This is a genomic window from Streptomyces sp. CNB091 (assembly GCF_000377965.1).
The window spans coordinates 57,142-114,812 of the sequence record NZ_KB899010.1 but is presented as its reverse complement, the minus strand read 5'-3'; the positions used below and the strand labels follow the sequence as shown (position 1 = coordinate 114,812).

Annotated in this window: 44 protein-coding genes (2 of these 44 only partly in view); 20 read left to right on the top strand and 24 right to left on the bottom strand. The window is 72.2% G+C overall.

Annotated elements, in window-relative coordinates:
* On the bottom strand, window positions 1-244 hold the 5' end (the start) of the coding sequence (locus D581_RS0130990; protein WP_018961006.1) for a polysaccharide lyase 8 family protein. 2,183 nt of this gene lie to the left of the window's left edge; the window shows 244 of its 2,427 coding nt (coding positions 1-244); its start codon is at window positions 242-244; its stop codon lies beyond the left edge, outside the window.
* A gap of 399 nt (window positions 245-643) precedes the next feature.
* Here D581_RS0130990 and D581_RS0130985 point away from each other — a divergent pair, with 399 nt between their 5' ends.
* From D581_RS0130985 to D581_RS0130965, 5 genes are all read left to right on the top strand, one after another.
* Window positions 644-1,780 carry a substrate-binding domain-containing protein gene (locus D581_RS0130985; RefSeq protein ID WP_018961005.1) on the top strand — a complete coding sequence of 379 codons (1,137 nt, stop codon included), beginning with the start codon at window positions 644-646 and terminating at the stop codon, window positions 1,778-1,780.
* Between the two features lie 221 nt (window positions 1,781-2,001).
* Window positions 2,002-3,309: an ABC transporter substrate-binding protein gene (locus tag D581_RS0130980; protein WP_018961004.1), complete on the top strand. Its 1,308-nt coding sequence runs from the start codon at window positions 2,002-2,004 to the stop codon at window positions 3,307-3,309.
* A gap of 81 nt (window positions 3,310-3,390) precedes the next feature.
* On the top strand, window positions 3,391-4,419 hold the full coding sequence (locus D581_RS0130975) for a carbohydrate ABC transporter permease (RefSeq protein ID WP_018961003.1): 1,029 nt from the start codon (window positions 3,391-3,393) through the stop codon (window positions 4,417-4,419).
* The gene (locus D581_RS0130970) at window positions 4,416-5,345 is read left to right on the top strand and encodes a carbohydrate ABC transporter permease (protein WP_018961002.1); all 930 of its coding nucleotides are present in this window, start codon (window positions 4,416-4,418) and stop codon (window positions 5,343-5,345) included. Before D581_RS0130975 ends, D581_RS0130970 begins: the two co-directional genes overlap by 4 nt.
* Window positions 5,342-6,379, top strand: coding sequence for a hydroxyacid dehydrogenase (locus tag D581_RS0130965; protein WP_018961001.1), 1,038 nt, complete (start codon window positions 5,342-5,344; stop codon window positions 6,377-6,379). Before D581_RS0130970 ends, D581_RS0130965 begins: the two co-directional genes overlap by 4 nt.
* Window positions 6,380-6,492: 113 nt before the next feature.
* Here the strand turns inward: D581_RS0130965 and D581_RS0130960 are convergent, their stop codons facing one another.
* The 8 genes from D581_RS0130960 to D581_RS0130925 form a co-directional block, all read right to left on the bottom strand.
* A complete protein-coding gene (locus D581_RS0130960; protein WP_018961000.1) occupies window positions 6,493-7,362 on the bottom strand; it encodes a class II fructose-bisphosphate aldolase in 870 nt (289 codons plus the stop codon).
* Window positions 7,363-7,413: 51 nt separating this feature from the next.
* Window positions 7,414-8,301 (bottom strand): SIS domain-containing protein, encoded by an 888-nt coding sequence (locus tag D581_RS0130955; protein ID WP_018960999.1) that lies wholly within the window; start codon window positions 8,299-8,301, stop codon window positions 7,414-7,416.
* Window positions 8,302-8,487: 186 nt separating this feature from the next.
* A complete protein-coding gene (locus tag D581_RS0130950; RefSeq protein ID WP_018960998.1) occupies window positions 8,488-11,331 on the bottom strand; it encodes a DUF5682 family protein in 2,844 nt (947 codons plus the stop codon).
* The gene (locus tag D581_RS0130945; RefSeq protein WP_018960997.1) at window positions 11,328-12,458 is read right to left on the bottom strand and encodes an ATP-binding protein; all 1,131 of its coding nucleotides are present in this window, start codon (window positions 12,456-12,458) and stop codon (window positions 11,328-11,330) included. Before D581_RS0130945 ends, D581_RS0130950 begins: the two co-directional genes overlap by 4 nt.
* 99 nt (window positions 12,459-12,557) lie before the next feature.
* Entirely contained in the window at window positions 12,558-13,949 is a 1,392-nt protein-coding gene (locus tag D581_RS0130940) for a VWA domain-containing protein (RefSeq protein WP_018960996.1), read from the bottom strand.
* A complete protein-coding gene (locus tag D581_RS0130935) occupies window positions 13,946-15,379 on the bottom strand; it encodes a hypothetical protein (protein ID WP_018960995.1) in 1,434 nt (477 codons plus the stop codon). The genes D581_RS0130940 and D581_RS0130935 overlap by 4 nt, the downstream gene beginning before the upstream one ends.
* Window positions 15,349-15,852 (bottom strand): hypothetical protein, encoded by a 504-nt coding sequence (locus tag D581_RS0130930; RefSeq protein WP_018960994.1) that lies wholly within the window; start codon window positions 15,850-15,852, stop codon window positions 15,349-15,351. Before D581_RS0130930 ends, D581_RS0130935 begins: the two co-directional genes overlap by 31 nt.
* Window positions 15,853-16,055: 203 nt before the next feature.
* Entirely contained in the window at window positions 16,056-28,739 is a 12,684-nt protein-coding gene (locus D581_RS0130925; RefSeq protein WP_032753353.1) for a hybrid non-ribosomal peptide synthetase/type I polyketide synthase, read from the bottom strand.
* Window positions 28,740-28,889: 150 nt separating this feature from the next.
* Between D581_RS0130925 and D581_RS0130920 the strand changes: the two genes are divergently transcribed.
* Window positions 28,890-29,435 (top strand): AAA family ATPase, encoded by a 546-nt coding sequence (locus D581_RS0130920; RefSeq protein WP_018960992.1) that lies wholly within the window; start codon window positions 28,890-28,892, stop codon window positions 29,433-29,435.
* An 86-nt stretch (window positions 29,436-29,521) separates the two neighbouring features.
* Here the strand turns inward: D581_RS0130920 and D581_RS0130915 are convergent, their stop codons facing one another.
* The 3 genes from D581_RS0130915 to D581_RS0130905 are packed head-to-tail and all read right to left on the bottom strand — an operon-like array spanning window position 29,522 to window position 31,663.
* Complete coding sequence (locus D581_RS0130915) at window positions 29,522-29,851, bottom strand: antibiotic biosynthesis monooxygenase family protein (RefSeq protein WP_018960991.1); 330 nt, start codon at window positions 29,849-29,851, stop codon at window positions 29,522-29,524.
* The gene (locus D581_RS0130910) at window positions 29,848-30,972 is read right to left on the bottom strand and encodes a sensor histidine kinase (RefSeq protein ID WP_199787854.1); all 1,125 of its coding nucleotides are present in this window, start codon (window positions 30,970-30,972) and stop codon (window positions 29,848-29,850) included. The genes D581_RS0130915 and D581_RS0130910 overlap by 4 nt, the downstream gene beginning before the upstream one ends.
* Entirely contained in the window at window positions 30,965-31,663 is a 699-nt protein-coding gene (locus tag D581_RS0130905) for a response regulator transcription factor (protein WP_018960989.1), read from the bottom strand. The genes D581_RS0130910 and D581_RS0130905 overlap by 8 nt, the downstream gene beginning before the upstream one ends.
* A gap of 86 nt (window positions 31,664-31,749) precedes the next feature.
* Between D581_RS0130905 and D581_RS0130900 the strand changes: the two genes are divergently transcribed.
* The 5 genes from D581_RS0130900 to D581_RS0130880 all read left to right on the top strand — a co-directional run bounded on the left by D581_RS0130900 (window position 31,750) and on the right by D581_RS0130880 (window position 36,850).
* Complete coding sequence (locus D581_RS0130900; RefSeq protein WP_078625971.1) at window positions 31,750-32,433, top strand: M15 family metallopeptidase; 684 nt, start codon at window positions 31,750-31,752, stop codon at window positions 32,431-32,433.
* Window positions 32,434-32,456: 23 nt separating this feature from the next.
* Window positions 32,457-33,587: an endonuclease/exonuclease/phosphatase family protein gene (locus D581_RS0130895; protein ID WP_486585896.1), complete on the top strand. Its 1,131-nt coding sequence runs from the start codon at window positions 32,457-32,459 to the stop codon at window positions 33,585-33,587.
* A gap of 332 nt (window positions 33,588-33,919) precedes the next feature.
* Window positions 33,920-35,029: an iron ABC transporter permease gene (locus D581_RS0130890; RefSeq protein WP_018960986.1), complete on the top strand. Its 1,110-nt coding sequence runs from the start codon at window positions 33,920-33,922 to the stop codon at window positions 35,027-35,029.
* Complete coding sequence (locus D581_RS0130885) at window positions 35,029-35,811, top strand: ABC transporter ATP-binding protein (RefSeq protein WP_018960985.1); 783 nt, start codon at window positions 35,029-35,031, stop codon at window positions 35,809-35,811. The genes D581_RS0130890 and D581_RS0130885 overlap by 1 nt, the downstream gene beginning before the upstream one ends.
* Window positions 35,812-35,827: 16 nt before the next feature.
* Window positions 35,828-36,850 carry an ABC transporter substrate-binding protein gene (locus tag D581_RS0130880; protein WP_018960984.1) on the top strand — a complete coding sequence of 341 codons (1,023 nt, stop codon included), beginning with the start codon at window positions 35,828-35,830 and terminating at the stop codon, window positions 36,848-36,850.
* Between the two features lie 71 nt (window positions 36,851-36,921).
* Here D581_RS0130880 and D581_RS0130875 read toward each other — a convergent pair whose 3' ends face one another.
* The 3 genes from D581_RS0130875 to D581_RS0130865 all read right to left on the bottom strand — a co-directional run bounded on the left by D581_RS0130875 (window position 36,922) and on the right by D581_RS0130865 (window position 40,307).
* Entirely contained in the window at window positions 36,922-37,752 is an 831-nt protein-coding gene (locus tag D581_RS0130875) for an aldo/keto reductase (protein ID WP_018960983.1), read from the bottom strand.
* Between the two features lie 65 nt (window positions 37,753-37,817).
* A complete protein-coding gene (locus D581_RS0130870; protein ID WP_018960982.1) occupies window positions 37,818-39,233 on the bottom strand; it encodes an NAD-dependent succinate-semialdehyde dehydrogenase in 1,416 nt (471 codons plus the stop codon).
* A gap of 183 nt (window positions 39,234-39,416) precedes the next feature.
* Complete coding sequence (locus D581_RS0130865; RefSeq protein WP_032753343.1) at window positions 39,417-40,307, bottom strand: NAD-dependent protein deacetylase; 891 nt, start codon at window positions 40,305-40,307, stop codon at window positions 39,417-39,419.
* 282 nt (window positions 40,308-40,589) lie between these two features.
* Here D581_RS0130865 and D581_RS0130860 point away from each other — a divergent pair, with 282 nt between their 5' ends.
* Complete coding sequence (locus D581_RS0130860; protein ID WP_018960980.1) at window positions 40,590-41,168, top strand: snapalysin family zinc-dependent metalloprotease; 579 nt, start codon at window positions 40,590-40,592, stop codon at window positions 41,166-41,168.
* A gap of 119 nt (window positions 41,169-41,287) precedes the next feature.
* Here D581_RS0130860 and D581_RS0130855 read toward each other — a convergent pair whose 3' ends face one another.
* Together D581_RS0130855 and D581_RS0130850 are read right to left on the bottom strand one after the other, a co-directional pair.
* Window positions 41,288-42,472, bottom strand: a complete 1,185-nt coding sequence (locus D581_RS0130855; RefSeq protein WP_018960979.1) for a GDSL-type esterase/lipase family protein — start codon at window positions 42,470-42,472, stop codon at window positions 41,288-41,290.
* Between the two features lie 54 nt (window positions 42,473-42,526).
* Window positions 42,527-43,099 (bottom strand): TetR/AcrR family transcriptional regulator, encoded by a 573-nt coding sequence (locus D581_RS0130850; protein ID WP_018960978.1) that lies wholly within the window; start codon window positions 43,097-43,099, stop codon window positions 42,527-42,529.
* 82 nt (window positions 43,100-43,181) lie between these two features.
* Here D581_RS0130850 and D581_RS0130845 point away from each other — a divergent pair, with 82 nt between their 5' ends.
* The 3 genes from D581_RS0130845 (at window position 43,182) to D581_RS0130835 (ending at window position 45,463) form a co-directional block, all read left to right on the top strand.
* Window positions 43,182-43,673 (top strand): FBP domain-containing protein, encoded by a 492-nt coding sequence (locus D581_RS0130845; RefSeq protein WP_018960977.1) that lies wholly within the window; start codon window positions 43,182-43,184, stop codon window positions 43,671-43,673.
* A 342-nt stretch (window positions 43,674-44,015) separates the two neighbouring features.
* The gene (locus D581_RS0130840; RefSeq protein WP_018960976.1) at window positions 44,016-45,266 is read left to right on the top strand and encodes a cytochrome P450; all 1,251 of its coding nucleotides are present in this window, start codon (window positions 44,016-44,018) and stop codon (window positions 45,264-45,266) included.
* A gap of 5 nt (window positions 45,267-45,271) precedes the next feature.
* Window positions 45,272-45,463 carry a ferredoxin gene (locus tag D581_RS0130835; protein WP_018960975.1) on the top strand — a complete coding sequence of 64 codons (192 nt, stop codon included), beginning with the start codon at window positions 45,272-45,274 and terminating at the stop codon, window positions 45,461-45,463.
* 147 nt (window positions 45,464-45,610) lie between these two features.
* On the opposite strand, the gene D581_RS0130830 is transcribed toward D581_RS0130835, so the two are convergent.
* From D581_RS0130830 to D581_RS0130815, 3 genes are all read right to left on the bottom strand, one after another.
* Window positions 45,611-46,165 carry a tellurite resistance TerB family protein gene (locus D581_RS0130830; protein WP_026291064.1) on the bottom strand — a complete coding sequence of 185 codons (555 nt, stop codon included), beginning with the start codon at window positions 46,163-46,165 and terminating at the stop codon, window positions 45,611-45,613.
* Window positions 46,166-46,312: 147 nt separating this feature from the next.
* Complete coding sequence (locus tag D581_RS0130825; RefSeq protein ID WP_018960973.1) at window positions 46,313-46,969, bottom strand: DedA family protein; 657 nt, start codon at window positions 46,967-46,969, stop codon at window positions 46,313-46,315.
* Between the two features lie 959 nt (window positions 46,970-47,928).
* Entirely contained in the window at window positions 47,929-48,747 is an 819-nt protein-coding gene (locus D581_RS0130815) for an APH(3'') family aminoglycoside O-phosphotransferase (protein WP_018960971.1), read from the bottom strand.
* Between the two features lie 116 nt (window positions 48,748-48,863).
* On the opposite strand from D581_RS0130815, the gene D581_RS0130810 reads away from it, so the two are divergent.
* The 4 genes from D581_RS0130810 to D581_RS0130795 all read left to right on the top strand — a co-directional run bounded on the left by D581_RS0130810 (window position 48,864) and on the right by D581_RS0130795 (window position 52,381).
* Window positions 48,864-49,493, top strand: coding sequence for a class I SAM-dependent methyltransferase (locus tag D581_RS0130810; RefSeq protein ID WP_018960970.1), 630 nt, complete (start codon window positions 48,864-48,866; stop codon window positions 49,491-49,493).
* A 94-nt stretch (window positions 49,494-49,587) separates the two neighbouring features.
* Window positions 49,588-50,271 (top strand): response regulator, encoded by a 684-nt coding sequence (locus D581_RS0130805; protein WP_018960969.1) that lies wholly within the window; start codon window positions 49,588-49,590, stop codon window positions 50,269-50,271.
* Window positions 50,268-51,797: a sensor histidine kinase gene (locus D581_RS0130800; protein WP_018960968.1), complete on the top strand. Its 1,530-nt coding sequence runs from the start codon at window positions 50,268-50,270 to the stop codon at window positions 51,795-51,797. Before D581_RS0130805 ends, D581_RS0130800 begins: the two co-directional genes overlap by 4 nt.
* Window positions 51,794-52,381 carry a hypothetical protein gene (locus tag D581_RS0130795; protein WP_026291063.1) on the top strand — a complete coding sequence of 196 codons (588 nt, stop codon included), beginning with the start codon at window positions 51,794-51,796 and terminating at the stop codon, window positions 52,379-52,381. Before D581_RS0130800 ends, D581_RS0130795 begins: the two co-directional genes overlap by 4 nt.
* 138 nt (window positions 52,382-52,519) lie before the next feature.
* Here the strand turns inward: D581_RS0130795 and D581_RS0130790 are convergent, their stop codons facing one another.
* From D581_RS0130790 to D581_RS0130780, 3 genes are all read right to left on the bottom strand, one after another.
* Entirely contained in the window at window positions 52,520-55,864 is a 3,345-nt protein-coding gene (locus D581_RS0130790; RefSeq protein WP_026291062.1) for a S8 family serine peptidase, read from the bottom strand.
* A gap of 182 nt (window positions 55,865-56,046) precedes the next feature.
* Window positions 56,047-56,595 (bottom strand): GNAT family N-acetyltransferase, encoded by a 549-nt coding sequence (locus tag D581_RS0130785; RefSeq protein ID WP_018960965.1) that lies wholly within the window; start codon window positions 56,593-56,595, stop codon window positions 56,047-56,049.
* A 71-nt stretch (window positions 56,596-56,666) separates the two neighbouring features.
* Window positions 56,667-56,945 (bottom strand): DUF3253 domain-containing protein, encoded by a 279-nt coding sequence (locus tag D581_RS0130780; RefSeq protein ID WP_018960964.1) that lies wholly within the window; start codon window positions 56,943-56,945, stop codon window positions 56,667-56,669.
* Between the two features lie 6 nt (window positions 56,946-56,951).
* Here D581_RS0130780 and D581_RS1000000140240 point away from each other — a divergent pair, with 6 nt between their 5' ends.
* Window positions 56,952-57,131, top strand: coding sequence for a hypothetical protein (locus D581_RS1000000140240; RefSeq protein WP_078625969.1), 180 nt, complete (start codon window positions 56,952-56,954; stop codon window positions 57,129-57,131).
* A gap of 30 nt (window positions 57,132-57,161) precedes the next feature.
* On the opposite strand, the gene D581_RS0130775 is transcribed toward D581_RS1000000140240, so the two are convergent.
* On the bottom strand, window positions 57,162-57,671 hold the 3' portion of the coding sequence (locus D581_RS0130775) for a sigma-70 family RNA polymerase sigma factor (protein ID WP_018960963.1). 429 nt of this gene lie beyond the right edge of the window; the window shows 510 of its 939 coding nt (coding positions 430-939); the start codon falls outside the window, past its right edge — the gene reads right to left on this strand; its stop codon occupies window positions 57,162-57,164.

The following is a 57,671-nucleotide window of genomic DNA, read 5'->3' as shown; positions in this document are numbered from 1 at the left end:
GAGAGGCCTTCGTGCCGAGATCGGCCAGTCGGCTCTTGAAGGGTTCGGCGGTCGGACTGAACCCCTCGCCGAGGATCAGCGCGCTCCAGGTGGTGCGGAGCGCCGCGTACGGATCGTCCTCGGTGGCGGTGGCGGTGGCGGTGGCGGTGGCGGTGGGCGTGGCGAGCGTCAGTGCTCCGCCGCCCGCGGCGGTGAGCGCCGCTGAGGTGGCCAGGAAGTTACGGCGGGACCAGGCAGAAGTCATGGGGGAACTCCGGGTCGGTGACGTGTCTCCGCCGGGAACCCGGCGCGCGGGGCGCTGAACTGTTCCCGGGATCCGACTGTTCTGAGCGGGCGGGCACTTTCTAGCAGCCTCCAGACGATTCGCTCAATGACTTTGGCCGAATTGATCGTGTCGATCGTTTATCGGGGTGTATACGTCCGGCCCGGCCGTGAACCGGCGTGCGCCCGTCGCGCCGGAGCGAAATCCCGCTCGGATCGTTTCGAGCGGATGTGATCGATATGGTTGAGGCATGCCGGACGGGTCCCGGGAGCACCGTGCGGGAACAGGAGTCCGAGCGGTTCCGCCGCCCGGGCGGCGGCCGACCGGCCGCCGGAACACCGTCAGGCCCGAGCCCAGCCGTTTCCGAGTCCAGGGGGATCCATGCGACTGCACGTCGACCAGCGCCACGAGCGGGTGCTCGAGCTCGTCCGCGAGCGCGGCAGCCTGCGCGTCGCCGAACTCGCCAAGGAACTCGGCATGTCCGCCGTCACCCTGCGCCGGGACGTCGAGGCGCTGGCCGCGCAGGGCCTGGTGGAGCGGCTGCACGGCGCGGTGGTGTGGCCCACCGGGCAGTCCCGGCCCGCCCCCGCCGCCGCGCCCCCCGCCGAAGGTCTCGTGGTGGGCATGGTGGTGCCGACCACCGATTACTACTACGCGGACGTCGTGCGCGGCGCCAGGCAGACCGTCGAGGCGGCCGGCGCCCGCCTGACGATCGGGCTCTCCCGCTACCTCCCCGACGAGGACGCGGCCCAGGCCCGCCGACTGCTGTCCACCGGTGCCGACGGACTCCTGCTGACGCCCAGCTGGGAGCGCGGCTGCCCGGAGCAGGGGGAGGGGCTGTGGGCGGTGGAGCAGGAGGTTCCGGTCGTCCTGGTGGAACGCTCGGCGCCCCTCGGTCATCCTGCGGCGGGCCTGGACCGGGTGCGTTCGGATCATGCGCACGGCGCGGCCGAAGCGGTGGCGCATCTGGCCGAGCTCGGGCACCGGGCGATCGCGCTCGCCGTGCAGGACAGCCCGACCGCTCCCCGCCTCCGGGTGGGATACCGGGCCGCCGTGGAGGCGCTGGGGCTGACCCCGGTGTCGGTCGCGCCGCTGGACGACGCTCCGTCGAGGTCGGAGGCGAAGCGTTTCGAGAGGACCCTGGAGTATTTGTGCGAGGCCGTGGCGAGCGGCAACGTGACCGCCGCGATCGTGCACAGCGACGCGGACGCGATCGTCCTCATCCCACGGCTCCAGGCCCGGGGTGTGCGGGTGCCCGAAGACCTCGCGGTGATCGCGTACGACGACGAGGTCGCCGGCCTTGCCGACCTGCCGCTCACCGCCGTGGCCCCGGACAAGCACGCCGTGGGGGCCGCCGCCGCCCGGCTCCTGCTGGACCGCCTGGGTGTGACCGAGCCCGGCGGGTCGGACCCGAGGGCGGGGGAGGCGGGTCGGAGTTCCGCCGCCCGCAGGCACCTGGACATCCTGCCCAGCCTGCGGATCCGGGTCTCCTGCGGGGCGGTCGCCGCCGCCTCCTGATGGAAGAGGTGCCGCGCGAGGAGCCGTGCCCGGGCCAACAGGCCCCGAGGGTACGGCTCTTCGCGTGCCCGGGGGCGATGGTGCGGAGCCGGCACTCCGACTTGTAGATGATCGATTCGATTGAATTGGTCATTTGCTCTTGACTGCGATCGCTTCCGCGCAAAATGATGTGTGCCGTTCACCTCTTCTCCCGCAGTTCGAGGTCCCGTAGGAGTCGGCCCATGCCCTGTAACGCCCGCACGTCCCGCCTCGCCCTCGCGGCGTCCGCCGCCTCACTCGCCCTGCTCGTCACCGCCTGCGGCGGCGGGTCGGGGGCGGACGCCTCGGGCCCCGGCGACGGCAAGCCCGTCACCCTCACCTTCTGGTCCTCCGCCCTGGGCGCCAAGGAGACGGCCGACGCGTTCAACAAGACGCAGACCGGCATCAAGGTCAAGTTCTCCCTGGTGCCCGCGGGGCCCGAGGGTGTCACCAAGCTGTCCAACGCGGTCAAGGGCGGCAACGCCCCCGACGTGGCCACCATGGACTACTCCGCCCTGCCCGAGTACGCCAGCGAGGGCAACCTGGTGAACCTCACGCCCACCTCCGGAGAGCTGGTGAGGAAGGAGTTCCCCGAGGCGGTCCAGTCCCTGGTCAACCTGGGCGGCTCCACCTGGGCGGTCCCGTTCGACGTCACGCCCATCCAGCTCTTCTACCGCAAGGACCTGTTCAAGAAGCACGGCGTCGAGGTGCCGACGACCTGGGCCGAATACCGTACGGCCGCCGAGAAGATCCAGCGGGCCGACCCCGACGTCTCCATCACCAACTTCGGCGGCGGCGACCCCGCCCTGCTCTCCGGCCTCGCCTGGCAGGCCGGCGCCCAGTGGTACGGCACCAACGGCGACGCCTGGAAGGTGAACATCGACGACCCGGCCTCCCGCAAGGTCGCCGCCTACTGGGACGACCTCCTTGACGACGGCCTCGCGTCGAAGACCCCGCTCTGGGGCGAGGGCGAGGCCAAGGAGCGCTCCACCGGCAAGGTCGCCACCGTGATCGGAGCCGCCTGGAGCGCCGGGACCTTCCCCGTCAGCTACCCCGACAGCAAAGGCAAGTGGGGTATAGCCCCCCTGCCCACCTGGGACGGCAAGCCGAGCACCGGCATGTACGGCGGAACCTCCTACATCGTGCCCAAGGGCAGCGAACACACTGAGGCAGCCGCCGAGTTCATCAAGTGGGTCACCACCGACCCCGCGGCCATGACCGCCCGCCTCAGCTCCCTCAAGGCCCCCAGCAGCGCCCTGCCCGCCAACGAGGGCATGCGCGCCGCGGCGGCGAAGGAGTTCGACACCTCCTACTTCGCCGGCCAGGACGTCTACGCCGTAGCCGGCGAGGCCGCCGACACCATCGTGCCCGGCTGGACCTGGGGCCCGGTGCAGCAGCAGGTCGTCTCGGCGCAGATGGCCGCGGGCAGCGACCACACGAAGATGCTCAGCTCCGGTCAGGCGAAGGGTGAGAGGGCGGTCACCGACCGCGGCCTGAAGCTCGACAAGTAGCCGCACGGCTGCCCGGGACAGACCGTGCCGGGCAGCCCGCCCCCTCTCCCCGCCCACCCCATTCAGCCGAAGGAGCATCAGGTGGCAGCCCCACTCGCCCGGCCGGCCAAGACCCCGGCGCCCCAGACGGAGCCGCCGCCCACGGGGCCCGCGGCTCCCGCCGGTCCGGCCGCTCCCGCCGGTCCGGCCGCTCCCGCCGGGCCGCGAAAGCCGGGCGGCCCCGGCACCCGACGCGGACAGCGCCGGGCGGTCGCCCTGTTCACGGTCCCGTTCTTCGCCCTGTTCACCGCCGTCACGGTCCTGCCGATGCTCTACGCGGCCTGGATGAGCCTCTACCGCGAGGAGTCCTCCGGCCTGGGATTCGGCGGCACCGAGCGGGTCTTCGCCGGATGGGGCAACTTCACCGAAGCCCTGGGCAACGAGGCGTTCCTCCGCTCGTTCGGGAACATCGCGCTCTACTGCGCGCTCTACATCCCCGCCATGGTCGGCGGAGCGCTCATCCTGGCCCTGCTCGTCGACTCGACCATGGCGCGGGCCCGGCGCTTCTTCCAGATCGCGTACTTCCTGCCGCACGCGGTACCCGGCCTGATCGCCTCGCTGATCTGGCTCTACCTCTACACACCGGGGCTCAGCCCGATCACCGACGCCCTCGACGCGCTCGGCGCCCAGTGGGACTTCTTCGGCCAGGACGAGGCGATCTTCTCGGTCGTCAACATCTCCGCCTGGCAGTGGATCGGCTACAACATGATCATCTTTTACGCGGGTCTCCAGGCTGTTCCCCGCGAGGTCCTGGAAGCGGCGACCGTCGACGGAGCCGGAGCCCTGCGCACCGCCCTCCAGGTCAAGATCCCCATGATCCGGCCCACTGTCGTCCTGACCCTGCTGTTCACGTGCGTCGGCGCCATCCAGCTCTTCGACGCCCCCAAACTCGTACAGCTGCGTGCCAACACCATGGGCGAGGACTGGTCGCCGACCATGTTCATCTACACCGCGGCCTTCAAGGGCCACGACTACGGCCTGGCCGCCGCGAGCTCCCTCCTGCTCGCCCTCGTCGCCGGCCTGCTGTCCTTCGTCGTCACCAAGCTCGGCAACCGGTGGAAGGCCTCATGAGCACCCAGACAGCCACCCCCGACGCACCGCACGCGCCGACGCCGCCCCGCCGCGCCGGAGGCCGTTCCGCCCCGCCGCCCGACCGCCGGGGCCGGGGGATCACCTCCCGCGTCATGGTCAACGGCGTCCTCGCCGTCGTCGCCGTCTACACCCTGATGCCGCTGACCTGGCTCCTCATCGCCTCCACCAAGAGCTACCGGGACCTGTTCGCCACCAACCCGTTCAGCCTTGGCGACTTCCAGTTCCTGGCCAATCTGAACGCTCTCCTCGACTACAACGACGGGGTCTTCGTCCGCTGGCTGCTCAACAGCCTCCTGTACACCGTCGTCGCCTCCGGACTCTCCACCCTCATCTCGGTGGCCTGCGGCTACGCCTTCGACAAGTACGCCTTCCGCGGCCGGGAGAGGTGGTTCGGGGTCGTCCTCGTCGGCGTCCTCATCCCTTCGACCGTCGTCCAGCTCCCGCTCTACCTCATGGCCTCCGAACTGGGCCTCGTCAACACTTACTGGGCCGTTCTGATCCCCAGTCTGGTGAACCCGTTCGGCGTCTACCTGGCCCGCGTCTTCTCCGAGGGTTACGTACCGGGCGAGGTCCTGGAAGCGGCCCGGATGGACGGGGCGGGAGAGGTCCGGACCTTCACCAAGGTCGCCCTGCCGATGCTGGCACCCGGCTTCGTGACCATCTTCCTGTTCTCCTTCACCGCGAGCTGGAACAACTTCTACGGCGCGCTCATGATGCTCAACGACGACCGGCTCTACCCGGTCAACCTGGGCCTGTACATGTGGAACCAGAACGTCTACCAGCAGCCGGAGCTCTACCCGCTGGTCATCATCGGCTCGCTTGTCGCCGTCGTCCCCCTGATCGTCGCCTTCCTCTGCCTCCAGCGCTTCTGGCGCTCGGGCCTCACCGCAGGAGCCGTCAAGTGAGTCACAACGCCACGCCCCAGCGGACCCGCCCCCGCACCGTCCTGGCGATGAGCGGCGAGACCCGCGCGGCGATCCTGGCCCCGGAGGTCCTGGACCGGCTCGCCCGCGTCGCCGACCTCGTCCCCGGTCTCCTCGTCACCGACTTCGGCGCCGACGACCCCGCCCAGCGCGCCGGGCTCCACGAGGCCGAGGTCCTGTTCACCGGCTGGGGCTGCCCGCCGCTCGGCCCGGCGGCGCTGAGCGTCATGCCCCGGCTGCGCGCGGTCGTCCACGCCGCCGGCTCCGTCAAGCACCACATCACCCAGGACGTCTGGGACCGGGGCATCGCCGTCAGCACCGCCGCCAGGGCCAACGCCTTCCCGGTCGCCGAGTACACGGTCGCGGCGATCCTCTTCGCCAACAAGCGGATCCTGGAGAGCGCCCGCGTCTACCGCGAGGCCCGCTCCCGGGTGAACCTCCTGAGGCGGTTCCCCGCCGTCGGCAACTACCGCCGCACCGTGGGCATCGTCGGCGCCTCCCGCATCGGACGCCGCGTCGTCGAACTGCTGCGCCCCTACGATCTGCGCGTCCTGGTCCAGGATCCGTACCTGGACGAGGACGGGGCCCGGAACCTGGGCGTGGAGCGCGCCACCCTCGACGTCCTGGCGGCGCAGAGCGACGTCGTCAGCATCCACGCCCCCGAACTCCCTGCGACCCGACATCTGTTCGACGCCGGGCGCCTCGCCCTCATGCGGGACGGGGCGACCCTCGTCAACACCGCACGCGGCTCCCTGGTGGACACCGACGCGCTCGCGCGGGAACTGGTCACCGGGCGGCTGAACGCCGTGCTCGACCACACGGAACCGGAAGTCCTGCCCGCCGACTCACCCCTCTACGACCTGCCGAACGTCCTTCTCACCCCGCACATCGCCGGGTCCCAGGGCGGCGAACTCCACCGACTCGCGGACGCCGCCGTCGACGAGCTCGAACGTTACGCGCACGGCCTGCCGTTCGCCCACGCGGTGGACCCGGGCACCCTGCACCAGCAGGCCTGACCCGTACACGTACCCGTATCCGTTCCTGCCCGCCGGGAGCACCCGCCGGGAGCACCCGCCGGGGGACGCGCCCCGTCGGGCGTGCCCCGTCGGGCGTGCCCCCCGGCGCAGCGTCACGCGGCGTACGCCCGCCCCGAAGGCAGCACCGCGATCATCCGGGCCACGGTGCGGGCCATCGCGTCCCGGCCGTCCGCCAGATAGCGGCGCGGGTCCACGCCCCGGTCGTCCCGGGCCAGTCGCTCCCTTATCGCCCCGGTCATCGCGATGTTGAGCGCGGTACCGATGTTGACCTTGCGGATCCCGCCCGCCACGGCGCGGGCCAGTTCCTCGTCGGAGGCGCCGGACGAACCGTGCAGCACCAGGGGGACCGGCACGGCCTCTCGCAGGCTGTCCAGCAGACCGTGGTCGATGACGGCGTCCCGCGAGGTCATGGCGTGCGAGGTGCCGACCGCCACGGCCAGCGCGTCGACGCCGGTGGCCGCGACGAACGACCGTGCCTCGTCGGGATCCGTACGGGCCCCGGGCGCATGGGCGTCGAGCGCCGGCTCCCCGTTTTTCCCGCCGACCTGCCCCAGCTCGGCCTCCAGCCACAGGCCCCGCTCGTGCGCCCATACGACGGCGGCGCGGGTGGCCGCCAGGTTCTCCGTGTACGGGAGCCGGGCGGCGTCGAACATCGCCGAACTGAAACCGCAGTCTGCCGCCCGGTGCAGCAGCTCGGTCGACTGCACATGATCGAGGTGCAGGGAGACAGGGACGGCGGCCTGGTCGGCCACCTCCGCCGCGGCGCGCGCCAGCGGCCGCGGCCGGCCCCGGTGGTAGGCGACCGCGTTCTCGCTGATCTGGAGGATCACCGGCGATCCAGCCGCCTCCGCGCCCTCGGCGATGGCTTCCGCGTGTTCCAGGGTGATGACGTTGAACGCGGCGACCGCACGGTGCTGTGCGGTTGCCTCGGCGATCAGATCGCCGGTGGCGGCGATGGGCATGGCGACTCCGGGGTGAGGGACCGTCAGGCGGGGAGGGGACGGCCGGGGCCGTCAGACCGTGCTGCTGAGGATGACCGAGCGGGTGAGGTGGCGCGGCCGGTCCGGGTCGAGACCGCGGGCGTTCGCGATGGCCAGCGCCAGGCGCTGCACCCGGACCAGCTCCGCCAGCGGGTCGAGGCCGCCCGCCACCCACCGTGCGCCCGTCGCGTGCACCTCGTCCATCAGCCCGGACGGGGCCTCGCCGAGCATCCACGTCGCGGTGGAGCGGGTGGAGATGCTGATCGGGCCGTGGCGGTACTCCATCGCCGGGTACGCCTCGGTCCAGGCCAGCGCTGCCTCGCGCATCTTCAGCGCGGCCTCGTTGGCGAGCCCCACGCTCCACCCCTGCCCGAGGAAGGTGAACTGGCTGCACTCCACAAGACCGCTGGGCAGCGGCTCGGCGAGCGCGACCTGGGCGTCCTCGACGACCGCGTCCGTGTGCAGGCCCAGATGGGCGCGGAGCAGGGTCAGCGCCGAGGTGGCGAAGCGGGTCTGGACAACGGACTTCTCGTCGGCGAACTCGAGCACGATCGTGTCGTCGGCCATCGCCGCCATCGGGGTGTCGGGGTCGCCGATGACCACCGTGCGGCGGGTCGTGTCACCGATCTCCCCCAGGAGTGCGAGCACCTCGGTCGTGGTGCCGGAGCGGCTCAGCGCCACGACCCGGTCGTACGGCCGGCCGGCCGGGAACTCCGAAGCGGCGAAGGCGTCGGTCTCGCCCTGCCCGCTGCCCTCCCGGAGGGCAGCGTAGGCCTGGGCCATGAAGTACGACGTACCACAGCCGACCACGGCGATGCGCTCACCGGCCGCCGGAAGCCGGTGGGCGAGCCCGTCCGCCATGCCGGCGGCCACCTGCCAGCAGGCCGGCTGACTGGCCAGCTCCTGAGCCACGTGCGTCATCTGTGCTCCCCATTCCGGCGGTCGATGCTCGAAGCTGCATATTAGGCAAGCATTTCAAGCAATATCAAGCAGGCGGGGGGTGGGCCGCCGTGCGATGCCCGGCCGATGGAGCGGTCGGGGGTTCCGAGAGACGGAAGGGGCGCGGCGCCGGGGCGAGGCCAGCCTCCCCGGCGTCGCGCGCAGCCCTCACGCGCCCGCGAGCAGCGACTCCCACGCGGTCGCGGTGTCCGGGTGGCGGGCTGTCAGCACCGCGCCGCCCGGTTTTGCCGGACCCGCGCCGGGCGCGGCCCACGTGCCGTCGCAGCCGAGCAGCTCCGCGACCGCGTCGAGCGTCCCCGGGTGGGTGAAGAGCAGCGCGGCGCCACGGTTCCCGCCGCCGGCCGCCTTCGCACGGCCGGCGTCGGGCGCACCGGCTTCCGGCGCCTCGCGCCACGGCGGCACCCATGCGTCCAGCGCGGGGAGGCGGGCCGGGAAGATCCGCCCCGCCTCCCGGATCAACAGGGGAGCCAGGTCCGCCGCTCCGGCGCGCAGCGTGGTGATCAAGGTCGGCAGCCACGGCAGCAGCACCGGGTCCGGCAGCCGCCCGAACGCGTTTGACACGGCCTCCACCACCACGTCCGCGAGCCCCGGCACCGGCACCAGCGCGTGCACGAAGCCGCTGAGATAACGCGGATACGCGGGCACCACCATCGGGTTCGCCAGCAGCTCGCCGCAGCGCTCCCGCAGCTCGGCCCGGGACAGGGCGCCGAGCTGCACCTGCGCCGCCCACAGGAGCGCTGTCCGCTCCGGGTCCGTGGGACGGGACTGGGCGACGGCCAGCTCCAGCTGCGCCCGGTCGCAGCCCAGGGACAGCGCCAGGTTCTCCATGCTGAACAGGAAGCCCAGCATCGCCGCCACCTGCCCCGCGGTGACGTTCTCGTCGGTGAACGCCGTCGGCAGCAAGGTGCAGTAGTGCGCGTAGCCGGTCTTGACGAACGACTCCACCCACGGCGGCAGGACCGGCTCGCCGGTCCGGTAGTAGGCCAGCAGCCCCCGCACCCGGCGCAGCACCTCCGGGGCCCCGTCCACGGTGCGTTCGGCGCTGAGGACCTCCAGGGCGCGGGTGCCCAGCTCGTCGGCGAGACGGCGACTGCGGAGATACAGCGTCGCGTCCTCGACGGCGGCGAGGACGATCGCTGTAGTCGCCCGCGGCCCATACGCGTCGCGGCGCAGCCGCTGCTCCAGGACCTGCTCGATGCTCACGCCCTCGTAGCCGAGCTCGATCAGCGCCCGCTGATGGGTGCCCAGCGCCAGGTCCCACGACTCCTGGATCGAACGCCCGCCGAGCTTTCGCTCACCCATGATCGGCCGGGCCGCGCCGTGCGGCATCAGACGGCGGAGCATCCACAGCACGTCGGAGCACGCCTCGAGTTCCGGACGGGAACCCATGTCCAGCAGGGCGCGCCGCACACCACGCTGCTGGAGCTTCAGCTCCAGCGGTGCGAGCCGGTCGTGCACATCGCGGGCCAGCGGCGGCAGCGCGTCGTAGCCGACCCGCCCGATCCGGTCGCCGCCCATCATGATCTCGACGAGCCGGCGCACGTCCCGCCGGCCCGGCACCGAGTCCTTCTCGATGCAGGTGATCGCCGCGTCCTGGAAGTCGTACGGAGTGGGCTTGGCCCGGTCCCGCATCCCGGCGAGCAGGATCGACGTCTCGAACACCGCGATGGCGTCGGCGGTGGACGCCAGATAGCCGCCGCGCCGCGCCGCGCGCACGATGTCCACCGACCAGCCGAGCAGCTCGGCCTCGTCCAGCGTGTCGAGGACCGGCGGCCGGCGCAGAAACCCGGAGAGCCGGTCCGCGCCTGCTTCCGGCACGGGAGCGGGGGCGGTCGGGGCGGCCTTCTTCGGTGTACGAGGCTTCTTCGCCCCGTCCTGACCGGCCAGCCGGTACGGCTGCACCCGGGTGCGCTTGAGGTTCTTCGCCCACTGGGTCGCGGCGATCGACACCGACCCGGAGGCCAGCCCGAACTGTGCCTCGATCGCCGCGTGGCTGGACGGGATCAGCCCGTGCTGCCAGGCGGTGGCGGAGCGCGGGGAGATCGGATACGACCCGCCGCCCGCCACCCCGAACTCCTCGACCCGGCTGGCCGCGTGGAAGGCGCCGCACACATACAGGCAGTCCTCCGGGTCCGCCCCGCTCGACCCCAGGTGCTCGCGTATCCGGGTCCACATGTACCGCTCGCGGTCCTCGTCCACCCGGAGCCGTTCCCCGTCGCCGGGGGCGAGCCGCCGGAACAGACTGCCGACGAGGAACATGACCTGGCGGTAGGCGGCGTGGTCGCTGTCGCCGAGCGGGATCTCGACGTACTGGTGCCACCACTCCGACCAGTGCCGCACCTTGCCGTGGCGCAGCAGATGCTCCTCCAGCTCCGCGAAGCGGGGCCGCAGGTCACCGATCTCCACGCCGACCGCCTCACCGTGCAGCGCCGCTTCGGGCTCCGGAGACCCGTCCACAGGACCGGGCGCCCCCTCGGGGGCGCGCTCGCCGTGCCGGCCGTCCCACTGGAAGACGTGGTCGGAGGACCGGTCGACGAGGACCAGCTCGACGCCCGGGGTGTCGAGGGCGTACGCGATGGCCTGGTACTCGGCAGAGGCCTCGGTGATCGGTGCGACGACCGACAGCGGGGCCCACTCGGCGGGGAACCCGTCGATATCGCTCGCGAACGCCTGGACCGCCACCGGCAGGCGGCAGTTGCGCAGCTCGTCGAGGAGCGGCGCCATGTCCTCGCACAGCTCCAGATAGACGACCTTGGGCTGCTTCTCGCGCAGTCGGCGGGCCATGGCGAGGGCGGAGGCGGGCGAGTGGTGGCAGACCGGGAAGATCTCCAACGGCTCGCGCACCGCCCGGTCGACGTCGTCGACCATGCCGAGGAGGATGCCCTCCAGTGCGTCGGGCCCGTCGGCGAAGGCGGTGGCGGCCTCGTGCAACTGCCCGCGCAGCGCCGCGAAGGACGTGCCCCCGGGGCTGTTCGTCGGGGACCCGCTCATGACAGCGTGGCGATCGTGTCCCGGCCGCCGTCCAGGAACTCCGGCCACGAGCCGCCCTCCTTTTTGCTGCGCGGTTCGACGACGCCGTGCAGATACTTGTTGAAGATGGCCAGGTCCTCCGGGTCCCGCCGGGCGAGCGAGCCGACCAGAGAGGAGGCGAGGGTCCGGGCGGTCAGCGTGCTCTCGCCGAAGAAGTTGCTGTGCAGGACGGCGTCCTCCAGCACGCCGATCTGCTCCGCCGTCGACAGCGCGGACTCCAGCTTCTCGTCGTCGCTGCCCGCGGCGGCGGCCGAGGCCCGCAGATCGGCGAAGCTCTGGAGAAGGATGTCGAGCAGCGTCGGCGGCACGTCCAGGTCGATCGCGTGGCGGCGCAGCAGCTCCTCCGTGCGGAACCGGACGATCTCCGCCTCGCTCTTCCTGTTCGTCACGACCGGGATGCGGACGAAGTTGAAGCGGCGCTTCAACGCGGACGACAGATCGTTGACGCCCCGGTCGCGGCTGTTGGCGGTCGCGATGACCGAGAAGCCCGGCTTGGCGAAGACGATGTTGTCGCCCGCGTCTCCTCCGTCGCTCTGCAGCTCGGGGACGGAGATGTACTTCTCCGAGAGAATCGAGATCAGGGCGTCCTGCACGTCGCTGGTGGAACGGGTCAGTTCCTCGAAGCGGCCGATGGCGCCCGTCTCCATCGCGGTCATGATCGGCGACGGGATCATCGACTCACGCGACTGCCCCTTGGCGATGACCATGGACACGTTCCACGCGTACTTGATGTGGTCCTCGGTCGTGCCGGCCGTGCCCTGTACCACCAACGTGGAGTTGCGGGAGATCGCGGCGGACAGCAGCTCCGCCAGCCAGCTCTTGCCGGTGCCGGGGTCGCCTATCAGCAGCAGACCGCGGTCCGAGGCGAGAGTGACGATCGAGCGCTCGACGAAGCTCCGGTCGCCGAACCACTTCGGTGAGATCTCGCGGTCCAGGCCGTCGGCGCGCTCGGAACCGAGGACGAACAGCCGGACCATCTTCGGGGACAGCCGCCAGGAGAACGGCTTGGGGCTGTCGTCGATCGACTCCAGCCAGTCGAGCTCCTCCGCGTACTTGGTCTCGGCGGGGGCGCGCAACACGTCGGACATCAGAAGGCCTTTCTGAACAGGCGGGAAAGCGGGAAGGAGAAAGGGGGTGAGGAGAAGAGGCGTGCGGAGGGCGGGAGGGCTCCCCCGCCCCGCCGGGCCTCAGGTCAGGAACGTCTTCAGCTCGTGCACGAGCTTGTTCACATGCCCGGAGACCACGGGCGTGCCCAGGGCCTTGAACCGCTCCCGGAACCAGGGATTGACCTCCTGCCGTCCGGAGCTGGTCACCGAGCCGACGGGGATGAACTTCACCCCGGAACGGTGAACGGCCTCGATGCCTTCGAACAGCGGCTGGGAGCGGTCGAACTCGTAGAAGTCCGAGATCCAGACCATGACGGTGTTCTTCGGCTCGGCTATCTTCGGGCGGGCCATCGCCATCGCGACGGGGCCGTCGTTCCCACCGCCGAGATTCGTGCGCAGCAGTACGTCGAACGGGTCGTGCACCCACGGCGTGAGGTCGATCGAGCGGGTGTCGTAGGCGATGAGGTGGACGTCCACCTTCGGCAGCCCGGCGAAGATGGAGGCGAGGACGGTGCAGTTCACCATCGAGTCGACCATGGAGCCGGACTGGTCCACCACGACGATCAGCCGCTGCGGCGTCGTCCTGCGGACGGTGTGCCGGTAGTAGAGGCGGTCGACGTAGAGCCGCTCCTCCTCCGGGCTCCAGTTGGTGAGGTTCTTCCAGATCGTGCGGTCCAGGTCGAGATTGCGGAAGTCGCGCTTGGGCGGCACCGAACGGTCCAGCTCGCCGACGGATGCCTTCTCCACCTGCGTACGCAGCACCTCGGCCACCTCGTCGACGTAACGGCGGATCAGCGACTTGGCGTTGGCGAGGGCCACACCCGACAGATTGCCCTTGTCCCGCAGCAGCTGCTCGATCAGCGACATGCTGGGCGTCAGCCGCGCGGCCAGCGCCGGGTCGGCCAGCACCTCCCGCAGCCGCATGCGCCCCACGAGATCCGCCTCGATCGCCGCCAGCTCGGGGCCGAGGCCGCCGGCGTCCAGGCCCGCGCCCGCCGCCCGTCCGCCGCGAAGCCCGTCGGGCGGGCCGCCCAGCGCACGCTCCAGCCAGCCCGCGTCGGACTGCCAGCGCGCCAGCTGCTCGGCGGTCACCGCGCTCGAACCCGTCGCGAAGACATTGAGCAGCACCTTCGAAACCAGTGCGGCACGCCGTACCTCCGCCGCCCGGTCGCGGTCGCCGGCCGCGTCGTCGTCCGGTGTCATCAGACCGTCGAACTCGGCGGCCAGCTCCGGATGGCGTTGTACGACGGAGTCGAGCGACGTCCCGGGGTCCAGCAGCGCGGACGGCAGCCCGATGTCCTCGACCACCTCCAGGCTCGCCGACTCCAGGGCGGGCTGCTCCTCCCCGTCGAAAAGACGGGCCAGGAGCCGCCAGTACAGCACCTGACGGCGGTTGTCGTACGGGTCGGGACCGGCGGGGGACGGGCCGGGCGCGGCGGGGCCGGGCGGCTGCCCGGTGAGGTGGTCGGTCATTTCCGCAACAGCCTTCCGGCGCGCTCGCGCAGCACGGCGACGGCGTCGGTGGCGGCCCTCTCCGCCCGGACACCGGCTTTGTCGGTGGTACCGCCGGCCCACGCCCCGGCGTGGGCGGCGACGGCCTTCTTCCCCACGGTCCCCTCGACCGCGAGCGGCTGGAGGCGGAACTCCCCGGCATCCCAGCGCAGCAGCCCGACACAGGAGTGGGAGGCTGCGACCGCCTCGGGTGTCAGCGGACCGGCGGCGGGCGCCCGGTCGGGGTCGACGGCCAGAGACCACCCCGCCAGATCGAACACGAGCCGGTCCTCCTCGCGCCGGGCGGTGTACCCCTCCAGCAGCACCGGTACGGCGATCCGGACAGGATGCCGGTCCAGCGGGGCGACGCGGGCGGCGATCGCGGTGGACAGCATCACGCGCGCGGTGGCGAAGGTGTCGGCGGGCTCACCGGGGCGGGCGCGCTCGTCGTCCCAGAGCAGATCCCCCTCGGCGGTCACCGGCATGGCGTCCAGCTCCATCGAGCGGCCCTCGCTCACGGCGCCGAGCAAGGACATGCGGGGACGCAGCAGCTGCCACAGACCCGCCCCGACGACCGTGTCGGGCTTGGGCGCCGACACTCCGGCGCGCACCAGACGGGGCGCGCCTCCGTCCGCCGGTTCGAACACGGCGTGGACCTGGGCCTGTACGGCCGTCGCGTGCTCCTGCACATCGACGCCGAGCGGCAACAGGCGACCGGTCACCGGCGTGACGGCGCGATCCCCGGCGGAGCCGGGCACCGTCAACAGCAGGGCGCGTGACCACAGGTCGGCCCACCGGCGCACCGGCACGCGTTCCAGGGTCGCCCCCGGGCAGGACGCCGCGAGCTCGGCGGCGAACCCGTCGAGCAGCGTCGCCCGACGACGCAGGCCCGGATCGGGCAGCATCGCGGAGACCACCGGCGCGGCCCCTGCGACCAGCTCGTGGTCGATGCCCCGCCAGCCGCCGCGCGCGAGGTCGCACAGCCAACTGCGGGCCGCCGCGAGGAGGTTGGTCCCGGGGTCCGCCGCGGCGGACCCCGCTCGGGATTCCTCCGCGCCGTCCTCGGCGGTGGGCCGGCCGACTGCCTCGTCGATCCGCTGCGTCAGGGCGTCGTGCACGGAGCCGAGCAGCGCGCAGCGGGCGGCGGCGAGCGCCACGAAGTGATCCTCACCGGCGGTCCCGGCCGTCGCCCGGCCGGCCGCCTCCGCGACCCGCGCGGCCAGCGGGGTCCCGGCGACGGCGTCGGTGAGCCCGACAACCGCCGCGGCCTGGGCGGGCCCCGGCCGCAGCAGACCGGCCACCAGCGCCTCGTCGAAGGCGTCCACGGCGGCTAGCGCCTCGTCGAGCCCCTCGACCGGATCGGACAACAGGTCGCCACGCATCAGGCCACCGCCCGCGTCGGCGGGAACCACTGCATCTCGGGCAACGGCGTGGTGACCGTGTCCAGTTCGAGATAGGACAGCTGCCGCAGGAACCGGCTGAACACCTGGGCGGCCGCCGAGGAGTCGCCCTGCACCGGCCGCGCCGCGGTCATGGCGGCGGTGAGGGACCGCGCGTCGGGCTCCCCGTCCGGGGTCTCCACCGCGAGGTAGCGGGCGACGCGCTCCGCACCGTACTGCAGCACCGCCTCGCCGACGAGCGCCTGGATGTGCTTGCAGAACATGCCGCGTGCCCCGCCGCAGGGCCGGTTGTTGTTGGTGCTGCAGGCGAACGCGTACGTCCGGGCCGCCACGGACGACACGTACACCCGACCGATGTCCGACCCGCTGGAGACGACTCCCTGCAACCGCCTGTCGGCCAGTTCGACGAACGGCACCTTGGCCAGCTTCCGTGGGCGCGCGGGCGGCATCACCCGCGCCGTACTCGACTTCTCCCAGAACGACAACGCGCCAACTCCCATGCATGCGAAAAGGGGCGTCCACACCATCGCGGCGGGACATGAACGAACTTAATCCCGACCACTGACACTGATGCTGGTACTCAGGTCCCGGTGGCCGTGGCTCGACCACTGACTGACGCCCTGCTGGGCTGTCCAACGCGTCCGACGGCCCGCGACGCCCTGCGTCCGGCATCCGGCACGGGAAAGGGTCATGAACTCCAGGGGCGTCGCGTGAACATCTCCGGGTCGACGGTGCGGGTGAGCAGGTGGAGGGGTGCGGCGTGGATGCCGGTCGCCTCCGCCGCTTCCCAGTAGGCCAGTGCCGTGGCCGCGTCGACCGGACCGTGGACGAGCGGCACCCCGGCACCCGAGGCGTGGAGCAGGGACTCCAGTCGGCAGGACGCGATGGTGTCGGGAACCATCGGCTGCGCGAGGTATCCGGCCACCGCGGCGGCCGGGAGGCCCTCGGCCACCTGCCGTTCCGCCGGGCCGGCGCTCAGCAGCCCGCCGCCCACGACCAGGACGTCCTTCTCCCGTTCCATCCGGCCGATGGCACGGGACGTGTCGAAGCAGTGCGGGAACGAGTCGTCGACCACCGTCGTGCCCGGTGTCAGACGGTCGATGTCCAGGAGTGTGCCGCCCCCGCTGACCGCCGCGACGATCAGGCGGGCGTCGTACACCGCGTCGGGCAGACCGTGATCCGACTCGACCACCTCGACGATCTCGACGAGACGGCGGTCCAGGAGGTTCTCGGCCAGCTCCTTCAGCCGTGGTCCGCTGCCCGGTACGTCACACAGCAGCAGCCGGGCGGGCGGCTGCTGGGCCCGGGTGAGCAGCAACTCCAACGAGGAGGAGCCGATCGAACCGAGCCCCACGAGCGCGACGGTGAGAGAGCCCAGTCGCTGCCCCGTCGCGTCGAGAGCCGCGTGCACGGTCCTGACGACGGACACGACGGTCGCCGCGTGACCGGTGGTGACGGCGGGGCCGGCGGCGTTCGTGGTGACAGCGCCGGTCGTGCTGGCGGCGTTCGTGGTGAAGGCTCCAGTCGTGCCGACGGCCCGCAGCACGTCGAAGCCGTAGCCCGTGAGCGAGGGGATCATGCCCGCCAGGGACACGGCCCGCGCACCGAGCGACGAGGCGAGCTCCACGCCGCGCGTGGTGTGCCCGAGCAGGTCGTCGCCGGGGGCGAGTTCGTCCGCGAACAGCGGGACGCACACGAAGCCCGAACGGCCCAGCGGTGTCCTCAGCGTCTCCAGAAGCCGTGGCAGCCCGTCCGGGAACAGCAGGGTCCGCAGCTGCTCGCGCGGCAGCGCCGCCTCCGGCAGACCCGCCAGCCGGGCGAGGTCGGCAGGGGACGGCAGATAGCCGATGAGTGCGGCATCCATCCGCGCCTCCCGGCCGGGGCCACCCGCGGTGCCGAGGCGGGCGGCATCGGGCACGGGCGAGGCCGTCGCATGCGCCAGACCGTCGCGCACCGCGTCCGTGAACGCGGCCAGCGCCTCCGGGGTGAACGCCGTCGCCGCCGCCCGGACGGTGAGCCGCAGCCGCCCCCCGTCCGGAACGGCCGCCAGGAACACGTCCGTACCGGCAGGCGGCGGCGTGAACCCGCTGTCGCCGTCCTCCCGGGTGACCGTCAGCGTCCTGCCGCTCTCCGGACCCAGGGCGGAGAAGTCCAGATAGGTGAAGAAGAACTGCGAGGCCATGGGCAGGCCGTTGGCCAGCGGCGGCACGGCCCCCTCGTATGCTCGCGCCTCGGCGGCCTCGGTGGCGACGCGCCGCAGATCGTTTTCGAAACCCGCGCCGTCGGACCGCCCCGACGCCGGACCCGCCAGCCGCAGGGGAACAGCCGTGGCGAAGGGACCGAACACCCGGTGTGCGTCGGGCAGGGAGTGGTCCCGGCCGCTCACCGCCATACCGAGCACCAGATCCGCCCGGCCCGTGACGGAGACGAGCGCCCGGTAGTAGGCGGTGAGTACCGGGGCGTGGAGGGTGGACCCGGTACGTGCGGCGAGCCCGCGCAGTGCCTCGACCCGGCCGGCGTCGACCGTGAACCCGCAGGTGTGGAAGAGCGGGCCGGGGGCGTTGCCCGGAGGTGTGCCGGTGGTGGTCGTACCCGCCGCGAGCAGGGGCGGCCGGTAGGGCGCGCTCAGCCGCTCCCACCGGTCCTCGCCGGTCGGGGCGCCCGGCCGGAGCGGCGCGGCCGGGGTGACGGCGTCTCTCCCGGCGGTGGTACCGGTGGCCGTTGCCGGGGGCTTTGCGGCGTCCGTGCGCGCCGCGAGCCGGCGGGCGTGGTCGCGGAAGGTGCTGCGCGGTAGGACCGACGCCGGTTCTTCGCCGCTGGACAGGGCGTCGTACACGGCCGTCAGCTCCCGTACCAGGAGTGCGGCGCTGTAGCCGTCGCCGATGATGTGGTGGGCGTGGACGACCAGGACGTGCTCGTCGGGAGCGACGGTGAGCACCCGCAGGCGCAACAGGGGCCAGGCCCAGGGTTCGAAACGGCGCGCCCGTTCGGCGGTGACCCGCTCCTCCACCTGGTCCGGGTCGGTGAGGACCTCGAAGTCGACCGGCAGGCGCAGTGAGGACGGAAGCTCCTGCTGGACGGCCGGGCGCGCCCCGGCGGGGAAGACGGTACGGAGCATCGGGTGGCGCCCGACGAGCGTGTCCACCGCGCTCTGGAAGCGAGCGGTGTCGAGGCGGCCGTGCAGACGCAACCGTGTGAGCCAGGCCGATGTGGTGCCCGGGGCGAGGGCTTCGGCCAGCAGGAAGCCCCGCTGGGTGGGTGTGAGCGGGAAGGGCGGGGGAACGACGGTCGGACCGGGCGCCCACGGGCGGTCGCCCCGTGCATGGTGTTCCCGGCCTGACGGGTCCGCCGCGGTGCCGACGGCCCCGACGGCCCCGACGTCCCCGACGGTGGCGTCGGTGGCGTCGGCAGGGACGCTCCCTGCGCCTGCCGCGGTATCGACGGTGAGGGCGATGGCGGTGTCCGCTGCGGCGTCCACCGCGGAGGCGAGGGACGCGAGTGTGCGGTTGCGGTAGATGACGGTCGGACGGGGGAGCGGATCGCCCTGCTGCTCCAGTCTGGCGAACACTTCCAGCACGAGCAGGGAGTCGCCGCCCAGGACGAAGAAGTCGTCCTCACGGGACACGTTCTCGGCCTGGAGCAGAGCGGTCCAGATGGTGGCCAGCCGGACTTCGGTGGGAGTGCGGGGCGGCGTACGGACGTCGCCCGTACGCGCGCCGATGCCGGTGTCCGTGTCCGCCCCGTGCGGTTCGGTCGCCTCCTGGAGTGCCGGAAGCCCACGCCGGTCGATCTTGCCCGTGCTGGTGAGCGGCATCCTGCCGACGCGGGTGATCCGGGACGGAAGCATGTACGCGGGCAGTGACTCCGCGAGATGGAGCCGGAGCGCCACGGCATCCGCTCCGGCTGATCCGGGCCCCGGCGTCACGAAGGCGGTGAGGCGCCCGTCCTCGGCGAGGACGACGGCGTGGGTGACGTCCGGGTGGGTCTGGAGCACCGCCTCGATCTCGCCCGGCTCGACCCGGTTGCCACGGATCTTCACCTGGTCGTCCAGCCGCCCGAGGAATTCCAGGACGCCGTCACCGGTCCACCGCACCCGGTCGCCACTGCGGTACCAGCGGCGACCGCGCCGGACCGTGAACGCGGTCTCGGTGAGGGCCGGTTCGCCGAGGTAGCCCGGGGTGAGGCCGACTCCGGAGATGAGGAGCTCACCGGCCCCGCCGGGCCGCACGGGCTCCCCGTCCGGGCCGACGACCTCCACCTCCGTGCCCGAGACGGGGCGGCCGATGGGCAGCCGCCGCACCTGGTCGCCGGGCCGGGCCCGGATGATGTGGCAGCTCGTGTTGATCGTGGCCTCGGTCGGGCCGTACAGGTTGGCGATGTGCTGGCCGTCGCCGAAGAGGTCGAACCAGCGGCGTACATGGGCGGGTGACAGGGCCTCGCCACCGACATGGATCCACCGGAGCGCGGACAGGTCCGGCGGCGGCGCGCCGTTGCGTACGCGTTCCTCGGAAGCGCTGAGGAGCTGTTCCCAGAGCGTGGGAACGGAGCTCCATACGGTGATGCGACCGCGTACGACGTGGGTCAGCAGCCGGTCGGGATCGCGCAGCAGGTCCCAGGCCACCGTGACCACGGTGGCGCCGACGAGCAGTGGGGCGAGGAGCTGGCGGACGGACGCGTCGAAGCAGGGCGACGCGGTCTGGGCTAGCCGGTCGTGCTCGTCGTATCCGAAGGCGCCGATCGCCCAGTCGAGGTAGTTCTCCATCGACCGGTGGGTGATGGGCACGGCCTTGGGCCGGCCGGTGGATCCGGAAGTGAAGATCACATAGGCGATGTCGTCGGCGTCGACCGGTCCGTCGGGGGTGGGGAGTTCGTCCGGTGACAGGAGGGGGCCCGCGACACGGTCCGGGCCTGCGACGGGTCCGGGAACCGCCGCACCCCGGTACGGCGGTGCCGAAGCGTCGACGTGCACCAGGGCGACGTCGCCGAGCGCTTCCCCCACCGTCCGGGTGGCGGCGTGGCAGAGCACCGTACGGGCGCCCGAGCGCGTGAGCTGGTCCGTCAGCCGCGCGGTCGGGTGGCCGGCGTCCAGCGGAACCCAGCCCGCCCCGGCGCGCAGGGCCGCGACGACCGAGACGACGGTGTCGGCGCCGGGTTCGGTGAGGAGCCCGACGAGGCTTCCGGGGGTGACGCCGCCGGCCAGGAGAGAGGCCGCGAGGGCGTGGGAGGCACGGTCGAGTTCGGCGTACGTCAGGGTGGCGGCGCCGGTGTCGACGGCGACCGCGTCCGGGGCGGCCCGGAACCGCTCGACCAGCCGGCGCACGAGCGTGGCGGATCCGGTGCCTGTTCCGGTGCCGGTGTCGTTGCCGTGGACCGGCATGGGCTCCGTGACCGGCGGGAGGGCGGGCCGAGGCTCGACGAGCGCGGCCAACTCGTCGTGGAATTCCCGGTCCAGGCGTGCCACCGTCGCCGGGTCGAAGAGCCGGACGGGGAAGTTCCACGAGAAGCGCAGGACCGCCTCGTCCTGCCAGCACAGCAGGCTCAGGCGGGTCGCGGCGGTGGCGGTGCCGGCCGCCGTCGGCCGCGCGCTCACCGGACAACGCCCGTCGAGAGCGGCGGGGAAGCGGGAGAAGCTGAAGCCGGCCGGGCTCACCGTCCGGGGGCCGGCCCCGTACGGGTCCGCCGGCAGCAGCCGTGCCAGGTCCAGGCCGGTGAGGCTCGCGTGCCGCTCGCTCTCCAGCCAGATCCCCGCCAGCCGCTCGGCCAGGGCCCCCACCGACTCGTTGGGGTCCGTCACGCACAGCAGGGGCAGGGTGTCGGCGAGAGGCCCCACGAGCCGGTCCAGGCCCGTCATGCGGTCGTCCCGCCGGGCGCGGGCGACGTTCACCGCGATCTCCCGCTGCCCGCTCCACCGGGCCAGACAGCGCACGTGCACGGCGAGCAGCAGCTGGAAGAGGCTCACCCCGTGAGCGGCGGCCCGCTGCTCCAACGCGGCGGTCGGCACCGGGGCGAGGGCACTCTGGTGCGTGGTCATCGGCGCCGCGGGCAGGGCGCACGGATCACCGTCATACGGCAGGCGCAGCGGCTTGCCCCGGGAGGCGAGCCGCCCCGACCAGTACTGGCGGTCGGCGGTGAGGGCCCTCATGCCGTCCGTGGAGGACCGCCCATCGGCGGTGGCGGCCGCGTACCGCGCGAAGTCGGTGCCGAGCGGGGGCAGTGTCGGTGCGTGCCCGTCGGCGAGGGCGGTGTAGAGCGACCAGAGTTCTCCGGCGAGGACGTTGAGGCTGTACCCGTCACCGGCCGCGTGGTGGATCACCAGCACCAGATGGGAGAGCTCAGGGCTTTCGCGGGCGAGGAGCGCGCGCACGGGAGGCTCGGCCGAGAGGTCGAACGGGCGGTTGCACAACTCCGTTTCGAGCTCTTCCATTCGGCCGGTCAGCTCGCGGACCTCGTACCAGGCGGACAGCGCGGCGGGCGGCGCGACGTACTGCCCCGGTGTCACCGAGCCGATCCCGTCGCCGATCCCGCCGTCGGTGCTCCCGGTGCTTCCGGTGTTCTCGATCCGGATCCGGAGCATGGTGTGCCGGTCGGCGAGCCCGGCGAGTGCCTGGCCCAGGAGCCCGGTGTCCAGTGGCCCCCGTACGGTCTGGCGGACGTAACCGTGAGCTGGGACGTCCGGGTGGAGCCGACTGCTGGTGTGCAGGGCCAGTTGGACGGGGGTGAGCGGGAAGGCGACCCCTTCCGGCACGGGAGGCGGGGTGGGCGAGGGGGAGAGGGAGCGGGAGGAGCCGGCCGACGGTTCGGGAGAGGGTGCGGTGTCGAGGTGGGCGGACAGTTCGGCGACCGTGCGGTACTCGAAGAAGAGCGTGGCGGGCAGCGGCCTGCCCAGCTCCCGTTCGAGCTGCCTGACGAGGTCGACGGCGGCGAGCGAGTCGAGGCCGAGGGCGAGAAACGGCTCGTCGTCAGGGACCCCGGCGGCAGGCAGACGCAGCGCCGAGGCCAGCAGCCGCCGGAGCAGCGCCGCGGTACCGCTGCCGCTACCGGCATCGGCACGGGGCCCGGTTCCCGCCCGCGTACCGCTGTTCACAGTGGTACGGGGTGCCCGGCCCGAGGTGGGCGGTTCCGCCACGGATTCCGTGGAGGGGCCTGTTCCCGTGGCTGCCGCCGAAGCGGCCGGGTCCGCCCTGAACGCGGGCCCCGGGGACGGCGTCAGGTCGGCGAGCAGCAGCTGCGCCGCGTCGACGCCGCATGCCGTGCGGAGCGCCGCCAGCGTGGGCTGGAGGGCGATGGGCCCGCCCCCGGCGCTCGGCACGGTGGCCAAGCCGCCTCCTGCCCCGGTTCCGAGGGCCGCCGCCATGCCCGTACCGGCGAGCGCCGCGAGGTTCACCGACTGCCACGGCCTGCCCGCGTGCCGTTCCGACGCGGCGAACGCGTCGAGGAAGGCGTTGGCGCCGGCGTAGTCGCCCAGCGCTCCCGCCAGTCCGGGCAGCACGGCGCTGACGGAGGAGAACGCGACACGGACCGCCGGGTCGAGCCCGTGCCGGCGCAGGGCCAGCGAGAGCAGCAGACTGCCCCGGGTCTTGGCGGCCAGGGCCCCGGCCGTCTCCTCCGCACGCCGGTCACGCAGGGTGCCGGGTCGCACAGTCCCCGCGGCGTGGAAGAGGCCGTCGAGGTGGGGGAGTCCGGCGAGGAGCGCGTCGACGTCCCGCTCCACCGAGACGTCGGCCACGCGGTAGTGCACGGTGGCGCCCAGCGAGCGGAGTTCCTCGGCCAGCCCGACGGGCGGACGGGGTGAGCGCCCGGCGAGCAGGAGGGTCGGGCGACCTCGGCCGGCGAGGTCCCGGGCGAGCGCGGCACCTACCCCGCCGCCGCCCCCGGTGATGAGGTAGGTGCCGTCGGGCGGCAGCGGTGACCGCGTCACCCCCGCAGGTGCGGCGGCGTCGCCCGGCAGCGGTGCGAAACGACGGGTGAGCCTGCGCCCGGCGCGCCAGGCGACGGTGGCGGCCCTGCCCGGGGTGCTGCCGCCCGCCGACGTCAGTTCGGCGAGTTCGGCCAGCACGGCGGCCAGCCGCTGGGACGGGGTGTCCAGCGAGCAGAGGTCGAGAGCGGTGGCCGAAGCGCCCGGAGTCTCCTGCGGCAACGCCATCAACAGCCCGCCGAGGACGGCATGGGCAGGCCGCGGCCTCTCCCGTACGACGCCCGTGGCGTGGACGTCCTCGGTCAGCACCAGCAGCCGGTCCGCGCCTGACGCGTCGAACCGTGCGAGGGCCTCGGCGAAGGCGGCCAGCGCGGAGTCCTGGGCCCGGCCGAGCGCGTCCGCGGTGTCCTGGCCGGGAGCGGGACCCGTCACCAGGACCACGGCATCCGGCGGCCCGTCGCCCGTTTCGTGCATCCGGACGACCTCGTCGGAGAGCTGTGAGGCGAGGGCGGCGACGTACGCGGAGTCGGGACCTGTCAGCAGCACCGAACGCACGGCTGCCGCCGCCTGCCCGGACAACGCTGCGTCGTCCCACAGGACCCGGTGAAGCAGCGGGTTCGCGGGCGGATCGGCCCAGTACCGGCGGCGCTGGAAAGGATAGGTGGGCAGGGGAATCCCTTGGTGCTCCGCGTCGAGCGCCGTACGGTCCAGCGGCATGCCGTGCGACCACAGGCGGCCGATGGTTCCCAGCAGGGCTCCGCGCCCGCCGTGCCGGTCATCGGTGAGCCGTTCCGTATCCGTGCCGAGGCCGTCGGAACGTCCCGGCAGGGCGCACATCACCGTCGTCGTGCCACGGGAGGAGCCGGGGGCGTCAGTGGTTCCGGATGGTCCGGAAGCTCCGGGCCCTCCCGTGCCTGCCGCCGGGGCGTCGGCCGCGTACACCTCCGTCGCCGCGCGGACCGCACCCGACAGCGTCGCGCCGTGGCCGACCTCCACGAACGTGTCGTACCCCTCCCGGGCCAGGCGTTCCACGGCCGCCCCGAACAGCACGGGACGCTCGGCGTGCTCACGCAGGTACTCGGGGCTGAGGACCGGCTGCCACTCGGCGGTGACGGTGCTCATCAGGGGGACGGACGGGGGCTGCGGGGTCAACGTACGGGCCGCGTCGGCGATCCGGTCCGCCACCGGCCGCATCAGCGGTGAGTGGAACGCCCGGGAGACCCGCAGACGACGGGTGGAAACGCCCAGGGCTTCGAGGCCGGCGGCGGCGCGCTCCACCGCACGGACGCCCCCGGAGAGGACCTGGAGCCCAGGACCGTTGTACGCGGCCACGGCGAGCGCCCCGTCGGACTCCGCCACCGCCGCGGCGACGGCCTCCCCACCCCCGCGGACGGCGATCATGGCCCCGGGCTCGGTGAACGCACCCATGAGACGGCCGCGTTCGGCCGCGAACCGCACCGCCTCTCGGAGGGTCAGCACCCCGCTGACGCAGGCGGCGGTGATCTCCCCGACGCTGTGCCCGGCGACCGCGTCGGGCTCCACGCCCCAGGCCCGCAACTGGCGGGCGAGCGCCACCCCGGAGGCGACGAGGAGCGGTTGCGCCTTCTCCGTCGCGGTCTGGGCGGTCGGGTCCACATCCGGATCGAGTGCCCAGTCCAGCAGGGACCGCCCGCACACGGGCCCGAGGAGGGCGGACGCCTCGTCGAACGTCTCCCGGAACACCTGCGCCGTCCGGTACAGCGCCCGGTCCTGACCGGGGAACCGCGAGCCCTGCCCGGGGAACAGGAAGACCACACGCGGCCGGGAACGGACGAGGCTCCCGACCTGCCCGCCCGATTCTCCCGTCGCGGCGGCGATGGCGGCGAGCCGCTCCCGCAGATCACCGTCGGCGACGACGGCGAGCCGGTGAGGCCCCTCGTCCCGGGACGTGCTCGCGGTGCGGCAGACGTCGCCCTCGCGCAGCCGCGGACGGCTTCCCAGATGTGTGGCGAGCCGGGTCACCGCGTCCCGCAGCGCGCCCGGACCGCGCGCCGACAGGGTCAGCAAGTGAGGCCCGTCGACCGCGACTTCACGCGAGACACCAGAAAGAGGCGAGCCCGGGGCAGCCGGGGGCGGGGCCTGTTCGAGAACGGCATGGGCGTTGGTGCCGCCGAAACCGAACGCGTTGATCCCCGCGACGAGAGGCCCGGCGGACGACGTCCAGTCCCGGGCCTCGGTCACCACGGAGAAGCCCGCGGGGGCGAGGCCCGGCGAGGCCGGGGCATGGTGCAGCGACGGCGGCAGCCTGCGGTGGCCCAGGGCCAGGACGACCTTCACCAGCGCCGGAAGCGCGGCGGCGTTCAGCAGATGCCCGATGTTGGTCTTCACCGAGCCGACCAACCGCGGTTCGCCGTCGGCGCGTTCGGGAAACGCGTGGGCCAGCGAACGCAGCTCGATCGGATCCCCCACGGCCGTGCCGGTGCCGTGGGCCTCCACGTAGGTCACCGAGGCGGGATCGACCCCCGCCGCCTCGTACGCCCGGGTGATGACCTCGCGCTGCCGCAGCGGGTTGGGCGCCATGAGGCTCATCGACCGGCCGTCGTTGTTGACGGCCGTGCCCCGGACCACCGCGAGCACCTGATCGTCCGCGAGGCGGGCGGCGTCGAGCCGCGTCAGGACGATGGCCGCGCCTCCCTCGCCGGGCACGAAGCCGTCGGCATCGGCGCTGAAGGCGCGGCTGCGCCCGGTGGGGGACAAGGCCCCCGCTTCTTCCAGCAGCCGGTGCGGGGTCGAGGTCAGGTGGAGGTTGACCCCGCCGACGACGGCGAGGTCGCACTCGCCGTCCAGGAGGCTGCGCCGGGCCAGGTGCAGAGCCACCAGCCCCGACGAGCAGGCGGTGTCCACGGCGAGTGCGGGACCGTCGAGGTCGAGGCTCTGCGAGACCCGGGCGGCGACGAGGGCGGGCAGGTTCCCGGTGAGCGCGGCGGGCAGCGGGGAGCCGCCGGCCGTGGCCCGCTCCAGGACCTCCCGGTAGCCGCTGTCCCCGACCGCCGCGAACACACCGATCCTGCGACCGCTCCGGCGGGGCCCCGCGTAGCCGGCACGTTCGAGCGCCTCGTGCGCGAGTTCCAGGAAGAGCCGGGCCTGCGGGTCGAGTGCGCGTGCCTCGTCCTCGCCGATGCCGAAGTAGCCGGCGTCGAACCCGGCCGGGTCCTCCAGCAGCGCGGCCCATCGCCTCCGGGGAACTGTCGGAGTTGCGGAACCCGCTGGAGCCGCCGGCTTTGACGGCAGGCCCCCCGACGGGTCCTCCTGGCCGTCGCCCCATCGTCCACGCGGTACGGGAGCGACGGCGTCATGCCCGTCGACGAGCAGGTCCCAGAAGGCCTCGGGGGTGTCGGCGCCGGGGAACCGGCACGCCATCCCGATGACGGCCGCGGCGGTGGCGGCACCGTCGGTGGGGAGGGAGAGCGCCGGGGTCGGCCCGGCGGCAGATCGTCCGGCCCGCTGTGTGGCGCTCTCCGCGGCGTCCGCGGCGTCCGCGTCGGACGGCCCCGGACCGGGCGCCGACGTCAGAAGGTGACCGGCCAGCGCGTCCACCGTGCCGTGGTCGCGGATGACCGCCGGCGGCAGGGTCACACCGAAGGCGTCCTCCAGCGCCACCAGCACCTCCATGGCCTTGAGCGACGTCCCTCCGAGACTCCCGAACGGCTCGTGCGCCCCGATCGAATCGGCGGGTCGGCCCAGCACCCGCGCCCACGCCTGCCGCACGACCTCGACGGTCTCCGCGCGGGCGTGGGGCGCCTTCGCGTGAGGTTCCGCCGCAGTCCGGGGCACTCCGGGCCGAACGCCAGCATCGCCGTCACCGGTCCCGAACGCGCCCTCCTCGAAACGCTCCCGCAGCCGCCGACGTTGCAGCTTTCCGCTCGTCGTACGGGGGAACGCGCCCGGTGGCAGGGCCAGCACCCGCACATCGTCATGGAGCAGGGCCTCGCGCACCCGGCCCGCGACGCGTTCGAGTACGTCCGCCGCCTCGCGCCCGGGCCGTGCCCAGGGGACGAACACCACGACGCGCTCCGCACCGGTGACCGGGTCCGTCGACCCGACCACCGCCGGGGCGCCGGGAGGCAGCCCGGGAGTCGCGGCCGCGACCTCCTCCATGTCCGTGGCGTGGAAGGTGCGGCCGTTGAGGAACAGCACGTCCTTGTGCCGGCCCGAGACGCACAGCCGGCCGTCCCGCAGGAACCCGAGATCACCTGTGCGGAGCCACCCCCCGGCGAACACCTCCGCGCTCGCGTCGGGAAGCCCGTGGTAGCCACGGGCGAGCTGGGGTCCACGGACCATGATGTGCCCGGTCCGCCGGTCCCCGAGGACGGTGCCCGCGTCGTCGACGACGCGCACCGCGCAGCCCGCCACCGGCAGCCCTACGTCCATCAACTCGACGGCCCCTTCGCCCGGTTCGGCGTCCACCGCCACCCCACGGCTCAACGACGCCCGGTCCAGGACCAGGGGCTCGGCCACCTCCCCCGGCGGCGGGAAGGTCACCGCCAGCGTCGCCTCCGCCAGGCCGTAGACCGGCTGGGCCGCCGCCGGGTCCAGCCCCGACGGCCGGGTCCTGTCGGCGAAGGCACGCCACACCGCGGGCGCGATCGGCTCCGCCCCGACCAGGATCAGCCGTACCGCCGAGAGGTCCAGCCGGGCCAGGACCTCCTCGGGCACACGGCGTACGGCCAGCGCCAGGGCGAAGTTGGCCGCGGACAGCACCGTGGCCCGGTGCCGGGCCGCCACCTCGAACCACAGGCGGGGCCGCTTGGCGAACGACAGCGGACCGATCTTGACCTGCCTGGCCCCGGCGGCCAGCGGAGCGAGGTGGGTGCCGATGAGCCCCATGTCGTGGAAGTACGGCATCCAGCTGACCACCACGTCGTCGGGGCCCAGCGCCGAGGCGGCCCGTATCTGCTCCAGGTTGGCCAGCACCGCGCCATGCGTCACCTCCACCCCCTTGGGGGCACCGGTGCTTCCCGAGGAGAACTGCACGAACGCCACGTCGTCGAGCCCGGCGGTGGAGGTCTCCCGCAGTACCGGTCCTTCCCGGAGGACATCGAGGGTCAGGGTGCGAACGGCGTCGGGGAGCTCACCGGACAACGACGCGGTCGAGGCGTCCACGACGACGGGCGGCCGCCCCAGGTGCTCCCAGACCGGGAGCACCCGACGGGCGACCGGCGCCAGCGGAACCGGAACGAGGCCGGCCGCCACCGCCCCCCAGAACATCGGCTGGAAGTCCTCGCTGCGGTCGGCGAGCAGCGGCACACAGGTCCCTGGCGCCACCCCCGCCTCCCGGAAGCCCCCCGCCACACGGAGGGACGCGTCCAGGAGTTCGCGGAGGCTGACCGTCAGCTCGCCGCCGTCGCCGCGGACATGCACGACGACCTGCCCGGGAGCCTCACGCACCGCGTCCAGTAGTACATCCAGCAGTGTCATGTCGTGTTCCACCGGTCCGTCGGTCCGTTCCTCGGAGAATGATCTTAAAAACGCTCAGGTCGTGGGGGATCAGCCGCCGGGAGGAGAGCGCATGCACCCTGGGAGTGACGTGAGGGGAAGGGTCCGCTACAGGACACGGCAGCGGCTAGCGTGTCCACCGTGAACGTGGGGACAGAGGAGACCCGGCTGATCGTCCTGCGCGGCAACAGCGCGTCGGGGAAGTCGAGTGTGGCGGCCGGTCTCCGCGACAGCTTCGGCCGCGGACTGGCCGTGGTCGGCCAGGACAACCTCCGCCGCACCGTGCTGCGCGAACGCGACCGGCCCGGAGCGGCGAACATCGGTCTGATCGACCTGACCGCCCGCTACGCCCTGGACGCCGGCTACCACGTGGTGGTCGAGGGCATCCTCTACGCCGACCACTACGGCGACATGCTGGCCCGGCTGCGCGCCGACCACCGGGGCCCGACCCACGGGTACTACCTGGACGTCCCCTTCGCCGAGACCGTGGCCCGGCACGCCACCAAGCCGATCGCCGACGACGTCGACGAGAACCAACTGCGGGACTGGTACCGCCCCCGAGATGTGCTGCCCGACGGTGTCGAGACCGTGATCGGTCCCGACAGCATCCTGGCCGGGACCGTCCACCGCATCATGCGTGACACCGGCCTGGCCCGGCTGCCGGCGGTCGACCGCTGACCTGTCCGGACCCGGCAGACGGCAGAGACCTGCCCGGCCGGCCACGTCGGCCGGACCGGGCGGGTCACACAGCTGCGACCACTCGGCTACGCGCCGGTCGGGGCGGCCTGCTGCACGACCTCGAAGGACCACACCGTGGACCCGCTGGCCGCCGGCTTGGGGCGCTCACCGCTCTCGGCACCGCCGCCCTGATGGGCCGCCTTCATCGGCCCCTCCATCCATGCCTGGAAGGAGGCCTCGTCACGCCAGCGCGTGTAGACGAGGTAGTCGTCCGTGCCCTCGACGGGCCGGAGCAGCTCGAACCACTCGAATCCGTCGGAGCCCTCCACGGCATGGGCCCGGGAAGCGAAGCGCTTCTCCAGCGTCTCGCGTTGTTCCTGGGGGACGGTCAGCACATTGATCTTGACTACGCTCATGGCTCCATCCTGCCGTACGCCGTCCGGACCCCGTCGGCGGGCGGGGCTGCCACGGGGAGTTCCACCGTGATGCGCAGCCCGCCGTCCGGGCGCGGGGTGAGGGTGAGCGTTCCGTCGTGCGCGCGGGTGATGGTCTTGACGATGGCCAGGCCGAGCCCGATACCCGCGTGGTGGGTGCGCAACCGTTCGGCTCCGCGCCGGAACGGTTCGGTGAGCGTCGCGGCCAGCTGCGGGGCGACCTTGGCACCGGTGTTCTCGACCGTGAGCACCACGGTCTCGCGGCGGACGCCGGTAGTGACCCGGACAGTGCCCCGGTCGGGCAGATTGTGGACGATCGCGTTGTGCACGAGGTTCGTCGTCAGTTGCAGCAGGAGCGCCGGAGATCCGATCGCGGGGGCGATCTCGCCGCGTGTCTCGACGGTGACGCCCTGCTCTTCCGCGAGGGGGAGGAGGGTCTCGGTGGCCTCCTCCGCGAGCAGCGACAGGTCGACGGGCTCTCGGGTGAAGGAACGCCGGTCGGCGCGGCTGAGCACGAGCAGCGCCTCGGTGAGGTCGATCGCCCTCCCGTTGACGGCGTACAGGCGGTCGATGATCTCGTCGGTGTCGCGGTTCGGATCGGTGCGGGCCACTTCGAGAAGCGTCTTCGAGATCGCCAGCGGGGTGCGCAGCTCATGGGAGGCGTTGGCCGCGAACCTCTCCTGCTCGGCGACGTGAGCTTCGAGCCGGGCGAGCATCGTGTCGAACGCGTCGGCGAGTTCCCGGAACTCGTCCCTGCGGCCCGGCAGCCGGATCCGGTGGGAGAGGGACCCGTGCGTGGCCGCGCGGGTGGCTTCGGTGATCCGGGTCAGAGGGGCGAGCATACGGCCGGCGAGGACCCATCCTCCCAGGAGGCCGAAGACGAGGAGGACCGCCAGTACGGTGGCCGCCGCCGGGGCGAACGTGTACGCGAGGAGCTGGCGGTTGGGATTCTCGTGGAGCATCCGCTTGTCCCAGTCGTCGGGAACGTACTCCAGGAGGAATACCCACACCGCTGTGAGCAGCAGGACGCCGGCGACCATGAGGAATCCGGCGTAGCTGAGGGTGAGCTTGAGGCGGACGCTCAACCCGGGCCGCCTAGCCACGGTCCCGACCGTCGCCGCGACCGGTGCCGGTCGCTGTGCCGATGCGGTAGCCGACGCCCGGCACGGTGGCGATGATCCACGGTTCGCCGAGGCGCTTGCGCAGGGCCGAGACGGTGATGCGTACGGCGTTGGTGAACGGGTCGGCGTTCTCGTCCCACGCGCGTTCCAGGAGCTCTTCGGCGCTGACGACGCCGCCGTCAGCGGCGACGAGGACATCGAGTACCGCGAACTGCTTTCTGGTCAGCGCGACGTAGCGGCCGTCCCGGTAGACCTCTCTGCGGAAGGTGTCCAGCCGCAGACCCGCGATCTCCCGCACGGGCGGCCTGCTGTGGGCGCGTCTGCGGTCGAGCGCTCTGAGCCTGAGCACGAGCTCCCGGAGATCGAAGGGTTTCGTGAGGTAGTCGTCCGCGCCGAGCCCGAACCCGGAAGCCTTGTCGTCGAGGCGGTCGGCCGCCGTGAGCATGAGGATCGGCATGCCACTGCCGGAGGCGACGATGTGTTCGGCGATCTCGTCGCCGGACGGCCCGGGGACGTCGCGGTCCAGGACGGCGATGTCGTAGGTGTTGACGCTCAGCAGCTCCAGAGCGGTGTCCCCGTCCCCCGCGATGTCCGCCGCGATCGCTTCGAGACGCAGGCCGTCGCGGACGGCCTCCGCCAGATAGGGTTCGTCCTCGACGATCAGCACGCGCATGGGCCGATGCTACGAGCCGGCCCTTATCGTCGGCGTATCGAAAACCGCATACGTGTTGGCAACACCTCGCTGCCTTGACTCGCGGTATGACTCGACCACCGCCGTCAGCGCGAACAACACCCCACCGGACACGCGGGCCCCTTGTCGTCGGCGCGGTAGCCGTCGTGGCAGCGATCGCGGCAGCCCTCGGCCACTCCCTGCTGAACCCGACGCACGCCCCGTCGCCCTCGGCCTCACCGCGCTCCCCGTCCGCCGCCCCTTCCTCGGCGCCGGCAACCCTGCCTCCTCCGCTTCACCGTGAACTCCGTGGAGCGCTGGGAGAGGCCGACGGGGCCGCCCCCGACGGCGTGACGGTGCTCGACGACGGGATCCCGGCCGTCGCCAACCTCGACGCGGATCTGCTCGCGGCCCTCCGCCGGGCGGCGCGGGAGGCGGCGCGGGACGGCGTCGAGTTCGCCGTCAACAGCGGCTGGCGGTCACCGGAGTACCAGAATCAGCTGCTCCGCGAGGCGATCGCGCGGTACGGGTCCGAGGCCGAGGCCGCCCGATGGGTGGCCACCGCGACGACGTCACCGCACGTGTCGGGGGACGCGGTCGACATCGGGCCGGCCGACGCGACGGAGTGGCTGACCGAGCACGGCGCCGCGTACGGACTGTGCCAGACCTACCGGAACGAACCCTGGCACTACGAGCTGCGCACGGAAGCGATCGACCGGGGCTGCCCGCGCATGTACGCCGACCCCACCCAGGACCCCAGGATGCGACAGTGACCGACGCCGAGCGAGGACAGACGATGACGCAGGCGGACACGGCCGGCACCGCCCAGGGCGACGTGGACACGGCCAGGGCGGTGCAGAGCGGCATAGACACCTCCGGCTCCGGCCGGAGCGACGCCGATCTCCGGGACGACGCCGGCCCCGGGGGCGTCGGCCTCCTCCGGCACACCGGGGCGAGGACCGGCTCCTGGAAGCGCGGCCGGGTGCTCGCGGCGGCGGCGCTGCTGCTGGGCCTGTTCCTGCTGCTGCACGCGAGCATCCCCAACCGGATCGGGAACCTCGGCAGCCTGGTGGAGACCTTCCTCCCGTGGTTCGGCCTGCTCATCCCGGTGCTGCTGGCCGGGGCGCTGCTGCGCCGCTCCGTCCCCGCACTCTTCGCGCTGCTGCTGCCGGCCGTCGTGTGGCTGAACCTCTTCGGCGGGCTGCTCACCGACAAGTCCCACCCGGGCGGCGACCTCACCGTGGTCAGCCACAACGTCGGCGCCGACAACCCCGACGCGGCGGGCGCCGCACGCGCCCTGGCCGCCTCCGGTGCGGATGTGCTGGCACTGGAGGAGCTGGACCCGGCGGCCCGGAGGACTTACGAGGAGGAGCTGGCGGCCACGTACCCCCACCACACGGTGCTGGGCACGGTCGGCGTGTGGAGCAGACTGCCGCTGTCGGACACCCGCCCGGTCGACGTCGAGATGGACGCGGGACCGCTGGGGGACGCGAAGCCCGCCGACGTCAAACTGGAGTACAACCGGGGGCTGCGCACCACGGTGGCCACGGACCACGGGCCCCTGGCGGTGTACGTGGCGCACCTCGGATCCGTACGGGTGAATCCCCGGGCGGGCCTCTCGTCGGGCCAACGGGACGCCGGCGCGCAGTCGCTCGGCCGGGCCCTCGCCGCCGAGCGGAACGAGCGGGTGGTGCTGCTCGGCGATCTGAACGGAACCCTGGACGACCGCGCGTACGCGGGCATCACCTCGCGGATGCGATCGGCGCAGGAGGCGGCGGGCGACGGGTTCGGCTTCAGCTGGCCCGCCGCCTTCCCGGTGGTGCGGATCGACCAGATCCTGGTCCGGGGCGTGGAGCCGGAGAGCTCGTGGCTGCTGCCCGCGACCGGCAGCGACCACCTCCCGGTGGCGGCCCGCATCAGCTGGTGAACACCGTGGAGGCATCCGGACACATCCGGGCCTCCCTCCCGCCTCGGGGCGGGCGACCGAACCTTCCGCGTGCCGCTGCCGTTCACCCTCCGCCGGGGGAGGGGGCACGCACGCGCTAGGCTGCGTTCCGCCACGGGGGAAGTCCGGTCGAAATCCGGCGCTGACCCGCAACGGTAGACGGAGCCTCCGGGTCCCGTGAGCCCGATCACCCGTGGCCAAGAAGGCTCCTGACGATTCGCCGTGGACTGCGAATGGGCGCTGCGCGGGGCGGGCGCCGTCCGGGGCCGCTCCTCATCGCGCGACGCACGGCCCGAGGCGAAAGCGACCGGCCTGTGGCCACGTCTGTCGACCGCATACCCTCCAAGCCGTCGCGCCCCGCGCACGTCGGCACCGGACCGGCTCCACCCCGGCGCGTACCCCTGCCGTTCCTCCTGGCCGGCCTGTGCGCGGCCCTGCCCCTCTCCCTCTTCTGCGGGGCGGCGCTCGGGGCGTCGGGGCTCTCCTGGGCGGAGGTGACGCGCTACCTGTGGGCAGGGCTGACCGGCGGGGCCATCGGCCCCGACGAGGTCCCGGCCTACGCCATCGTCTGGGAACTGCGCCTGCCACGAGCCGTGCTGGCGGCCGTCGTCGGGGCCGGCCTGTCCGCCATCGGCGTCGCCGTCCAGGCCATGGTGCGCAACGCGCTGGCCGACCCGTTCGTCCTCGGTATCTCCTCGGGCGCGGCGGTCGGCGCCAACGCCGTACTCATCTTCGGGGCCTTGGGGGCGCTGGGCATCTGGGCGCTGTCCACGGCGGCGTTCCTCTCCGCACTCCTCGCCATGCTGCTCGTGTACGCGGTGGCCCGTACCGAACGCGGACTGACCCCGCTCCGGCTCGTCCTGACGGGGACCGCGATGTCCTACGGGTTCTCCGCCGTCACCACGTTCATGGTGTTCGCGGCCGAGCGCGGGGAAGCGGCCCGCTCCGCGATGATGTGGCTGCTCGGCAGCCTGAGCGGGGCCAACTGGGCCGCCGTGCCGATCGCCGCCGGCGCGGTGCTCGCCGGCCTCGCGTACCTCGGCTGGTCGGCACGGCGCCTGAACGCGCTCGCCATGGGGGACGAGACCGCCGCCGCACTCGGGGTCGATCCCGGGAGACTGCGCAAGGAGCTCTTCCTCGTCTCCGCGGCCGTCACCGGGGCGGTCGTCGCGGTGAGCGGAGCGATCGGTTTCGTCGGCCTGATGGTCCCGCACGCCGCACGGATGCTGGTCGGCGCGGACCACCGCCGGCTCCTGGCCGTAGCCCCTCTGGCGGGGGCCGTCCTGCTGATCTGGGTGGACATCCTCTCACGCGTGGTGCTGGCGCCGGCCGAGCTGCCGGTGGGCGTCCTCACCGCGGTCATCGGCGTTCCCTGCTTCGTTCTCCTCATGCGCCGGCGCGCCTACTCCTTCGGAGGCATCTGATGCGGATCGACATCGACGCGCTGACCGTCGAGATCGCCGGTGCACGGCTCGTGGACCAGGTCACCCTGGGCGCGGCCGACGGGCAGCTGGTCGGCCTGGTCGGTCCCAACGGCAGCGGGAAGTCGACTCTGTTGCGCTGTGTCTACCGGGCCCTGCGCCCCTCGGCCGGCGCCGTGAGGATCGGCGGTGAGGACCTTCACGCCCTGAGCACGCGGGAAGGCGCCCGACGACTGGCGGCCCTTCCGCAGGACGCGGTCGCCGCATTCGACTTCACCGTCGCCGAGATCGTCGCCATGGGGCGGCTGCCGCACCAGGGGCCAGCGGCGCGGGCATCCGACGAGGACCGCCGCCTCTGCGACGAGGCGCTGGCGGGGGTCGGCGCGGCGCACCTGGCCGAACGCGGCTTCCTCACCCTCTCCGGCGGTGAGCGGCAGCGTGTCCTGATCGCCCGGGCCCTCGCCCAGCAGCCCCGGGTCCTGGTGCTCGACGAACCCACCAACCACCTGGACATCGCCCACCAGTTGGAAGTCCTCGCCCTGGTCGGCGGCAGCGGCCTGACCGTGCTCGCCGCCCTGCACGACCTCAACCTCGCGGCCCTGCACTGCGACCTGGTCCACGTCATCGACAGTGGCCGGATCGTCGCCTCCGGGGCCCCGTACGAGGTCCTGACCACCGAGCTGCTGGCCGACGTCTTCGGCGTACGGGCGCACCGCGTCGCACATCCGGAGACCGGCGCGCTCCAACTGCTCTTCGACCTTCCCCCTGCTCGCCCCACCTCCTGAAGGAGCCTCGACCACTATGCCCAACCCCCTGCGTCCCGCGGCGCTCGTGCTCGCGGCCACCCTGGTCCTCACCGGCTGTGGAGCGGACGTCACCTCACAGGCCGACGGGAAGGACCGCACGTCCGAGGCCGACCGCCACTACCCGGTGACCGTCGAGAACTGCGGGGAGAAGAAGACGTACGACAGGGCCCCGCAGCGCGTCGTCACCAACGACACCGGCATCACCGAGATCATGTTCGCCCTCGGGCTGGAGGACCACATGGCCGGGTACGTGATGCCTGACGACAAGGGCGACATGACGTCCGTCCCCTGGAAGGACGGCTACAAGAAGACCAAGTGGCTCTCCAAGGAGCGGATCAACAAGGAACTGGTCCTCGACGCCCGCGCCGACCTGGTCTTCGCCGGCTGGAACTACGGGTTCAACGAGGGTGAGGGTTTCACCCCCGCCGAACTGGAGCGCGTGGGCGTCGCCTCGTATCTGCTCAGCGAGTCGTGCCGCAACGGGCAGGGCAAGGCCCGCGGCGTCATGCCCCCGCTCGAAGCGCTCTACACGGACCTGCGGAACCTCGGAAAGATCTTCGACGTCGAGGACCGGGCGGACACCCTCATCACGTCGTTCCGCGAGGAGGTCGCCGACGCGCGGGCGAAGGCGGCCGAGGGCGGCGACCGCCTCCGCGTCTTCCTGTACGACGACGGGAAGGACAAGCCGTTGACCTCGGGCGCGTACGCCGGACCGCACGACATCATCACCAAGGCCGGCGGCGACCACATCATGAAGGACCTCAAGGACAGCTGGACGACGGTGGGCTGGGAGACCGTGGTCGACCGGGACCCCGAGGTCATCGTCATCAACAACTACGGGGACACCGGAGCGGACGAGAAGCGGAGGTTCCTGAAGTCCTACAAGCCGCTCGCCGGTGTATCCGCGATTCAGAACGACCGGATCGTCGTGCTCGACTACGTCGACCTGGTGGAGAGCCCGCGCAATCCCGCGGCGATCAGTTCGCTGGCGGAGGAGCTGAGAGAGTTCGCCCGGTAGGTACGCCCGCCGCGTGAGGCGGGGCGGGCCAGGCCCGGGGCACCTCCCGGACCGGGCCCCGCTCGGTCGGCTCAGCCGTTGAACGTGTCCGGATCGGGCCCGGTGCGCTCGCCCCGGTCGAGGGCGGCGATCTCGCCGATGTCCCCTTCGGTGAGCTCGAAGTCGAAGAGTGCGAAGTTGTCCTGGATGCGCTTGAGCGTCACGGACTTGGGGAACACGATGTCCCCACGCTGCAGGTGCCAGCGCAGCACCACCTGCGCGGGGGTCCTGCCCAGCCGCTCGGCGATGCGCGTGACCGTCGGGTCCGCGAGCACCTTGCCCTGGGCGATGGGCGACCACGCCTCCGTGGCGACGCCGTGTTCCGCCCCGAAGGCGCGCAGGACGTCCTGCGTGAGGTACGGGTGCACCTCGATCTGGTTGACGGCGGGCACCACCGTGCTGTTGTCCAGCAGCCGCCGCAGGTGGTTCTCCTGGAAGTTGGAGACCCCGATCGCCTTGACGCGTCCGGACCGGTAGATCTCCTCCAGGGCCTTCCACGTCTCCACGAAGTCCCCCGAACCCCCCGGCAGGGGCCAGTGGATGAGGAAGAGGTCCAGGTGATCGAGGTCCAGTTCCTCCATGGAGCGGTCGAACGCCCGGAGCGCCTCCTCGGGTGCGTGCGCGCCGTTGTTCAGCTTGCTCGTCACGAAGACGTCGGCGCGGTCGAGCCCCGATTCGCGGACCGCCTGGCCGACCTCCTTCTCGTTGCCGTACATCTGCGCCGTGTCGATGTGCCGGTAGCCGGTCTCCAAGGCGGCCAGCGTGGTCTCACAGGTCTCGTCCGGCGGGATCTGGAAGGTCCCGAAGCCGAGCTGGGGGATCGGCACACCGTTGTTGAGCGTGATGGAGGGTACTGAGGGCACGGTTGCTCCTTGCTGTGTCGATGCCTCGGAAGGCGGTGCGAGAGGTACGGGCGCGGGGCCGTCGCTCAGCCGGCGATGCCGCGGAGTTCGGCGTCGGGCGGCAACACCCGGACGAGCTTGCGGTTGACGAACTCCCGCATACCGAGCTGCGACAGCTCCCGGCCGTAGCCGGACCGCTTGATCCCGCCGAACGGCAGATCGGGCTGGGTCGAGGTGGGGTGGTTGACCCAGACCATGCCGGTCTCCACCCGCTCGGCCACCCGACGGCCCCGCTCCACATCGGCGCAGAAGACGGATCCGCCCAGGCCGTACTGGCTGTCGTTGGCGAGCGCGACGGCTTCGTCCTCGTCCTCGACCCGGTAGATCACCGCGGCCGGGCCGAACAGTTCTTCCGCGTACGCGCGCATGCCCGGCTTGACGCCGGTGAGGATCGTCGGCCGGACGAAGGCTCCGGGACGGTCGATCCGGTCGCCGCCGGTCAGCAACCCGGCTCCCTGCTCCACTGTTTCGCGGATCTGCTCGACCAGGCCGGAGGCGGCCCGTTCGGACGAGAGCGGCCCCAGCGTCGTCGCCTCGTCGGCCGGGTCGCCGGGCTCCAGTGCCTCGAAGGCGCGTCGCATGCGCTCCACGAAGTCGTCGTAGACGTCCGCCAGCACGATGAACCGCTTCGCTGCCACGCAGCTCTGCCCGGTGTTCGCCATCCGGCCGGCAACCGCGGCGCCGACCGTACGCTCCAGCCCCTCACCGTCGAGGACGATGAAGACATCACTGCCACCCAGCTCCAGCAGGCTGGGCTTCATGTTCCGCCCGGCCCGCTCGGCGACCTGGGCCCCCGCGCGTTCGCTGCCGGTCAGCGACGCGCCCTTCACCACCGGACTGTCGATGATGCGGGAGATCTCCTCGTGGCTCACGAACAGGTTGGTGTAGACGCCCTCGGGCGCGCCTGCGTCACGGAAGAGCACTTCCAGGGCCAGGGCGGACTGCGGGCAGATCCCGGCGTGCTTGACCAGGACGGTGTTGCCCAGGACCAGGTTGGGTCCCGCGAAGCGCACCACCTGATAGAGCGGGAAGTTCCACGGCATGACGCCGAGCAGGACTCCGAGCGGCTCGTTGACGAGGTACGCCTCTCCCTCCTCGACGTCGAGAGGTTCGCGGGCCGCGAAACCGGGCCCGTGCTCCGCGTAGTACGCGAGGATGGAGGCGGCGAGATCCACTTCTCCCCGTGCCTCGGAGATGAGCTTTCCCATCTCCAGGGTGATGAGTTGCGCCAAGGTCTCCTTGCGCTCCCTCATCAGCCCGGCAACACGGCCGACCAGCTCGGCACGCTCCTCGACGGGCCGCTTCCGCCACGCCTCGAAGGCACCGTCGGCGGTTTCCAGCACCGCGTCGACTTCCCGACCCTCGATGGCCGGGAACTCCGCGAGCGTTTTCCCGGTGTACGGATTGACGGTGGCGAACGGACTCTTGCGCTGCTCCGACATGGAATCTCCAGAACGACGATTGTGGTGCAGGGGCGGAACGATGCGCTCCGCCTTACTGCGGGGTACCCGACTGGGCAGGCAGAAAACTGCCTATAAGCACCTATATCGGTAGGGGTGCACTCACGCAGAGTCGTGGAACCGCAGGCTCGCGCTCGCCTGCCCCGCTTCGCCCTCTCCGAGGCCCTACGGGAGGTCGACGGGAACGCCCAGCCGGCCGGCCGCGGTGGTGAGGGCGTCGCCCAGCGGGAGGGCGATACGGGTCAGGGCGTGCCGGTCGCCCCGGGTCGGGTCCCTGTTGACGATCAGCACCGGAACCCCCGCCCGTTCGGCCTGGCGGACGAACCGGAGCCCGGACATCACCGTCAGCGAGGAGCCCAGGACCAGCAGGGCGCTCGCCCCGCGGACCAGCGCGCGGCAGTGTTCGACCCGCTGCGGGGGCACGGACTCGCCGAAGAACACCACGTCCGGCTTGAGGACGCCGCCGCATACCGCGCAGGGCACCACGCGGAAGTCCCCGACCTGCTCGTCCGTGAGATCCGCGTCCCCGTCCGGGTTCATCGAGGCGGCCACCGGCGCGAAGCCCTCGTTGGCCTCCTCCAGCCGGCGCGCCAGCTCGGGGCGTGGGCTGAAGGCGCCGCAGGACAGACAGACGACCCGGTCCAGACGGCCATGGAGGTCCACGACGTCCGCGCTGCCCGCGGCCTGGTGCAGGCCGTCGACGTTCTGGGTGATGACACCCGACAGCAGCCCCTGCCGCCCGAACGCGGCCACGGCCCGGTGCCCGGCGTTGGGCCGGGCGCGGCCGAACGTACGCCAGCCGAGATGGCTGCGCGCCCAGTACCGGCGACGGGCCGCGGCGTCGGCGGTGAAGTCCTGGTAGGTCATCGGGGTGTGGCGGCTCAGGCTCCCGCCCTCGCCCCGGTAGTCGGGGATGCCCGACTCCGTGGAGATGCCCGCACCGCTCAGGACCAGCACACCGGCACCGCCCAACGCCTCGACGACCGGCTCCAGGTCCGTGGTGCCAGGCAGCGGCTCCTCGGTGGAAGTCCAGCTCAGGGTGGGTCGCATGCGCATGTCCTCAGGGTACGGAACATGGCCCTGATGGCGACGATGCCGGGCGACGGGGCCGCCGGGGCGACCCGATGGGACGAAGGGCCGGGCCGAAGATTCCGGCAGGGTTCGTTTCCGGCCTCATGTCGTGACAGGTGCATGATCAAGCTGCGAGCGCGGCATAGGTCCTGCGGCCCCGGGAGGATCGGCAACCGGTCCTTGTGTCCCTACGGTTCGCGGTGACCGTCCTCCCACTCCCTCGGCTCCGCGCGGAGCCGAGCCCCCCATGAGAGTGAAGGGACAGCAATGCTGGAATCCAGATGGCTCAAGGCAGTCGGTGTCGCCGCGGCGATCACCCTGGCCACAGCTACGGCGGCACAGGCCGCTCCCGCGCCGGACCCGGCGGCGGAGCGCACGTCGGCGGTGGTGACGCTCCGGTACGACGACAGCCGGGCAGGCGGCTGGGAGGCGGCGATCGCGGCAGGGGTCGCCTCGTGGAACTCCAACGTCGACAACGTCAAGCTGGTGGAGGCCGCACCCGGCGCGCGCGCCGAGATACAGATCGTGGCCACCAGCGGCTGGCCGCAGGCCACACTCGGCCCGGTCCGGCCCGGTGGCCAGGTCAGGGTGGAGCTGGGCAGCCAGGCAGTCGCCCAGGGCCACGACAAGACCCGTATCGCCGCTCACGAGATCGGCCACAGTCTGGGGCTGCCGGACACCAAGCCCGGTCCCTGCTCCCAGCTGATGTCGGGATCCAGCGCCGGCATCAGCTGCAAGAACGCCCTACCGAACGCGGCCGAGCAGTCCCGCGTCGAGTACGCCTACGCGGGCGGCCTCGCCCCGCGCGTGCCGGCTGACGGACGCGTCCTGCTGGACGCCTCGTAACCGGTCGTACGAGGACACAGGAGACGCCGGCCCCGTCCTGAACCGGCGTCGGGCCACCCCGTTCCCGCCGGCCCGTCGCCGGAACCCGGGAACGGGGTGACACGCGGGCCGCACCGGTGTCAGCGGTTCTTCGGCGTGAACGGTCCGTCGTGGCCGAAGGCGAGGCGGGCGAAGCGTTCGGCGATGCGCCGATGGGCGGCGGGGTCCGGGTGCAGGCCGTCAGGGAGCGGAAGTGCGGCGTGGTCGCTCTCGCCGTAGAGGCAGAGGCCGTCGAGGTAGTGCAGATGGGGGTCGGTGGTGGCGCGGTCCGCGACGATCCGGGCGAGCTCGTCGCGGATGACCGTGAGGGTCAGCTTCCCGGCGGCGCTCTCGGCGGGGTCGCCCATGGCCACGAACCGGAGCCGCCCCTCGCCCGTCGCGCTGTAGTCCGGGGCGCAGGGGCCCGGAGTGGTCTCGTGTATGGGGCAGCAGATCGGCGAGACCACCAGCAGGGGTGCGGTGGGGTGGCCTTCACGGATGGTGTCGAGGAAGCCGTGGACCGCCGGGCCGAACGCGCGCAACCGCATCAGGTCGGCGTTGACGAGGTTGATGCCGATCTTGACGCTGATCAGGTCGGCGGGGGTGTCGCGCATGGCGCGGGCGGTGAACGGGTCCAGCAGGGTGCTGCCGCTGAACCCCAGGTTGATCAGCTCGGCTCCGCCGAGGCTCGCGGCCAGAGCGGGCCAGGTGCCGGTCGGGGTGGTGGCGTTGGACCCGTGGCTGATGGAACTGCCGTGGTGCAGCCAGACCGGCCGGCCGCTCGGCCCCGGGCTCCGGAGCGGTGCGTCGGTGCGCAGGGCGACCAGGAGCGTGGTCTCGTTGTGGGGCAGCCAGATCTCGACGTCCTTCTCCTCGGTCGGCAGTCCGGTGAACCGGAGCGTTTCCATGGGGCCCGGCCGGGTCCGCGAGGTCATCGAGGCCAGATCGATGGTGAGCGTGTCGCCGTCGGGGGCACTGGCCCGGGCGGCGGGGCAGCCGTCCACGAGGAGCTCGTACACGCCGTCGGGGCGCGGCGGCGCAGCGGGATAGACCCGCTTGGTGGCCACCACGTCCAGCTCGACGGCGGTGGCCCGGGTGCGGAACGCCAGCCGGACCCCGGAGGGCTGTGATTCGGCCATGGCCAGCTGGCCGTCGGGAATCTGCCGCCGTGCCCGCTCGGGCAGCCGGTGCGGCAGCATGCCGCGCCCGGTCCGCTCCAGGTCGAGCACGCCCCGCAGGATGTCGGTGCTGATGGGGGTCGTCGTCCAGTCGTGCCGGGTGGTCATGTTCTCGGTCTTCTCGTTCGTCGAGGGGCGGGAAGCGGGGTCACGAGGGGCGGGTCAGGAGGGGGCGGGCCAGCTGCGCAGCAGGGAGTCGAGCGCGTCGAGAATCTCCGTCCAGCTCTCCTGGGAGTCGGGGGAGCTGTGGCGGAATCCGCCGGCCGTCTCCAGTCCCACGTAGCCGTTGAAGAAGCTGCCCAGGAGGCGCACCGCGTGGGTCTGCTGGAGCTCGGTCAGGTCGTAGTCGCGCAGGATCGCCCGCATCATCCGGGAGTGCCGGACGCCGGCGCTCGCGGCCGCCGCGTCCGCTTCGAGCCGGAACCCGGCCGCGGCGAAGCGCCCCGGGTGCTGGAGGGCGTAGTCGCGGTAGGCGTTGGCGAAGGCGCCGAGCGCGTCCCGGCCCGCCCGCCCCGCGAGTGCCGCCGACGCCTCGTCGGCGAGTTCCTCCAGGGCCAGCAGCGCGATCTTCGTCTTGAGGTCATGGGCGTTCTTGACGTGCGAGTACAGGCTCGCGGTCCTGATGCCCAGCTTCCGGGCGAGCTTCGACGGGGTCACCTGCTCGAAGCCGATCTCGTCCGCCAGTTCGGCCCCGGCCCGTACGACGCGCTCCGCGGCCAGTCCTGCTCGTGCCATGCGACCCTCCGAACGCTCACCTGCGATTGGCTAAGAAAATATATGTTTGCCTAATGAGATTAGGCAAATTAGCGTGAGTTCCATGAACCCCCTGACCGAGCAAGAGATCCGTACCGCCTTCGTGAACTGCACCAAGGGTGAGGCCAAGCGCCTCTCCGTTCCCCGTGACCTCGCCGACCGTCCCTGGGGCGACCTGGACTTCCTGGGCTGGCGCGACCCGCAGGCTCCCGACCGGGCCTACCTGGTGCTCGCCTCGGGCGAGGGCCCCGTCGGCATTCAGCTGCGCTCCTCCGACGCCGGGTCCTGGCAGACCCGCCGCAGCATGTGTTCGCTGTGCGTGACCGTGCACACCGGAGGCGTCTCCCTGCTGGTGGCCCCCAGGGCCGGGAAGGCGGGCCAGCAGGGCAACTCGGTCGGTGCCTACATGTGCAGCGATCTCGCCTGCTCGCTCTACGTACGCGGGAAGAAGGACGCGGGCGTCGGGTCGCGGCTCCGCGAGTCCCTCACCCTGGAGCAGCAGATCGAGCGAACCGTGGTGAACGTCGAGGCGTTCATCGCCAGAGTGACGGCCTGACCCGACACGACCGGCCGAGGTGCCGCCCTGCGCCACGGACAGCACGCGCGCGCCTTCGCCGATCGTGGACGACATGGCCGACGGCAAGGTTCCGGACGCCGCGCTGAACGGTTCCGGCCGTGGAAGGGGCGGCCCGCTCCGATGCCACTCCGCCGCACCTGCTGGACCTGGGCGGATGCGAAACCGTTCGACCGTGTGCGAAAGGCACCGGCCAGATCCGCGATCCCGCGATGTGGCCGGTCCGGACGTCGACCCAATAGGTGCCTGGGGCATCCAATTGCGGTGAGGTGCGGAGCGACCCGCTCCGCACCTATCACCGAGCACTGCGAGGCGACCGCTCCCATGACGGAATCCACGAAGGAACCGGCCCGCCAGGACCCCGCTCTCACCGCCCCTTCGACGCAACCGGCCTCCGCCACACCGTTCCCGCAGGACCGCGAGTGCCCCTACCACCCGCCCACCGGCTACGAACCGCTGCGCGCGGACCGGCCGTTGAGCCGGGTCACCCTCTTCGACGGGCGTCCGGTCTGGGCGGTCACCGGCCATGCCCTGGCGCGTCGGCTGCTCGCGGATCCGCGGCTGTCCACCGATCGCGCCCATCCCGACTTCCCCGTTCCGGCCGAGCGGTTCGTGAACGTGCAGGGGCGGCGGGTGGCTCTGCTCGGCGTCGACGACCCCGAGCACAACGCCCAGCGCAGGATGCTTATCCCGAGCTTCTCCGTGAAGCGGATCGCCGCGCTGCGCCCCCGCATCCAGGAAACGGTGGACGGACTGCTGGACGCGATGGAGCGGCAGGGGCCGCCGTCCGAGCTGGTCGCCGACTTCGCACTGCCGGTGCCGTCGATGGTTATCTGCGCGCTCCTCGGTGTGCCGTACGTCGACCACGAGTTCTTCGAGGGCTGCTCGCGGCGGCTCCTGCGGGGCCCGGGCGCGGCCGACGTGGACAAGGCCCGGACCGAGCTGGAGGGCTATCTGGGCGCCCTGATCGACCGCAAGCGGGTGGAGCCGGGGGAGGGGCTCCTGGACGAGCTGATCCACCGGGACCATCCCGGCGGGCCCGTCGACCGCGACGACCTCGTCTCGTTCGCGGTGATCCTGCTCATCGCGGGGCACGAGACGACCGCGAACATGATCTCGCTCGGCACGTTCACGCTGCTGAGGCACCCGGGGCAACTGGCGGCGCTGCGGTCCGGAGAGACGACTACGGCCGCGGTGGTCGAGGAGCTGCTGCGGTTCCTGTCCATCGCCGACGGTCTGCAGCGGCTGGCCACCGAGGACATCGAGGTGGCCGGGACGACGATCCGCGAGGGAGAGGGCGTGCTCTTCTCGACCTCGCTCATCAACCGCGACACCGAGGTGTTCGATAACCCGGAGACGCTCGACTGGGACCGGACATCCCGCCACCACCTCGCCTTCGGCTTCGGCGTCCACCAGTGCCTGGGCCAGAACCTGGCCCGCACCGAGCTCGACATCGCGCTGCGTACGCTCTTCGAGCGGCTGCCGGCGCTCAGGCTCGCCGTGCCCGCGCACGAGATCCGGCACAAACCCGGGGACACGGTCCAGGGTCTCCTGGAACTGCCCGTGGCCTGGTGAGCGGCATGGGCGTCCAGGTCGACAAGGAACGCTGCGTGGGGGCCGGCATGTGCGCGCTGACCGCGCCGGCCGTGTTCACGCAGGACGACGACGGATTCGGCGAGATGCTTCCCGGCCGCACGGCGGAGGACCATCCGCTGGTGCGGGAGGCCGTACGGGCCTGCCCGGTCGGGGCGGTGTCCCTGACCGACGACTGACGGGCCGGGCCCGGCGGCACGCGACACGGTCGCGCCCGCCGGGCCCCCGCCGCTACGGAAAACGCGCCGGCCGGTTCAGAGGCACCTGCCGGTTCAGAGGCACCTGCCGGTTCAGACGCGCCGGCCGGTTCAGACGCGCCGGCCGGTTCAGAGACCGAACTCCTGCGGGGACACCCCGAGCGCCATGCACGCTTCCCGCAGAACCTGCGCCTCCGCCGGGGCGATGTACCCGTCCGCACCGGCGATCACGAAACCGGTCTGGACGACCGCCTTGGCCTCCACAGGCTTCTTCGCGGCCTTGGCGATCTCCTGCATGGCCTCGGTCTTGCCCTGCTGGAAGTTGAACATCATCTGATCGACGTGCTTGTTGAACCTCTGCCGCAACTGCTCCGGAGGGAAGTTCTGCAGGACGTCGTTCTGCAGGATCAACGTCTCCACGTGGTGCCGCTCGGCGGGGTCGACAGAGCCGTCGGCGGCCGCGACCAGAGCGCACATCGCCATACTGGCGTCCCGGTACGCCCCGCTCTTGAGCTCCGTCTTGAGCGAGCCGAGCTGCGACTTGAGCAGCCCCACCAACTTCTCCTTCGAGCCGCCCGCGGCTCCCGTACCCGCCTGCCGCTGGCCGGCGGGGCCCCTCGTGCTCTGCGACTGCTGCTGCTGCAGCCCCTTGGCCTGGTCCTTGATGCGGTCCCACATAGCCATGCGTGCCACCCTGTCGATCGGATCGATGGTCCGCGCACTGTGCGCGGCCGCTTGCAACCATTCTTCGTGGTCCGCCCGTCGGCGGCCCTCGCCCGGTGACCGGTGAGCCTCCCGGAGCAGGCGGCTCCGGGTGGTTCGGCGAACCGGTCACGCGTGGTCCTTCTGCCGATCACCTCGACGGGAACGCAGCCTGCGACCGACCGCCACGGCCAGCGCCACGACCACCAGTACCAGAACAACCTTCGAGAGCACCCCGACGTAACTCTCCACGAGCTCCCACTGATCACCCAGCAGATATCCGGCCATGACGAGGATGAAGTTCCATATGAAGCTGCCCAGCGCGGTGAGGAGGACGAAGAGCGGCAGAGGCATCCGCTCAAGGCCGGCCGGGACGCTGATCAGGCTGCGGAAGATCGGAATCATCCGACCGAAGAAGATGGCCTTCATGCCGTGCTTGACGAACCATTCCTCGGTCTTCTTGAGGTCGGAGACCTTCACCAGGGGAAGCCGCTCCCACAGGGCGTACATGCGGTCCCGGCCGAAGAGAGCGCCGATCTGGTAGAGGGCGACAGCCCCCACCACCGACCCCAGCGTCGTCCAGAACAGAGCGGAGAACAGGCTGATCACTCCCTGTCCCGCGGCGAAGCCCGTCAGCGGCAGGATGATTTCGCTCGGCAACGGCGGAAAGAGATTCTCCAAGGCGATCGCCAGCCCGGCCCCGGGGCCGCCCATGGTTTCGACAAGGCTGGTCGCCCACCCTGCGATGCCGCTCGCCGGTTCCGAGGCGAGGGGGAAATGCTGCATGTGCGTCTGCTCCAGGACTGAGTAGGGGGCCGAGGCCGGGGCCGGCCAATTCGGCGTCACATCTTTTCGGGGTCGGAAATCCCGCAGGGGCCGGTCGGATACCGAGAGAGGAATCCGAGGCCCATCACGAGTGAATCGCGGCGGATTCCGCATGACGCGGAACGTGATGGCACGTATCCGCGACCGGGAGATCAGGGCCTGGGGCCACCGGGGGCCTGCTGACAGGAGAGGTCGAGCAAGGCGCGGTTCACCCGGGCGAACGGCGAGCCGCCGCAGGGCCTCGGGCTGTGCGGGACCCGGGGGCTGCCGCACGACGATCGCAGGTTCCGCTCAGCAGAGAAGGATCTGGACACGGACAGGGCTTCGCGATCCTGAGTGCGAAGAATGCTGCCGGGCGACATCCCTCGCGCAGTCGTGGAGATCCGGCGCTGAGGAGGGAATACCTGCCTGCACGGGGGGTGAGGCCGTCGTGCTTCCCGCCTTGTGGCGGTGCTGGAGCGTGACGTCACCGTCGACGCCCTCCAGCGGGGTGCTCGGCCCTGACCCGTCGAATACGGACACGGAGTGAGAATGAGCTGCCGTGTCGACGGTCTGCGGGGTCTGGGAGGAGCCGCCGAGAGCGAACGCGGAAATCATCAGGAGCACGGCGATACCGGCGTAGAAGGCCAGCATCTTCCTGCAGCGCATTCCTACGCTCCCTGTCCCGGTCGATTCGGCCCGTAGGGCGAAGTGCCAAAGCCGCTCGGCGAATTGCCGCCGCAGGACTGCACTCTAACAGCCCGAACTGAAGCGAACCTGAAGCGCATTTCTCCGTACGGCTCACGCACTGCCGCGGCCGTACGCCCACCGGCCCGGCCGGGCCGGTGGGGTCGCGTCGGCCGCAGCGGCAGGCGGGTACGGGCGCGCCGCCGGACCGGACGAATGCGCCACCGCGGGTTCCGCGCCCTCAGCAGCGCGCGTCAGCCCCAGGTGAGCGGGTCGAGATGGAGGTAGAAGCGCAGGCGCTCCTGATCCGGGGCGATGCCGTACCGCTCGGCGAACGCCGCGTCCGCGACCTGCGCCCGCTCCTCGTCCACCCATGTCTCGCGCGCGTTGGCGAGCAGCAGCGCCAGGTCGGCGTGACGGTCGGCCGCTCCGAGACGGCCCAGGTCGATGAAGCCGGACACCTCCAGGGTCTCCGGATCGAGGATGATGTTGGGCAGACAGAGATCGCCGTGGCAGACGACCGTGGCGGCGGCCTCCTGGTCCCGTCGCCGAGGGATCTCCCCGGCGAGACGGGCCAGCAGCTCCGCGGGGGGCACGAGCCGCTGCTCCACCGGGAGGAACTCGGGATGCACGGCGCCCCGGGCCACGACGTCCCGCGCGACGGCGACCACGGAGTCCAGCCCCCGGCGGAACGGACACGAGGCCACGGCCACCTCGTGCAGCCCACGGACCGCGTCCGCGATGTGCCCCCAGGAAGCGCGAAGATCCTCGGCGCGCACCTGATCAGCGGGTACGCCGGAGACGGCACGGGTGACCAGGCAGACGCCCGCATCGGCGGCGTACCAGTCGAGCACCCGGGGACCCGGTACGCCCTGGCCGCTCAGCCAGGCGATCCGGTCGCGTTCCGCCTCAAGCCCGGCCGCATCCGTGGCGGGCACGCACTTGGCGTACCGGGTGGCGTCCACGGAGCGGAAGACGGAGGCACCCGATTCGCCGGCGGCGACAGGCAGCCAGTCGCCCCCCACGCCGAACAGCACCGGCGAGACGGCCCCGGGATCGCGGTGATCGCTCATGGCGGAGACTCTAGCCAGCCCGGCGTACGGGGCCGGCCCGGAGCCACCCGAACCGGGCTCCGTGTGACAGGCTCGTTTATGCTCCCGCTGGGGGCTGACCGGAAGGCAAGCTGAACATGACTGGGCAACGCGACCGTTGGGCGGAACTGACCGGTGGACGGGCTGGGGAGGAGTACGCCCGGCGGTTCGCACGGCTCGCCGAGTCGGGCCACGACATCCACGGCGAGGCCTCCTTCTGCGCCGCGTTGCTGGAACCGGCCGCCCGCGTGCTCGACGCGGGCTGCGGCACCGGCCGGATCGCGATCCGCCTCGCCGAACTGGGCCACCACTGCACCGGCGTGGACGTCGACTCCTCGATGCTCGCCGTCGCGCGCCGCGAAGCACCCGCACAGGACTGGCTCCTCGGCGACCTGACCCGGCTGGACGCCCTCGGCCTGGATCCCGACTTCGACCTGGTGCTCGCCGCCGGAAACGTCATCCCGCTGCTGGCCCCCGGCACCGGAGCGACCGTCGTCGGGCACCTGGCCGCCGCCCTGCGCCCCGGCGGTCTGCTGGTCACCGGCATGGGACTGGACGCGGCACACCTGCCCCTCGACGAAGCTCCGGTCACCATCACCGAGTTCGACCGGTGGTGCGCCCGGGCCGGACTGAACCTGCGGCAGCGCTACGCGACCTGGAACGGCGACCCGTACGACGACGACGGCGGCGGCTACGCGGTCAGCGTGCACACCCGACCGGCCACGTGACCCCGCGGCCTCTTGGAGAGTCCGCTCCCCGCCGCTCGCTCACCGAAAGTCCCCTTGCGCGATCCTTCCTGTCCCAGGACCTGGAGATACCGGCATGCCACGCGTCGTCCTCGTCGAAGATGACCCGTCCGTACGCGACGGCGTCGAGATGGGGCTGCGCCGCCGCGGGCACGAGGTCCTCGCCACCGCGACCGGCGAGGCCGGCCTGGAGGCGCTGGACGTCTTCCGCCCCGACCTCCTGCTGCTCGATCTGATGCTGCCCCTGATGGACGGTGTCGAGGTGTGCCGCCGCGTACGCGCGAAAAGCCAGCTGCCGATCATCATGCTCACCGCGCGCGGCGATGACGTGGACATCATCGTCGGTCTGGAGGCCGGTGCGGACGACTACGTCGTCAAGCCCGCCCGTACCGAGGTCATCGAAGCCCGTATCCGTGCTGTGCTGCGCCGTATCGAAGCCCCGTCGGGCGCCCGGCCCGCCGTCGAACACCACGCCTACCTGGACATCGACCGTGCCGGTCACACCGTCCTGAAGTCGGGCCGGCCGGTCCCGCTCGCACCTTCCGAGCTGAAGCTGTTGCTGTTCCTGTCCGCGGCTTCGGGAAAGGTCTTCAGCCGGCAGCGGCTCCTGGAAGAGGTCTGGGACCACAGCTACCACAGCGATGTGCGCCTGGTGGACGCCTGCGTGCGCCGACTCCGCATCAAGATCGAAGACGTGTCGGACAGTCCTCGGTACATTCAGACCGTGCGGGGATTCGGCTACCGCTTCGGCCCGCTGTGAAGATACCCGGAGCGGCCGCCGCGTTCGGGGTGCGCACCCGGCTGGTGCTCGCGTTCCTTCTGGTGGCCGCGGTCAGCGCGGCCACGACGGCCGCGTTGACCTACCGGGAGGCGCGCAGCGCGGTCCTCGAACGCGCACAGGACACGGCCGTCGCCTCCTTCCGCGAGGAGGTCGAGCGGTTCGTCCCCGGCCTGCCCCTGGACCCGGAATCGGTCCGGTGGGACCTGTACGACATCGCGGCCCGCTCCAAACCCCACCCGTGGATCGTGTTCGCCGAGTACGGCTCGGTGCGCGTCTCCTCGGGCGACCGGCCCGTCTCCGGTGTGCTGACCGGAGAACTGCGCCGTGCCGCGCGGACCGTGCCGCACGGCAGCTTCCAGCGGGTCGTCAAGGACGGGAACGCGTATCTGACGATCGGGATGCCGGTGATGACACGGGTCGTCGCGGGCGGCGGCGCGGTGCCCAGCGGTCTGGTCCTCTTCGCCGTGATGCCCATGACGAACGAGGAGACGGACGTCGCCGCACTGGTGACCGCCGCCCGCGACGGTGCGCTGCCGGGGCTGGCCGTGGCCCTGGTGCCCGCCCTGTTCGCGGCGCGCAGCGTGCTGCGTCCCGTCCGTGAACTGCGCCGTGCGGCGGACTCCATGGGCGGCGGGCAGCTCGACGCGCGGATCACCGTGCGCGGCAGGGACGAAATGGCCGACCTCGCCCGGACGTTCAACAGCTCGGCGGCCCGCCTCGAACACTCCGTACAGGAACTCCGGGACGCCGGGGCGCGGGCCCGGCGTTTCGCCTCGGACGTCTCGCACGAACTGCGCACCCCCCTCGCGGGGATGCTCGCCGTCACGGACGTGCTGGACGAGGAGGCCGCGACGCTCGACCCGGACACCGCCCGGGCGGTGCGCCTGATCAGCGCCGAAACCGGCAAACTGGCCGTGCTGGTGGAGGACCTGATGGAGATGTCCCGCTTCGACGCCCGCGCGGCCGTACTCAGCACCGACGAGGTGGACGCGGCGGAGGCCGTACGGAGAACCCTGTCCGGCAGGCAGTGGCAGGACCGGGTCCGTGCGGAGATGCCCGAGGGCGTCCGCATCCGCCTCGACCCGCGGCGCTTCGACGTCATCGTGGCCAACCTCGTCGGCAACGCCCTGCACCACGGGGCCGAACCCGTCACCGTCCGGCTGTCGGCCCGCGCGGGTGCGCTGATCACCGAGGTGCGCGACAGCGGCCCCGGAATCGCCCCCGAAGCGCTGCCGAACGTCTTCGACCGCTTCTACAAGGCGGACGCCGCACGTTCCCGCTCGTCGGGCAGCGGCCTCGGACTCGCGATCACCCAGGAGAACGTGCGCCTCCACGGCGGCACGATCCGTGCTTCGAGCCCGCCCGGCGGCGGTGCGCTGTTCACCGTGGAACTGCCCTTCGACGGGCCCGCCGCCTCGGGCCACGGCGCGCCGGACGGTCAGGCTGCCGCACACGGCGAAGGGCCGGGGGCCGGCTTCGACGAGGACATGGGGGCCCACGCGTGAGGCAGCGGGCGTTGCGCGCGGTCGGGCTGACCACGCTGCTGGTGCTCGCCGGGGCGCCGCTCTCCGGCTGCGGTATCCAGGAGACGGGCGTGGTCGGGGCCGGGAGGCCGCCGGTCGGCGACCTGTTGCCCCCGCGTGAATCACGGGTGCTGTTGTTCTTCTTCTCTCCCGACGGCGAACTGCTGCCCGTGCCACGGATCGTCGACGTCCCCTGGCAGGGCGACCCGGAGATTTCGGCCTCGGAGAGCGAGGAGGCGAGCAAGGCCCTGTCGCCCCTGAAGGCCGTCACCGCCCTGCTCGACGGGCCGAACAAGGCCGAACGGCGGGCCGGGCTCCGCAACGCCCCCACACTGCCCCGTGAGGCGTCCGCCGCGGACCGGGTCGTGACGGGTGACTCCACCGTCGAGGTCAGGCTGGACCTGCGGGTGAGGCGGCTGTCCGCCCCCGCCCGCGACCAACTCGTCTGCACGGCCGCCTTCGCCGCCCAGACGCAGGGGGCCCTGTCCGTCACCCTGGTCGGCGGGGACGGTCGCCTCGCTCCGGCCGACTGCTCCCTCCGCCCGGTCCCGGCCCCGGCACGCTGAGCGCCCGAAGGGGGAGCGGGAACGGGCGGAGGGAGTGGGCCACCACTCCGACGGCATGACAGCGGCCCGCCGGAACTTCCGTTCCGGCGGGCCGCTTCGCCCGGGATCACCCCGGGCGGTGTTCCGCCCGGGGGCGCCTCACCTGCCGAAGAAGGCGTTGTGGATCGTGACTGCCGACTCGTTGCCGTTCTTGTCGGTGACGACGGCCTTCAACGAGATCGCCTTGTCCTTCGCCGGGGCGCTCACGGTGACCTTGCCCGCGGTGACCTTGGCGGGCAGCCACTTCTCGTTGTCGTACGACACCGTCACCCGCAGCGACTTCAGGCCGGCTCCGGCCGCCGCGCCCTGCACCACGACGGGGAACGTCTGCTGGGAGCCTGCCGGAACGGTGGAGTCCAGCGCGAGCCGCGGCTGGAAGCGGACCGTGGAGACCGGCAGCGTCGCCGGAGCTTCGGTGCGGGCCGAGGTGAAGGTCCACGAGGCGTCGATCCGGTTCCCGGCGCGGTACACCGCCGGGTTCCGGTTGATGGTGGTCGCCACCTTGTACGTGGCGGACTCCGCAGGCAGCGCGAAGAACCGCTCGTCGATGGCCGCGTCCTCCTTCGCGTACAGCACGCCGTCACGGTGGATGGTGGTGGTCGCACCGGCGTACCGGGCGAATCCGGGATGGCCCGGCCCGTCACTGACCAGCGCCAGCGAGCCGTAGAGGTTGTCGCCGTCCCGCACGAGCCCGTCGCCGGCCTCGATCCGTGGCCCCATCACACCGGCGTGGAAGGTCTCGGTGTGCGTCGTCCCCGGCTCGAAGCGTCGTGACCGCGCGAAGGAGTAGGCCCCTTCGACCTGCCGGTCACCGGCCGCGTCCTTCTCACCCAGCACACCGGCCGCGATGTTCCAGACGGCGTCGTCGTCCGTGGACAGGTACACCTTCCGGGTCCCCGGCAGGGGGTGCGCCGAGTAGAGCGCGGCGATCCCCCCGTTGGCCAGTTCACCGTCGGCCCTAACGATGCCGTCGAGGCCGGGCACGGACGCCCCGATCCGCACCTTCACCAGGGCCATGTTCTTGGTCGTGTACGTCTTGCTGTAGCCGGTGGCCAGCTCCGGGACCAGGCTCCCGGCGAGCGCGTTGTACTCGGTGGCCCCCTGCTTCCAGTGGGCGGACCACTGCTGGTAGAGAGAGGAGTCGCCGGTCACCGGGGAACCCTGGTACGCGGTGCGGACGTTGTCGAAACTCGTGAAGTCGCTCCACAGCGTGATGCCCGTCTCGGGGGTGTTCAGGGCGTACATCATCCCCGCGCGCGTCGGAGTGGCCGCCGCGTCCGGCACCTTGAACGTCACCGGCCGGGTGGTCCGGGCGTCGAGGTCGACCGTGGTCGGGCCGGTCACCGAGAACCGGGGGTTGTTGATCAGATCGGCGCCCTTGCCCGGAGCCGCGGGGTCGACCAGCATGTCGGCCGACAGGTTGTAGGTGCCGCGCGGCAGCCGGACGGTGGCCGAACCGGACGACAGGTCAGGGAAGAACCGCAGGCCCGAGGCCTGACCGACGTACCCCTTCAGGTCCGCCTGCCAGCCGGTGCTGGGCGCGCCGTCCCGTCCGGTGGCGTTGAAGGTGACCTCGTAGGACTCGGCCTCGCGCTCCACCGCTGCCGCCGTGCGCACGCTCTGGCCGCCCCCGGACGCCACGACCGTGGCGGAGTAGGAGCCGTCGACCGTACCGCCGAGGCGGGTGTCGGCCGTCAGGTCCACGGCGGCGGTGCCGCCCGCCGGGACCGTGACCCGCTGGGCTCCGAGGGTGAAGAAGCCGGCCGGGGCGGGCTGTCCGTCCCCGCCGGTCGGCGCGGACAGCGACAGGTCCAGCGTCACGTCGGCGCTGCCGTTGTTGCGGTACGTCACCTGCTCGGTGACGGGGGTGTCGTCGGTGTGGGGCCAGGTCTGGGTGCCCAGGTTCACGGAGACCGGCTCGGCGACGACCGTCTGGTCGATCGCCTTGTCGACGGTGAGCCGGCCCGCGCCCTGCTGGAAGACCGAGTGGGCGCCGTCCTTGGCGGAGCCCGTCAGGGCGGCCTTGATCCGTGCGCCCGTCCAGGCGGGGTTCTTCTGCTTGAGGATCGCCGCGGCCCCCGCGACGTGCGGAGTCGCCATCGACGTGCCGTTCAGGCTGTGGTAGCCGGGCGGGTTCTGCCCCGCCACGCCCTCCGCCGCTGCCGCCGTGATCGAGGCGCCCGGCGCGGTGATGTCGGGCTTGACGGCCTTGTCACCGGTACGGGGGCCGACGCTGGAGAAGTCGGCCATCAGGTCGTTGTCGTCGACGGCGCCCACGGTCAGGGCCGCGTCGGCGCTGCCCGGCGACGCGACCGTGCCCTGGTTCGGCCCGTTGTTGCCCGCGGCTATCGCGAACAGGACGCCCTTCTCCGCGGAGACCTTGTTGACCTGGGCTTCCAGCGGGTCGATTCCGGGGGTGTCGAGGCCGCCCAGGCTCATGTTGATGACGTCGGCGCCCTGGGCGACGGCCCAGTCGACCCCGGCGATGATGCTGGAGTCGTCACCGGCGCCCCGGTCGTCGAGCACCTTCGCGTTGATCAACCGGGCTCCGGGGGCCACGCCCTTGAACCGGGCGTCCTTCGCTCCCGTGCCGGCCGCTGTGGAGGCCACGTGCGTGCCGTGCCCGTTACGGTCCTTGGCGTCCGGGGAGCCGCTGAAGTTGTGCTCGGCGACCACCCGGCCCGCCAGGTCCGGATGGGTGGCGTCGATGCCCGTGTCCACGACGGCGATCTTCACACCGGTGCCGTCGAACGACCGGGCCCAGGCCGCCGGGGCGCCGATCTGACCGGTGCTGCGGTCGAGCGAGGCCTTGCGCACACCGTCGAGCCAGATCCGCGCGATGCCGGACGCGGTGGCCGCCGAACCGTCCTTCCGCTGACGCGTCAGGGCGTCCCACAACGCGCCCTCGCTGTCGGTGGCCGCGGCACTGGTGACGGCATCGGCATCGAGGGCCGACAGGGTCCGGCGGACGGTGGTGCCGTCGGCGGACCGCACCTCGGCACGGGCGGACCCGGCCGCCCCTCCCCGGTAACCGACGATCACCTTGAGGCCGGCCCGGTGGGCCTTGAGGCTCTCCGGCTCGGCCAGAGCGGTGATGTCGAACAGCCGCCGGTCCAGCCTGCCGTCGGCGATCAGCTGCCGGGCGTCACGCGGCACCACATGGGTGCGGCCGTCGTGGATCTCGGTGAAGAAGGGGATGTCCTCCCGGCCCTTGGCCCGCTGGATGCCACCGACCCGGCCCTTGGCGTCCACGAGGACGCGGTCACCGGTGATCAGGGTGACGGTGTCGACGGTCCGGTCGTCTGCCTTTAAGGCCTTGGCGGTGGTCGGCGGTGCCGGGTCCGGGCCGCCGGTCTTCCCCGACGCCGGAGCGGTCATGCCCGCCGTCAGGGCGACCGAGGCGGCGGCGACGAGCGCGTACGCCCTCGTTGATCTTTTTCGCAAGATTGCCCCTGCTCAGGAGTGGTTCGGGCGGGCGAAGGCCCGGCCGCACGGGGCGCGTTCGGATACGCGTTCGGCCCCGGATTCCTGAAGTATGCAGAGGCCGTTCGGGCGCACTCAATGATCGTTGTGTAACAGCGGAGCGCCGTGATCCGCCTTGCGCGCGAGGGCGTGCGGCACCTCGATCAACCGGACGGAGTGACCGGACTCCACACGCCGAACCACTGCTCGGCGCCGTACTCCTCGAACCGCGCCACCTCGGTGAACCCCAGCTTCCGCGCGAGGCGCATCGAGGGGGTGTTGGCGATCTGTGTGCAGAGGACGACCGGTTCGCCCGGCCGCGCGGCGGCGAACCAGCCGAGTACGGCGGCGCACGCCTCGGCGGCGTATCCGGACCCCCACGCCCGGGGCAGGAACATGTACCCGAGCTCGGCGCGGTCGCCGTCCGGATCGAGGCCGCCCGGCCGCTCGGCGGCCCGGCGTTGGAGCGTGACCGTGCCGACCATCGCTCCGCCCAGGTCCACGACGAAGAGACCCCGGCGCTGTCCCGGCACCTCGGGAACGGCCCGTTCGAGTTCATCACGCGGACGGGGGCCGCCGAGGTGGACGCCCACCTCAGGCGATGCGAACAGTTCGATGAACGCCGCACGGTCCCGGGCCGCGGACTCACGGAGCACGAGCCGCGCCGTGTCGATCGGGGCAGGTGGCCAGGCGACGCATCCGAGTTCAGTCATGGCGGGCAAACTACCGCGCCCGCCCGCAGCAGCGCATCAGGTGCCCTGCGCGATGAGTCGGCGCGCGGACGTCAGCGGGCGCGGCGCATCCGGATCCGGATCGGGCCCCGGGCCTCGTCCGGTGCGACGGGGCGGCCTCCCTGGGTGATCTCGACCCGACCGGCTCCGACCAGCCGCCGGGCCGCCTGGCGGGCGGGCTCCATCAGGGAACGCCAGCCGTCGTCGTCGCCCCGGTACACGGCGCGCGCGGCGTCGGAGGGGCAGATGGTGGCGTTCGGGCCACGCCGCTTCAGCAGGTCGATGATCGCCTGCTCCAGGCGTCTGCCGTTCCGTTGCTCGTCCTCGGGCACCTCTCCATGGTGTCACCGGTACGCCGGCGGCGCGCGGAGCCGGGGAACCGCCTCGGGGGCCCGGCAGGCGACCATCTCACCCACCCCCAGCTGTCCCTCACTCCTCTCACCTGCGCGCCCGAGCCGCCTCCCGCGGGCGACGGGAACGCGCTCGACGCGTGGATCAGCGCGCACATCGACTGGTGACCGTCCACCACGTGCCGGTCACCATGGGGGTCACCACGCGTCGATGACCGGTACGCCGGGTTCGTGGTGCTGCCACGCCTCGTCGAGGCGCGCGAGCCGGTCCGTGGCGGCGATGCCGTACAGGGAGGCGACCTTGCCGTCGCTGATCTCGAACGCCACGGCGCCCACGACCCGGCCCCCGACCACGGCGACGACGGCCAGGGTGCCGTTGACCCGCGCGAGATGCATCGCGAGCGAGCCGCCGGCCAGCCGCCGCTTCGCCGGCGTCGGCTTGAAACCCGCCCGCACGAAGGAGGCGACCCGCTCGCGCGACGTGTACCGCAGCAGCCGCCTGGCCAGTCCGGCGCCGTCCGAGACCGCCGTCACGTCGTCGGTGAGCAGCGCCACCAGCCGATCGGTGCGCCCGGACGTGGCGGCGGCGAGGAACTCCTCGACGACCCGGCGCGCGGACGCGGGGTCTGCCGCGCCGCCGCGGCGACGCTCGGCGGCGACCCGGGTACGGGCCCGATGAGCATGCTGCTGGCTCGCCGACTCGGTGAT

What these genes read in the sequence shown, in the direction of transcription:
- D581_RS0130985 (WP_018961005.1), top strand. Translation starts at nt 644, where the DNA reads ATGCGACTGCACGTCGACCAGCGCCACGAGCGGGTGCTCGAGCTCGTC.
- D581_RS0130980 (WP_018961004.1), top strand. Translation starts at nt 2,002, where the DNA reads ATGCCCTGTAACGCCCGCACGTCCCGCCTCGCCCTCGCGGCGTCCGCC.
- D581_RS0130970 (WP_018961002.1), top strand. Translation starts at nt 4,416, where the DNA reads ATGAGCACCCAGACAGCCACCCCCGACGCACCGCACGCGCCGACGCCG.
- D581_RS0130960 (WP_018961000.1), bottom strand. Translation starts at nt 7,362, where the DNA reads ATGCCCATCGCCGCCACCGGCGATCTGATCGCCGAGGCAACCGCACAG.
- D581_RS0130955 (WP_018960999.1), bottom strand. Translation starts at nt 8,301, where the DNA reads ATGACGCACGTGGCTCAGGAGCTGGCCAGTCAGCCGGCCTGCTGGCAG.
- D581_RS0130950 (WP_018960998.1), bottom strand. Translation starts at nt 11,331, where the DNA reads ATGAGCGGGTCCCCGACGAACAGCCCCGGGGGCACGTCCTTCGCGGCG.
- D581_RS0130945 (WP_018960997.1), bottom strand. Translation starts at nt 12,458, where the DNA reads ATGTCCGACGTGTTGCGCGCCCCCGCCGAGACCAAGTACGCGGAGGAG.
- D581_RS0130940 (WP_018960996.1), bottom strand. Translation starts at nt 13,949, where the DNA reads ATGACCGACCACCTCACCGGGCAGCCGCCCGGCCCCGCCGCGCCCGGC.
- D581_RS0130925 (WP_032753353.1), bottom strand. Translation starts at nt 28,739, where the DNA reads ATGACACTGCTGGATGTACTACTGGACGCGGTGCGTGAGGCTCCCGGG.
- D581_RS0130915 (WP_018960991.1), bottom strand. Translation starts at nt 29,851, where the DNA reads ATGAGCGTAGTCAAGATCAATGTGCTGACCGTCCCCCAGGAACAACGC.
- D581_RS0130905 (WP_018960989.1), bottom strand. Translation starts at nt 31,663, where the DNA reads ATGCGCGTGCTGATCGTCGAGGACGAACCCTATCTGGCGGAGGCCGTC.
- D581_RS0130900 (WP_078625971.1), top strand. Translation starts at nt 31,750, where the DNA reads ATGACTCGACCACCGCCGTCAGCGCGAACAACACCCCACCGGACACGC.
- D581_RS0130895 (WP_486585896.1), top strand. Translation starts at nt 32,457, where the DNA reads ATGACGCAGGCGGACACGGCCGGCACCGCCCAGGGCGACGTGGACACG.
- D581_RS0130885 (WP_018960985.1), top strand. Translation starts at nt 35,029, where the DNA reads ATGCGGATCGACATCGACGCGCTGACCGTCGAGATCGCCGGTGCACGG.
- D581_RS0130880 (WP_018960984.1), top strand. Translation starts at nt 35,828, where the DNA reads ATGCCCAACCCCCTGCGTCCCGCGGCGCTCGTGCTCGCGGCCACCCTG.
- D581_RS0130870 (WP_018960982.1), bottom strand. Translation starts at nt 39,233, where the DNA reads ATGTCGGAGCAGCGCAAGAGTCCGTTCGCCACCGTCAATCCGTACACC.
- D581_RS0130865 (WP_032753343.1), bottom strand. Translation starts at nt 40,307, where the DNA reads ATGCGCATGCGACCCACCCTGAGCTGGACTTCCACCGAGGAGCCGCTG.
- D581_RS0130860 (WP_018960980.1), top strand. Translation starts at nt 40,590, where the DNA reads ATGCTGGAATCCAGATGGCTCAAGGCAGTCGGTGTCGCCGCGGCGATC.
- D581_RS0130855 (WP_018960979.1), bottom strand. Translation starts at nt 42,472, where the DNA reads ATGACCACCCGGCACGACTGGACGACGACCCCCATCAGCACCGACATC.
- D581_RS0130850 (WP_018960978.1), bottom strand. Translation starts at nt 43,099, where the DNA reads ATGGCACGAGCAGGACTGGCCGCGGAGCGCGTCGTACGGGCCGGGGCC.
- D581_RS0130845 (WP_018960977.1), top strand. Translation starts at nt 43,182, where the DNA reads ATGAACCCCCTGACCGAGCAAGAGATCCGTACCGCCTTCGTGAACTGC.
- D581_RS0130840 (WP_018960976.1), top strand. Translation starts at nt 44,016, where the DNA reads ATGACGGAATCCACGAAGGAACCGGCCCGCCAGGACCCCGCTCTCACC.
- D581_RS0130835 (WP_018960975.1), top strand. Translation starts at nt 45,272, where the DNA reads ATGGGCGTCCAGGTCGACAAGGAACGCTGCGTGGGGGCCGGCATGTGC.
- D581_RS0130830 (WP_026291064.1), bottom strand. Translation starts at nt 46,165, where the DNA reads ATGGCTATGTGGGACCGCATCAAGGACCAGGCCAAGGGGCTGCAGCAG.
- D581_RS0130825 (WP_018960973.1), bottom strand. Translation starts at nt 46,969, where the DNA reads ATGCAGCATTTCCCCCTCGCCTCGGAACCGGCGAGCGGCATCGCAGGG.
- D581_RS0130815 (WP_018960971.1), bottom strand. Translation starts at nt 48,747, where the DNA reads ATGAGCGATCACCGCGATCCCGGGGCCGTCTCGCCGGTGCTGTTCGGC.
- D581_RS0130810 (WP_018960970.1), top strand. Translation starts at nt 48,864, where the DNA reads ATGACTGGGCAACGCGACCGTTGGGCGGAACTGACCGGTGGACGGGCT.
- D581_RS0130805 (WP_018960969.1), top strand. Translation starts at nt 49,588, where the DNA reads ATGCCACGCGTCGTCCTCGTCGAAGATGACCCGTCCGTACGCGACGGC.
- D581_RS0130785 (WP_018960965.1), bottom strand. Translation starts at nt 56,595, where the DNA reads ATGACTGAACTCGGATGCGTCGCCTGGCCACCTGCCCCGATCGACACG.
- D581_RS1000000140240 (WP_078625969.1), top strand. Translation starts at nt 56,952, where the DNA reads ATGGTGTCACCGGTACGCCGGCGGCGCGCGGAGCCGGGGAACCGCCTC.